This is a genomic window from Pararobbsia alpina, assembly GCF_902859895.1.
In the GTDB taxonomy this organism is placed as follows: domain Bacteria; phylum Pseudomonadota; class Gammaproteobacteria; order Burkholderiales; family Burkholderiaceae; genus Pararobbsia; species Pararobbsia alpina.
In genome coordinates, this window is sequence record NZ_CADIKM010000031.1 from 1 (window position 1) to 56553 (window position 56553).

The window sequence follows — 56553 nt, forward strand, 5'->3', positions numbered from 1 at the left end:
TGCAGCCAGTCGTGTCGATGAACTGCTGCCACATCGCTGGCAGTCGTCGAACTCAAACTGATCGGCAGGATCTCGCACCGCATCGTCAAGATGGGTTTGCCGCGCGCTTACGATCGTGCTAGATATTAGCTCGATCGTGCTAATACCTAGCACATGACCCATCTCGGCGACGCCCTCTTCTCTGCTGACCTCATTGACACTGTATCTGGCCTCAAGAGGCTACTGCCACCCAGTTGATTGTTGCCTTGGGGCATTGCTGTACACATCGAATGTTCACCGTGGCAGCGCTTCTTCATGGCGCCTTCGGAAGGTGCCATGCCTATCCAGGATACCGAGCGAGCGGGACATCGAGTTGCTTAGACTTATCCGCGGGAAATACTGGGGTGCCAGCGCAGCACTCCGCTCCTCGTGTGCCTTAAGCCACCGACGCAGCAGGTTCGCGTTCATCCGGTAATGAAGTGCCACTGCAGCAATCGAGACGCCGAGCTGCATGCACGCCTGGACGGCTTGCGCCTTAAATTCCGCGCTATGCCGACGACGGCGTGAAACTCGAACTTTGACATCCTCTTCCATGCTGTACACGTGTCCACTTAAGTTTGAAGTGGACACGATCGTCGCTGGTTCGATGCGCTTCGTTCAAGATGGGATTGCCGTGCGCTTACCCTTGAGCACCAGCCGGAGCCTGTGCGGTTTGTGGGCGGCAAGAACGCGGGTGAGTACAAGACAGTCAATAAGAAAGTAGACGACCTCACAAAGCCCAAGTCCGCGATGCGCGACTACTACTATGAGTTCCCGGGCCACACGGAACCAAAGGAGGAGTGGGCCAGCAGCACCGAGGGGCTGTACTCAGTAGCGGAGGAAGTCATCACGCTGCTGGGTGTGCGCGATATCCCGTTCCTCAAGACGCTGGCAAGCGTCGCGAAGCTCTCCAAAGACCTTGGCACGTACTACATAACGCTCGATGAAAAAACGGGCGAGTACAAGGGCATGCTTACGCTGGTCGGTATCGACAGCATCATTCACCACAGCGTCAACCACACGAGCACGGTTACAGCCCGTTTCTCGTCGTCTAATCCGAACCTCCAGAACGTTCCCAAAGGATCGATGGATGAGGTTACGGGAGAGCTGCTGTCGGGCAGTCAGGTTAAGACGGTATTTATCTCGCGCTTTGGTGCAGACGGCCAAATTGTGCAGTCCGACTTTACCGCGCTCGAAGTCTACGTACAGGCGATCCTTACCGGGTGCACTCAGCTTATCGAGGACTTGAAAGCGGGCTTGGACATGCACTGTGTCCGCGTGTCGCAGAAAGAGGGCTGCACCTACGAGGAGGCTGTACTTAAATGCAAGGGCGACAAGGTCCGAGGCATTGCGCCGATTCAGGAATGGGTGAAGAAGCGGCAGGGCGCGAAGGAATTTAGTTTCCAGCGTGCTTACGGTGCGGGCGCGCAGAAGATTGCGGACTCCACGGGAATGGATATCGAGGACGTTAAGGCACTGATCCGCGCGGAGGAGATTCGCTACCCGGAACTCGGCGCGTACAACAAAGCGAAAGAGGATCGCATTAAGCGTAGTCGGCGGCCTACGAACAACATCCAGCCGCACCCGGAAGTACGCGGACTCATGTGTCAGCTTGGCAAGGGCTACAGCGTCACGCCTGATAACAAGGTGTACAGCTACCGCGAGTCTCCTGCCCCCGGCTGGCTGGTTCGGCAAGGAGGCATGGCGCAGAGCTTTAGCCCTACCGAAATCGCGAACTACGAGGTGCAGGGCGCGGGTGGGGAGTGGGCCAAGGCCGCTATGTGGCTCGCCGTCCGAGCTTTCTACGCTCGCAAGAACTTTGGCGGCCTCGCGCTGCTGGTCAATCAAGTGCATGACGCCCTTTACAAGGACGCCCACAAATCCGTGCTGGTGGAGTCGAGCGCGCTGCTGCATGCGTGCATGGTGGGTGCGTCCGATTTCATGGAATGGTATTTCGGCTGGACAGTCCCCGTACCCGTACCGAGTGTCACGGTGCACGGCAATAGCATGATGGACGAACAAAACTTTACTGACGAATTTACTGATCTTGCGGAGAAGTTCCGCATTGAACTGAGACAGCAATACATGGGCGGCTATACGCCCTCGTTTTCAATTCACTAAAAGGATCACGAGCACTTGGCATACGACCTCAAAGCACGCATTGCAGAAGCGAAGAAAACCGGCCCGAACATGAACGAGGCACAGGCAGGGGGAGATTACACACCCCCGGCTGCTGGCCTTGCTCGTGCTCGTCTCGTTGGCTATTTCGAGCTTGGCACGCATGAGGAGGAGTACGAGGGTAAGAAGCGAGACCGCGAAAAGGTTGATCTTATCTTCGAACTGAGCGGCCCGAATCATGAGCCGCGCAAGCTGGACGATGGGACTCTCATGCCCGTTCGAATCACAGTGCAAGAGACGTTGAGCTTTAACGAAAAGGCAAACTTCTTTAAGTTGTTTGCAGCGATGAACTACGCGGGTAAAGCTACGCACATGGCGGAGCTTCTGGGAGAGGCGTTCATCGTGGAGGTGTTCCACAAAAAGAGCCTGGACGGTAAGAAGGTCTACGCGAACCTCAAAGGCCCGAACGGTTACAACGTCAAGGGTACGACCGTCCAAGACCCGCTTACCGGGAAGCCTGTCCTTATCGAAGTCGCACCCGCGATTACGGAACTGAAGGCGTTCGTGTGGGACATTGCGGATAAGGAAATGTGGGACAGCATCCATATCTCCGGCGAGTACGCGGAACGGAAAGAAGGTGACAAGGTTGTGTCTCCCGCGCGTTCCAAGAACGTCATTCAGGAACGCATCATGAAGGCGAAGAACTGGACCCAGCACCCGCTTTACGCGTCCCTCGCTGCTGGTGGTGCTACTGCAGATATCCCGGACGCAGAGACGCCGGAGCGCAGTGCCTCGGCGCAGGGTGAGGCCGCAGCGGACCCGCTCGCAGCTCTCGGCTGATGTCGCCTAGCGTTGATTCTGCCCGGGAAACCGGGCGGACCACGGCGAGGGCTTTCGCGTGAATGAGGCCCTGCGCGCAAAGATAGCCCAGGCGGCGGCCGACAAACCGCAATTTGGGCCGGGGACTTTCCCGCCCATCGAGCCGGGGCTAGCGCTTCACTTCGATGCGGACTACGCAGCCTATTACTGCGCAGGGAACGACGATACCGAGCCGGGGCGAGCACGTCTCAATGCAATGGACCGCATTGAGCTTACCCGGCTGCACTGTGGTGCCGAGTCCGTGGTGTCTCACCTATCGGCCGCTGCGTGCACCAAGGCTAACCGCTTCCTCATTGCAACAGTCAAGCCCTATCAGGGCCAGCGGACCGGACGCAAACCGCGCAATTGGGCGTATCTGCGAGAGGTGCTGGAGCACTACGAGGGTCCGAAGTTTCGGCCGAAAGTCTGGGTAACGCGGGAAGCTGACGATGGAATGGCCTACTGTGCCGACATCGCACGAGTAGCTATCTCCACGCGGGACAAGGATATGCGGATGCTGCCCGGTCTGCATATCAATTGGATGAGCTTCGAGCTTACCGAGGTGCCGCGTGGAGCGTATGACGTGATCGGCACGGACGGGCTGCAATACGGGCTTAAGTGGTTCTACTTGCAGATGCTTCAGGGCGATACGGCCGACAACATCCCGGGCCTGCCTCTGCTGTTCGGGAAGCAATGCGGGGATGCAACAGCCCTCAAGTACCTCGCGGGGACGACAGGCCGGGATGACGCATACGACCGCGTACAGACCGCGTATGCCGCTCACTACGGTACGGCATGGCCTGATGCCCTTGTCGAACAAGCGGCCCTTCTATGGCTGCGTACGGATGCCCAGGCCAGCATTGCAAATGCCGCGCAACCATTCCCCGATTGCCCACACATCAAGCGTGCTCTGGAGCGTCTGGAGACACGCGTAACCACGGAGATTAATGCCCTTTCAAAAATTGCCCAAGTCTGAGCTAGCTGAGTACCGCAAGCAACAGATTGCACGGCAGGGTGGCCGGTGTCCCATCTCAGGATGGATTCTGACTGACGACACAGCAGCAGCCGACCACTGCCACAAGACGGGTATGCACCGAGGGACCTTGCCCGGATGGATCAATGCATGCCTGGGCCGGATCGAAAACGCGGCCCGTAGTGTAGGCCGTGACAACCATATCCCTACGTTCCTCCGCAAGTGCGCCGACTACATCGAATGGTACGAACTTAACCCAAGCTTCCTGTTCCACCACACGTACAAAACCCCCGAAGAAAAGAAAGAGGCAGCGAAGAAACGCGCAGCTAAACGCCGCAAAGAAAAGAAGGCCGCGCAATGAAGAAGCCCCGAATCCTTTTTCTCGATATCGAGACTTCGCCCGTTCTGGGTTACGTGTGGTCGCTGTGGAAGCAGAACGTAGGGCTTAACCAAATTAAGGAGGAGTGGTGCATCCTCTCTTACTGCGCTAAGTGGATGGGTGATCCCAGGGTTATCTATCACGACAACAGCCGACAGCGGAACAAGGAGGACGATACCCGCATCATCAAGCGGCTTTGGCGTATGCTGGACCAAGCCGACATCGTAGTAGCTCATAACGGTAAGTCGTTCGATGTGCGCAAGATTCAAGCGCGGTTCCTGCTCCTGGGTATGCCGCCTCCCGCCCCGTTCAAGATCGTAGATACGCTGCTGGAGACTCGCAAGCATTTCGCCATGACATCGGCAAAGCTGGAATTTCTGACGGACAAGCTGTGTGTGATCCACAAGAAGAAGAAGCATGCGAAGTTTCCCGGCTTTGAACTGTGGCGTGAGTGCTTAAAGGGCAACCCGGAAGCCTGGGCGGAAATGAAGGAATACAACGTCGAGGACGTTCTCTCGCTTGAGGAACTGTACTTGATCCTTCTGCCGTGGATGCAGGGACATCCGAATGTCGGGAACTACGACAAGAAAGCCGGTGACGGTCCGAAGTGTCCCCACTGCGGTAGCGGCAACGTCCAGCGCAAGGGACTCCGCTTTACCCAAGTCGGTCAATACCCACGCTACCACTGCCAAGCATGCGGCGCGTGGAGTCGCGGGCGGCTCACCGTCAATTCCAAAGCTCACAAGGCGAACCTACTGGTTAGTTAATGAAAATCATTGTTTGTGGAAGCAGAGACTACGCCCAGCAGGGATACCTAGAATCCTGGCTAGACCGTTTTCATAGCGTGACGCCCGTTAGTCTGCTGATCTATGGGGGCGCTACGGGTGCGGACAGGCTTGCCGCGACATGGGCAACTAAAAACGATATCCCGACAGCCCTATACCCCGCTCAATGGAAGTCCTACGGGCTTGCGGCAGGGCCAATTCGGAACGCTCAAATGCTGCTAGAGCGACCGGACCGGGTTATAGCATTTCCTGGAGGTAAAGGTACCGCAAACATGATTAAACAGGCTAAGCGCGCGGGCTTTCAGGTAATCAAAGTCTAGTGAGAAAGCTCCTGATCCACGCGGCGGAGGAAGCGGCCGAATTTACGCAAGCTGCAATGAAGAAAGCCCGGGGTGATTGGGGCTTAAAGAATCTCACTGATGAGGCCGCCGATTTGGCGGCCTTGCTTTTGGTGCTGCGGGAAAACGAACTGATAGACGCGGAGCGCTTCGAAAAGCGACTCGCATTGAAACATTCCAAGATGAGGAAAAAGTATGGCCGCAAAGCAGACCGCAGTTAAGAAGGTGGCAGTGTCACGTAAGACCGTCCCGGGCGGATTGAAGTTCGACGGCGGTAAGCCGCGCTTTTCATTGCTGCGATTCGGATGTGCTCGCGCAATGGCAGGTATCGCTAAGGTCCTCACGTTCGGCGCACTGAAGTACGAGGCGCATAGCTGGCGGGCAGTCGAGGAGGGCATAGACCGCTATTGGTCCGCGATGGAACGCCATATGAACGAGATGGCTATTCATGGTCTTGACTCGCGAGATGCGGAATCGGGCCTGTTACATATCGACCATGTGAACTGCAACGGTTTGTTCCTTGCGGAGTTGATCCGCAATCAGGCGGGTATCGAGGAGTGAGCGCAGCGGACACTATCCGCGTGGGCGCATATCGAGCGTTCTACAACTTGATTGCGTGCGCTCTTGAAACGCATAACCCGGAGCGTGCTGGACAGCGCGTTTTCGAGGCCAGGGACTACCTGCCGCAAGCGGATGTGAATAGGCTCGTGACGGAGCTTGAGGCCGACTATTACGAGTTCACCTAGCGTAACCTATGAGGACTAATGCAGACAATCTCTGACTACACACAGGCACGAGGCAAGGCGAACGCGGTAGAGCTGTCAGGGATTCCGGAGGTGCGGCCGTTTGCTCGTCGCCACGTGGAGAACCTGCAGGCCAACGGCGGTAGCTCGCTGGTTCTCAGGCAGCTTTGCCGGGAGGCAGAGTCTAGTCGCCGTGTGTCGTCCGAGGAGGCACTAGCGCAGTACGCGGACTCGTTGAACGTAGGCATGCTGCAGGCAGGGCTTGATGCGTTCCGCGAGGCCCTGGCAACGGGTAAGAAAACCAAGGCTAAAGTTTCCAAGCTCGCACACTACGGGGGCAGTAGCAACCCGATTAACGCGCTGTCGGTGGACGACCAAGCAGGGGCAACGTGGGACGCCGTAGTAAGCATGCTGGGCCGCATGGCGGACTCGGATAGGCCCCTGAGTGTGCAGACCCTCGCGGGGGCGCTTGGGGGCCGCCTGCGCAATCTGACGGGCGGTGCAAAGGAGTACGGTGAGCTTGGCTACGAGCGTGGAGCACTGGTCCTGCTGGATCACTTCATAGCGTCTACTGGGTGGCTGGAGGAGCGCACAGGCGAGAACCGCATGATGAGCCGGGTACAGAAGCCGAACACCTACGTGCTCACGGACAAGTTCTCTGATGAGGTACTAGGCGGCGGCCTCGCGGTGGATTTTTCGGAGCGTCGCCCTATGCTAGTCCCGCCTGTTCCTTGGACGCCCACCGGGGCGCACGGTGGGTACCTGCACGCGGCTATTCAAGCTATCCGAGGTACACCCCGCCCGATTGAATCGCAGCCTGTTGTAGACGCTCTCAACGCGCTGCAGGTCACCGCCTTTCGTGTGAATCGCAGAGTGCTCGACATCGCGGAAACGTTCAAGACAAACGCCGAGGATTTAAAGGGTGGAATGGTGCTGGGGCGGTATGTCGAAGCTCGCCACGATGCCACGGAAACAAAGCAGCGTGCAAAGACGATCCGCAGCGCTCTTACCATCTCGGCAATGCGAGAGCTACAGGGCGCGGAGGAGTTCTACTTTCCGTGGAATCTCGATTGGCGAGGCCGGATGTACCCGGCTACTACGATCATTAGCCCGCAGGGTGCGGACCTATGCAAAGGGTGTTTGGAGTTCGCGGACGGGACGCCGCTAGGACCGGAGGGGAGTAAGTGGCTTGCTATCCACCTATGCAATTTGGCGGGAGCGGATAAGGAAGTGATTGCCGGGGCCTATAGGACGAAAACCCCGGATGAACGCGTCGCGTGGACGATGAGGCACAGCGAGGAGATTCTAGCCATTGCTGCGGACCCAATGAATAACCGGGCGTGGCATCTCGTAGGCGGCCTGGGGCTCGAAAAGCTGAAGGGCGGGCGGTGCGTGCCGGTGGCCGTGGATAAGCCGTGGCAGTTCCTCGCTGCTTGCTTCGAGTGGGCCGCATTCACGGAGCAGGGCAGCGGTTTTAAATCCCGCCTAGCAGGAGCACTAGACGGGAGTTGTAGCGGGGTACAGATGCTTGCAGGTATGACGCGGGACGAATCGGCGGGGCGTATGGTGAATCTGGTTCCGGCTCCGCGCGGGGATGACTACTACGCCCGCATGGCGGAGGCCCTGTCCAAACGACTATATAACCTCGTGGACTCCGCCGACCCTCAGCAGCTTGAGCATTTGCGTTTCTGGTCCGAGCAGACGATAGATCGCGATCTACTTAAAGCACCGAGCATGACAAAGGTATACAGCGCGGGTACATATACGTTTGGCGAGCAAGTGCGGGATAAGACCGGAGCACCGGAGGCGGAGTCCCTATGGCTTGCCGCGCAAATCAACGCGTGCTTCGAGGACGTTGCTCCCGCGATGCTGCGGGCTATGGCCTACCTGCAGGATGTGGCGGACGTGATGACGGGGGCGGGCTTACCGTTGTATTGGAAAACTCCTGCGGGACTCGGCGTAGAGCAGGTGAGAATGAGTTCCCGTAGCGTGTCGATTGAGACGCAGATAGCAGGGCCAGAAAGCCGGAAGCAGCGGCGGTTTTCGGTGGCCGGTAATACGTTGAGTAAGAAGGACCAGCGCGCAGGCGTGGCCCCCAATTTCGTCCACGGCGTAGACGCTGCGCACATGGTCCGGACGGTGAATGACCTGTATTCCAGAGGGGTGCGTAACTTCTGGATGATTCACGACAGCTTTGGTGCACCATTCGCCCGGTGCCAGGAAGTATTCGACAGTACCCGGCAGCAGTTTATTAAGTTAATGTTCCCGGACCTACTCCGCAAATGGACTGAGGACGTAACCGAAATGCTGCCGGAGGATTCGAGAAGGAATCTGCCCGATCTTCCGGAATACGGAGGGCTTGACCTTGATACCGTCCGTGCTTCAGCGTATGCGTGGTTCTAACCGGCGATACCTACCGCTTGTTCGCAGGCGCGTATATCTGCAAGCCACGCATTTCGCCTTGCATGTTTTGAATTACTCCTGTGACGCCTTGAAGTTCGGACGAGTTTCGTTCAGTCTTTTCGGATAGTTCACTTAGCTTGTTATTTCCATCTTTAACGTCAGATTTAATATCGCCTATATCTCGCCCCATATTGTTAAAGAACACGATTGCCGAAATCAGAGCGACGCCTATCGTAACTACTGCGCTGATGACGCCAAGGTGTTCTACCAAAAAACTCGATTGTTGCGGCGGTGGACCACTTGCCACTTTAGGCGGAAATGGAACGTAATTGCCTCCTGCCGGGGCGCCCGAACTTGTGCTCAACCCGATCCCGGGACCCTCGGACGGCAGAGTGCCCGATGTGCCCATGTCGCCTCTTAGGCGCGGGGCAGATGGCGCGGTCGGTATTGGTGGCCCTTTTCTTGTCATTTCTTAATCCCGAGCGCAGTAATTTCGCTGTCAAACTTGGTTAGTTCTTTCTTAAATTGGAATAAATGCTTTTGCGCTTCCTCAAATACTCTATCATTTAGGGTAGGTGAATAGTAGCGTTGAAAATCAATGTTTGCGTTAATTTTTCCCTCAGCCGGGCTCGCCGCATCGACTGCGCTATCGTAAAATTGATAGATGGTATTTGTGAATGCCCCCTTTAATATATCGAGAGGAGCGTTACTAGGCGGCGAACGGTGTTCATATTGTAGTACGAAGTGTGCGGTGTTTTCTCTGGCAGGAATCTTCGATAATAGGCTTAGTAGTTCGAGATTGTTGTTTTTTGCCGCTTCAAACCGAAGTTCAGCTAACATTCCTATTCTGCGAATATTGCGCAGATTAAGTACCTTTTGAATTACATTCCAGACTTTTCTGAATTCGCCGAACGTCTTATCAAGATCGACGTGACCGTTGTTCTTGTATGTGTCTTTCGTGAAGACTACGTTGTCGCGGTCAATGTACAAAACATTGCCTTCCTCCTGGTTCGCCATGCTGATTACGCTAGGCGGGGAGGGGTCCAGGATGCCTGCGTAAAACGTATCGGGTATGGTCGAACCTCTGGCATCCAACAAGGCATCGATTAGCGTTCCCCGGAGCGAGTCGGTGCGGAATGCCTTGTTTTCAGGGCGGAAGCCAAGGCTTAGTTTCTTGACGGCGATCACGTGTTACCTTTTTTGGAAGTTTGGGAAAATCTTACTCCCTCTTGCTAGGAGCGGCAACGAGTACTAGCGCGCAGCGGCATCGCCCAGGCACACCAATCGTTCCGCTGCCCTTCGCTTTGTAAGGCCAGCAAGGGCCACCGCTTCCCCCTCTACCTCGGCCTTATCCCATCTCGAAAGCTCATTGCACGCGCCAGCATGGTCTCCAGCATTGAGCTTCCTTACCAGAGTGCTAGACGCGAAGTTACCCGAGCCTTCGTTAAATACGAAGTCGGTGTAAGCCAGTTTCTCGCCCGGACTGAGTGGGACTTTGACGATTCTTGTTACGGCCATTTCGGCCTTACTAATATCTTTGCCTAGCAAATAACTACACATATCTTCTGTGTACGTATCCCCAGCCCGCAGCGGCTTTCCATCTGGACCCGTAGAATCATGCCCCACACATACAGCGTGGCGGCCTACCGGGTCTACATATACCTTGTTTGAAAACCCTTCGAATTGAGCAGTGAATAGCGCGATAGCCACAGCAGTGGCTCCGGCGACGCGGGCCACAACAGCCCGGTTAATAGTTGGCATTAACCTCCGTGAAATATTTTGGCACACTAGACGCGCGTGATACGATTACTCGTCCCTTACAGGAGGTTCAATGCATAAGCACGTCCCAGCCATCCTAGCGGTGTTTATCCTGGCGACATCCGCTCAAGCGCAAACCGGCGCCTCTATGCCCAGCGCAGCAGAGGTAGAAGCGGGCGCTACCATTCCGTGTCCCGCTGGTGTTGCTCAATATTGCGAGCGGCGAGCGTACGAGAACAAGCGCGCAGCTATCCAAGTCGAGACAGCCAGGAAACAGCTAGCGCTCGCTCAAGAGTTCTACGAAAATCATCCAGACGCGGAGCACGCTGCCCGCTTAGAGGAGGCTAAGGCCCGTCTAGGAGTCGCAGTCCAGCAACAAGGTTCTTGACGCGAAGAGCGGCCGTATGGGCGCCATTAGGGCAGGAGCGGCGCGGTAGGCGGCTTAACGCCATGTATGACGTATCTATCTACTGCCTCTACCAAAGGGCGCAGCGGGTAGAACTCGCCCCCGTAGTTGCTGGAATCGTCCCCTTCGCTATGCCCCTGTAGGGCGTCCGCTAGCTCTTTAGTTATCCCACAGTCCCGGCACACATCCTTGAACGTGTGGCGGAAACTGTGAAACACCATTTTTGGACTTGTAGGGTTGCACTCCGCGCGCATCATACTAATCCACCATTGCGACCAAAGAGCGGACTCTACCCCATGCTTGTCTTTTATTAGCTGGTCGAATACCCGGGATTTACCACTTTGCCCGTTCGCGTAATCTACAAATCCGAGTTTTAATAGTTCTGTATGGATTGGTACGCGGCGGCGGCTAAAGACGTTCTTTACAGCCTGCCCGTGGTCCTCGCTGTTTGTTATAAGAATAACCCAGCACGATTTCGGCTTTCCGTTGGAGTCCGTGTACGTATCTTGATACACGTCATCTGGTCGAAGCTGGCACAACTCCTCCACACGAGCCCCTGTGTACAACCCCAGCAGGGGCAACCAGTACGCAGCCTCCCCGCGCCCGCGAGCGGGCCGATACCCTTCTGTGTACACGCGGTTAGCAAAAATGCGGTTTAACGTCGCCAAGTCAAACGGCGGCCGAGCATTCTTTGCATGCTGCCTCTTTCCCTCCCGCTTTACTCCCGTAGCCGGATTTACACTTATCCACGCCTGACCTATGGCAAACGTGAATAAGGTTCGCAAATTGTTCAACGATTGATCGATGGACGTGGGCCCCACTCCGTCCTCAAGGAGCTTGTCTTTTAACTGGACAATGTGCGCCTTGGTGATTCGAGGTACAGGTATCAGACCAACCAAAGTAGTGAACCTATCGACCGCTCTATGGAATGCCAGTGCGGCGCGAGACTCCGGGGTGCGGGCCAGCTCCCACAACTTCACAAGGCGGTCTAGTGACCTGTCGGTGCGGGCAGGGGTGGGCGGCGGCAGCATGTCCGCAGGAACGCTAGGAGCCGGTGCAGGGACCACTTCCGCGAGGCCAACGGGTACAAAACCGGGTGTGCCCTTAATGACATCCAAGATGATTTCGCGCAGCTCGTCCCTGCGTTCCTTTACTGCTTCCTCGGTGGCGTCCTCCGCCGCCCGCTCCTCGTCGTGCTGCAGCATCGCAAGAGGCAAGGGTGGCATTTCCCGCGTGCCGTCAATCATGGCGGGAATGTACGCAGATTGCTTCGCTAGGTTCTCAGCCTCGATTTCAGCCCGCAGGCGGTCGAATACTTGATCCAAAGCCGCACCCACTCTACGGGCCTCCTTGGCGGCCTCCTTGGGGTTCGCGGTGCCTAGCGCTTGGACGTGCTCCGTTTTCTGATACTTCTCTATCAGGTCAGCAGGAACCCTGCGCCGGTAGTAGTACCGCGACCCTCGACGGATGACGTGTTCGCTCATTTCGCTGTCTGAATTTTTGCTCTGTGGTACAGCGGTGTGGTACAGAGGTTGACCGGGGAGCTTTGTAAGGCGCGGGACCAATTGTACATTGGGTTCGGAGGAGGTGGTACATTTTCAGGAGCTCAATCTGGAGCCTTGAATGGATTTCGAGGTACGGACTGAGTCGAAAAAGCGCAACAAAGTATGATTTTCTTTGCGATTAATACTTTATTGCCTTGATCGGATTTGAGCAGCAAAGTATTATTTAGCCATAAATTCATACTTTGCTGCGCATGAAAAGTCTTCTCGATATCGCTTCGGCGCTGCGCGCTCGCGCCAAGCGCATCAGCATCACCCAGGACGAATTGGGTGGGGCGGCGGGGATTTCACGTCGAACCCTTACGCATGCGCTCAGTGGGACCCACGACATCAAACTCACGACATTGATGGCGGTCGCTGACCGGCTGGGCCTCGAACTCGCACTGGTTCCAAAAGGTGCCGCCCAAGCCATGCCCGCTCCAGACGAGTTCGGTGTTTCACCGCCCGTCGTGAAGACGCGCGTCCAACAGATGCTGGAGCGGGGCAAAGGGCCGAAGGGAACGGACTCGTCGTCCGGGCGCTGATGAACGTCAAGGCACTCGGCATTTTTCTCGGAACGCTGCGCGTGGGCGTGCTGTTTCAGTACGTAATGGCCGACGCAGTCGTGGCAAATCGATTTGTCGCGGATGAAGCTTTCGCCGCCATGAATTACGCGCCGACGGTTTCACTCTCGATGCTGGCCGAAAATGCAGGCGAGCAGCGGGCACTCTGGGCCAATTTTCGCGCATCGATCTTCAACGGCCAGAGTTCGACGCAGAATGGATGGCTCCTACCGGCTTTTTTTCAGAATCTGCTGCCCGAAGGTGTCTTTCGCGACCACGTCGCGGCACTGCGCCAGTGCGATCCGAAGGATCATTTCGAGATGATCGCCGCTTGCGGGAAAGACCTGCCCGGGAACGTCTATGCGTGGCCACTTGATCTCAGTCGCGACGAACTCGCGAAGTACGTCACGCAAAACGCCGAAGCGCTGGAAATGACGGTGACGGCCGAGCCCATGGAGGATGGCGTGTCGCTATCGGGTGTGCAGCCGAAACTGGCGGTCATCAAAGCGGGAGACCGCTATGTCGGACGCACGAAGTGGGACGACACTCATATCATCGCGAAGCTTCCCGTGGTTGGACAACCCCGGCTTCCTGAGCTCGAGGAATTGTCCCTGCGTCTGGCAGGGGCGGTGGGTGTCTCCGTAGTCGAGGCGTATCTCGAACCGTTGGAGAAACTCGCTGTCGAGCATGGTTACGACCTTGGCGAGGCGGATGCCGAAACCCGCTTTCTGGCTGTGGTCCGTTACGACCGAACACCAGAAGGTCGCGTACATTGCGAGGACTTTGCCCAAGTGCTCGCGGTCCCGCCCGAGCAAAAGTATCTTGGTGCGAGCTATTTGGATATAGCGCTTGCGATGATGGCCTTTCCCTCTTTAGGGGAGCCGGCCGTGCATGAACTGCTTCGACGCCTTGTGGTCAACGAGATGCTTGGCAACCCGGATTGCCACCTGAAGAACATCGGCGTTTACTACCCCGATGGCGCGACTCCCGAATTGCCGCCGGCCTACGATATCGTGGGCTATGCGGCGTATAACAGGCGGGTAGGGCACGGGATGCATATCCTTCCGCCGGCCGAAATGAAGAAGCCTCGTATGTCGGTGGCGGCAGCGCAACAATCCAACGCAGCAAAGCCCGGTCTGTCGCCGGCGGTCATTCGTGAATTTTGTGCGCGGCTCGGAATCCCGGAAAAACCGGCGGCAACCGTCATCAGGCAGTGCGTGGCAGCCGCATACGAGACATGGCCGGTCATGATAGCCACTTCGTTATTGACCGACAGTCAGAAGCAGAAGCTGCTCACGCATTTTGAAGCGCACTCGATGATTGCGTCGCTCGCCAAGCGAAGACATCCCTAGCGGTCAGTCTTCCATTCGGCCGAACTTTCCGGAATTGAAGTCGGCGATCGCTTGGTGGATTTCCTGCTGAGTGTTCATCACGAACGGTCCGTACTGCACGACCGGCTCGTTGATCGGCTCGCCGTTCAGTAGCAACAGATGAGCATCCGCCGACGCTTCGACGACGATCCGCTCGCCGTCATTCTCGAACAGCACGAAGTCGAGCGACTGCGCGGCAGTCTTGCCGTTGACCATGACCTTGCCGTCGAGCACCATCAGGCCCGTGTTCTGTTGGGCCGGAAATGCGAATTCGATTCGGCCACCCGCATTCAGGTGAATATCGAACATATTGAGCGGCGTGAACGTACGTGCCGCGCCTTTGACGCCTGCGTATTCGCCGGCGATCACGCGGACATGGCCCGCGTTGTCAGGCAGCGTGACGCGGCCGATATCCGCATCGACGATACCCTGATAGCCCGGCGCCGTCATCTTGTCCGAGCGAGGCAGGTTGACCCAGATCTGGGCCATATGCATCGGACCGCCGGTCCGCGCATATTCGGCTTCGTGGTACTCCTTGTGCAGGATCCCGGAGCCGGCCGTCATCCACTGGACATCGCCCGGGCCGATCACGCCTGCATTGCCCGCGCTGTCGTGATGGGCAACGCTGCCTTGCCATGCCAGGGTAACCGTCTCGAAGCCGCGATGCGGATGCGAGCCGACCCCGCGATCCGTCTGGGTGGTCGGCGCGTGAGTGTACGGCGCGTGATAGTCGAACAGGAAGAAGGGGCTGATCCGATGCGCGAAATTGTTGCCCGAAGGAAAATAGTTCGACACCCGAAAGCCGTCGCCGACCCAGTGGAAGTCCGCGCCGCGGAATACCCCGGTGACCTTGCGTTCGGTGAGTGATTCGAGTTGTGCGGTGCTCATGTTGATTGTTCCTTGCCGTTGAGGGGCCGATATGCGGGGCCGCTATGATGGGCCGATGGCCAATCTCGCGCGCCGACATCAAGGGCCGATAGCTGGGACAGTCCCGGCTCGATACCCATAAGGTAGAGCCGGTATCCACAATCGACAAGGGTATCTCAATGAGATGATTTGTTGCGCTGGCAGGACAATCGGGTTGCCGGTCATCCCTGATTCAGTCTTTTGTCCTGCCTTTCGTCCGCTGTCGTGGCCATGACAAAGAGCAGATGGACGAAGTGGCCGCAGCCAGGGTCGGCTCAGGTGAGAAAACGGCAGGAACGGAATCAGGCCGCGGCGATTTCCACGACGACCGGTGCATGGTCGGACGGTTGCTCCCATTTGCGGGGCGCCTTGTCGATATCGCAACGGATACAACGATCGGCGAGCGGCGTGGACAGCAGCCAGTGATCGATGCGCAGACCAGCGTTGCGACGGAAGGCCATCATCCGGTAGTCCCACCATGAGAACAGCTTGTCGGGCTGCTCGAACTTGCGGAACGCATCGACGAGGCCAAGTGCGACGAGCCGCTGGAACTCGGCGCGCTCTTCGGGAGAAACGAGGTTTTGTCCAACCCATGCGGCGGGATCATGGACGTCGCGATCTTCGGGGGCGATATTGAAGTCGCCGCCGAGGGCGAGGTTCGGGAACGCTTGCAGCTCGGATGCGAGCCAGCCGTGCAACGCGGCGAGCCAGTTCAGCTTGTAGATGAATTTTTCGCTGCCTACGGCCTGTCCGTTGGGGAAATAGGCGCTGATCACGCGGATCCCCTCGACGGTGGCTGTGATCACGCGTTTCTGTTCGTCCTCGAGACCGGGGATATTGCGCACGACGTGGTCCTGATCAAACGCGAGCCCGTCGCGAATCAGCAGGGCGACACCGTTATAGGTCTTCTGGCCAGCGAACAGTGCGTGATAGCCGGCTTCGCGCAGGGCATCGATGGGGAACTTGTCGTCGGTCAGCTTGAGTTCCTGAAGACCCAGAACGTCGACCGGCTGGAGCTTGAGCCATTCGAGGACATGGGGGAGGCGGACCTTCAGGGAATTGATGTTCCAGGTGGCTAATTTCATGGATTTTATGGGGCCTCAACTGTAGAGGTGGGTGATGCGAGAGCGATTGCAGCGAGCCGGCCCGTGCCAGTGGTGGCATACGTGCGCGGCATGAGTTCGAAGTTTCCCGCACCGCCGGTCGAATTGCAGACCTTGCTTGTCAGTCACGGATAAGCAAGTCCACGCGAACATTCAGGGCTTTGGATATCGCGGACAGTACCTTGGCTGTGCCGTCACGCTTACCGCCTTCAATCTGACTCAGATAGGGTTTGCTGATACATGCGGCATCGCTTAATGCGTCTTGTGTAAGGCCGCGATACTCGCGCCAGGCGCGGATCGGATGAACCCCGGCCAGTTCTGCATCCAGGACTGCTGCTGGCACGCGGGCACCGTCGTCAGCGGCCTTGGCTTGATGGAAAAGTGCTTCGTCTTCCATGTCCTCAAGAAGCGGTGCGACCCGCCTCCAGATTTCAATGGGAACAACGGCAAACTCGGCTTCGCCGTCGCGTTCGATAAATTGGATACCAGTCATTGGTAGGCCCCTCCGCGAGGCTTGACGGCAAGCGCGACGATCACCAGTTTGCCATCGTCGATTTCGTATAGAACACGCCAGTCACCCACGCACAGACGATAGCCTTCGAGGCCGGTGAGCTTCTTGACATTAGGTGCGCCGTAAGGATCGATCCGAAGTGTATCGATCTTCGCCCGAATCGTCGCCGCGACGTTCCGATGCATTCTTTTGAGCGCTTGAGCAGCTTGCTTGGTGAATTCGATCGAATACATAGGTATGTTAGCATATTGCTAACACGGTAGCGGGATGATTTTTGTGCCTGACCGGAAGCCTTTTCGCTGACGAGGTTGATGACTTAGCGCGATGGATCGCGTGCCTGTGTCCTGAGGATGCTGAAATCGATGCCGGTGTCTTGTCCGCAATCGCGCCGGACAATCGATTGGGCGAGTTCGTCCGCGTCGTACACGAATACGTGTTTGCCGCATTCGATCGTCAGGCGGCTGTCGTGGCTCGGCATGATCTCGAGCGCGGCACCGCCGGCCTGCGCGACGGCTTGGGCGAGATGGGTTGCCTGACTGGCCACGAGGGCGGGCAGGCGGACACGTATGCGCTGCGCCTGCCATGCCGAGGTCGATGCGAAGACGGCTTCGACTACGTGAGCGACGACAAGTGGATTGAGCAAGGCGCTCGACAAACGTGCCTGCACTTCGTCGCGCAACCGAAGGACCGCTTCCGTGCAGATTGCATCATGCTGATGAAGCCATTCGCCCAGCATGCCCAGCGATTCGCCGAAACCTTCGCGAAAACCCTCTGCGCATGCAAGGCGACGGACCGCTTCAGCTTCGCTGTTCGCCGTGTCGACAATTTGCCGCGCGCGCTTGCGAGCCGCGTCGATCAGCTTCACCCCGACCGCTGCGTTGCGCACCGATGCACGCTCGACGAGTACGCCCTCGACGACGGGCAGTGGCAATTCAGTACGGATGCGCCTGAGCATAGCGACTCGCGGTGGAAATCAGCATGGGATAGGGAGCCGATGCGTTAGGCATCGCCATATCGCGCGATATTCCTTCGACATCGTGAAAGATGAGTGCGAGGCGTTGTCGCAACGCATAAGGCAAACGGATCGCGATCGAACCGATTACCCCAAACCCTTGCGCATGCAATACAGCGTCATCGGCACGGCGTCCGTGCAGCGGTTTAGCGCTTGCATGAGGTGCAACAATCGGCAGCAACGCGAACCGGCGCGCGACCGGATCGAGATGGAGCAGGCCCCCTTCTGTGGCCAAGGTGTCGCGAAGGCAGCGACAGCCGATCAGGAAGGCGATGCGCCGCAGTGACGACCAGTGTTCGATCCACCAGCTCCGTTCGGCATCGAGCGTGAAGTCGATCCGGCAAGCCAGACGGTGGTGCTCGATCAGTTTCCGGTTTTGCCATGCGGCCGAACCTGTCGTCGGGCACGCTTCGCGCGCACTCGGCGCTGCATAGAAAAGCGGGTCGTACATCACACGCAGCAACTGTGCCGAGAGCAGGCCATGCTCGGACGAGATCATCTCCATACCGTCGTGTGGCTAGGTAGGCTCGCTCGCCTCGCTCGGACCCGTCCCGGCCCGTGCCCGGCGAGCGGACCACCAGACACGCAGCGATGACCTCCGGCTACTGATCCAGTGTGCGATCACGGCAATTCCGCCGAGCAGCGCGGCGCCACCGAGCGACATCTCGAGAACGGGGGGAGCCGATACATCGACATGCTCGACACGTGTGGGGGTCGCGAATTGACGCGGCGCACTTGCGAACATGGTGATGGAAATATCGTCATAGTGCGCATGCGCCACTGCATTCTTCAGGAATCGCTTGAGCTTGGCGATCAGTGCCGGTTCGTCGGCACCGGCTTCATGGACGACGAGTGCGGCAATATGAATCGACGGCGTACGCCTGCCTGCCGGCTCGTCGAGCGCATAGCTCAAGTGAACCGAAGCGCGCTCGACGAGATCGATCGACTGAATGGTCTGCTCGAGACGCTGTTCGATCATCGACAGCAAGCGCGCACGCTCGGCCGTTGGAGACGCGACCATCGCATCGCCGGGGAAGGCCTGCGCGATTTCCACTCGCGGACGTGGCGGCAGGCCCAGCGCACTGAGGGTATCCACGGCGGCGACAAAATCGTCCGGCGGCACGACGATTGAATAGCCGCTCTTGCCATGTTGCTCCTTGCGCGCGGCAATGTTGCGCTGCTGAAGTGCGGCCAGCGTCTCGTTGGCTTGCTGCTGGTCGAGCTTGTCGAGCAGCAGGTCGTCGCGACATGCTGCGCACAGCAGGCACAGTACAAACGCCGATAGCCGGGAAAATAGTCGTGTCACGATTTGATCAGCGTTTCGATCGCGCCGACGGCTTTACGGGCGAGTGCACTCTGCAGCGAGACCGCGATGCTGAAGTCGCCGAGGAGATTCTGCAGATTGATCATTTCGTCTTCCCCTTCATCGAATAGCTCGGGCACCGGCATGACGGCCTGGATGGCGGCCATTTGCGCTCTCGTGCTGGCGCCGGCGCGCTGGATGGCGCCCACCAGCAGATCGTCGAGCGATTGAGGCATGCGGCTGCTGTCGGTATGGTGATCGGCGGCCGGCCGGAGGTCGCTGGTGCGACCGGCCGCCAGCATGCCGGGCGCGGTGTTGGTGAGGTAGGTCGGCGCGACTGCAGTGTTGAGGGCAATGGACATCATGAGCTTCCCTGTGACCGTGGCAGTGACTGAGGCCCGCTCAGACAAAGTTGCGGATTGTGTTCATGTCGGTGTCCTTGAGTACCTTGATCGTGTTCGACTGGGCGTTGCGATACAACGTTGCCGTGGAAATGTTCGCCTGATACTGCGCCAGCGTGACCGGGTTAGTCGGGTCAGCGGCCAGCGCGGCCAGCGACTTTTCGAGCTCGTCCTGGAGCTTGACCATACCGCTCGTAAAAGTGTTGGAAACCCTGTGCATGTGAATGGCTTCGGGCTGGACGAGCTGATTCGCGTACGGGTTGATGGCCATGGACTTTCCTGTTGTCAGAACGATTGAACAAAGGGGGAAATAGCGCGACGTTGCGACATCGCGGTTTACGGGAGCGCTACCGGTTTTCCCTGCACCGGCGCAACATGAACGCATGTCGGGGCAAGGATGCGAACGGGTAAACGTTCACAAGACCGGCTTGACGAAGTGCACGCTGTCGCCTCCAGCCGAAACATAGTTACTGCTGCCGTATCGATACGACTTGCCCGGCGGGACATCATCGCCGGCCTGGAATTTGAAGCGGATCTGGCGCGTCCCCCAGTCATGGGCGAAGCTCCGTGCAAACAGATCCAGTGCGCTGAGCTCGGCGTCGTCGAGTGCGCGCGTGATCTGATAAGTCGTTCCCGAACCTTGCCGCACCGAGCGGTAGGGGATCTGCATTGCATCGAGCCCGGCGCGCGCCTTGTCGTCGATGAACGCGAGCGGACATCGCTCGATCTTCAGATCGTCTGCATAGGGTATCGCGGCGAGCATGGCCTGACGCAGGGTATCGGTCCAGCGGCTGTTTTCCGGATGATCGTCACCATTGAGCAGGAGCGTCGGTCGCGCGGGCGGATCGAAGCGCAGCTTGAAAAACTGTACTGAGCGCTGTTTCAAAACCGATTCCAGTCGCTCGATCTCCTGAGCTTCCACCCGCACCCGAACCTGATCGTCGCCGCCGGCCTTGTGGAGCGCCTGCAGAGCCCATGCCGCGTCGCGCGGCGTGGCCACCAGCACGTAGACCCTGTTATCTCTCCCGTGGCGGACCACGGGTGGATTCGGCGAGCCGCGCAACTGTTCGGTGAGAGTGCTCGTCAGGATGTTTGTCCGCGCCGGGCCGACGAGCGAAGAAGCGTGCAGGCCGGCCGCGGCAAACCCTGCGAGCGCGCTGATTGTCGCGACGATCCGCCATTTTTGACGCGATGCCTTTGGCGAGCGTCTTCCAGGCCTCGCGGCGTGCGAGGCTGGATTTTCCGGGAATGGAAGGTGCCGAGCGTCAGGATCGGTGTCGGTGGAAGCACTGCCGGCAGCGGCACCCTGGGTACCCCGCGGGACGCCTGGGGTGCTGTCCTGCCGCGCCGCGCTGCTTTTGCTCGCGGGTTCACTCTGCAGTGACACCGAATGGGCAGGGCCATCGTCGCCGGCGGCATCGGTAAGCGTATCGGGCCAGGGTTGGTCCCCGCGCCGGAATGCGAGCCTGATGCCATCGGATTCGAACACATGACCGGCACCCAATTCTTGCGAACGAAGACCAGCAGGACCGAATACATCGATTCGACTGCGCTCGGCGAACTCGATCGCGAAATTTGGAATGATCGTCTGCCATTCACTACTTGAAGGCGAACCGTCGTTGGGCACGGCGAAACCGCCAGGCACCCAGAAGGTCTGATCGACATCTTTCAGCACTGACTCGCCAAGCGCTTGGGTATCGTCGCCTGCGTTCGCCGTAACGAAGAAATAACGACCGGCATCAAGCGGCAGTTCCAGCCCGCAAAGCGGGCCAAACAATATTCTCAGCACGTAGGTGTCGCGGGCATCCGCCGGGACCAATCGATTTGCCATGCGATTCGCCATGCAAAGAATATCGGTGAAGTATATGTTTCGAGCCGCCGCTATGTGTCCGGGGAGGACACAGCTTGCATCCCCTTGAATTCTTCCTCGAGCCACTCATTCGTTTCGAGTGAATCACAGTGAATCATCTCCTGTTCGTGAATATGAGTTTTTTGATCAGGGTGCGATGTTCCGTTTGAGTTTATGCATGATTAGGATTCACATTGAATGATATGTCGATCCGTGTGCGAACTTCCTAGAATCCATTTCCGAATCAAGACGGCGGCGAGGAAAAGGCGTGAATGCATCAGCTTGAGGGATCGACGATGACTGGATGGCGTGTGCCGGCGGAAGCCTGCATGCGAAAGGCCGATCCCTCTGGTTGATTCGTTCGCTCGACGCGCAGATGCCAGTCGTGATCGACGGTCCGGCCGGCCGGGCAACGCTCGAACCGCCCGATGCCATCCATTTACTCGGGGCGGCGCGTAACGCCAAGGTTTTTATCGATAGCCCGAACTATTGCTGCAGCGAGGTTTGCGTATCGACATTGGTCAAGCTGATTGCGTTTATCGACTGCGGAATGCGCGTGCATGACGTGGCCCGGCCTATAGCGAGCCAAGTTGTCTCATCCGTGTTTGTCGCCCGTGGGTTCACTGCGCCCGATACCGATGTGATTCAGCGAGAGTTCATCGGGCGCGTGCTGGCCGGTGATGGCATCGATGAATCCCTGTTCAATTTCCTGAGAACAGCGGAGGGTTACTGGGTCGTGAGCTTCTTGCTCGATCAGTTCGCCGCGAACAGGCGGGTCAGTGACCTGGGTGCGCAATATGGTTTGTCGAATGCGCACTTTCGGCGTCTGTGCAAGGTCGCACTCGGCGGGTCGTTGAAAGCGGAACTCAAGCGCTGGCGTGCTGCTTCGGCCGTGTTACGCATCGTCGAAAGCGAGCAGACCTTGACCGATATTGCGCTCGAGGCGGGTTTCGCGTCGTCGTCCCACCTGTCGCGCGAGATCAAGAGCCTCCTGGGTGTGCCGCCAAGTCATATCTGGCATTTCGGGCTTGGCAGGCTGGGCGGGAAGGAACGCATTGGCGAGGAGATCGGTGATGCATGTGTTTGTCGTAGTGCGTTTGCCGATTTCGTACAGAGCGATTTGAGATTGAGTTTGCGTCGATGAAGTGGCGCAAGTGGAGGGATCTATCGATTTTCCGGCGATCCGGCTATTCTGCGACGATATTTGCCGCCGGATTCGTGCTGTTTGTCCCGGATGCGCGACTCGTGCATGCGCAAACGCGTTCGCAGGTTGCGATGGATGGCATCGTGGGGAGCACGCGGAACGCTCTCGCCGAACGTGTGTCCGTCGCCACGCCCGGCAGCCAGCCGGCGAGCGAAGGTTATGTCGCGCACGATGCCGCGCTTGACCAAGTTCTCGAAGCGCTCGCGGCGGAGTTGGGCAAGCCGATCGTGCCAAGTGTGAAGGCGCGCCGCAAGAAGGTGAGCGGCGAGTTCGACTTGACGCATCCGCGCAGCGTGCTCGAGCGCGTGTGTGCGGATCTCGGGCTGGTCACGTATTTCGACGGCCACGTTATCTACGTGTATGACGTGTCTGAACTGACCAATGCCATTGGCTCGCTGCGCTCGATCAATGTCCGAACGCTGATCGACTTTCTGCGCGAATCGGGACTCTACGCGGACCGGTTTCCAATCAACGGCGATGCGCGCGCTCATACCTTCTATGTGGCCGGGCCGCCGGTTTACGTCGATGCTGTTCTTGCGGCCGCCAAACACCTCGACGGGGAGGAACGCAAGGTGACGGAAGCCGGCGAAGACGTCGTCAAGGTCATTGCCCTGAACCATACTTTTGTCCGCGATCGGACGTTCAAGCTTCGCGATCAGGAGATTCGCGCGCCTGGTATCGCGACCGTCCTGGCCGACATGCTCGGCCAGCGTGCCGGCGTGGCCGAGGTCGTGCCGAATGCGATGGAGCGCCGGGAAGAGCCTGCCTCAAACGTCTTGCCGAACGGCATGCTACCGCTGCCCCCGGTGTCGGCCAACTACGACATGCCGCGCACGGCCCCCCCGCAGGACACGCCGGGATCGCCGGCCCTGTCGGTATCGCCGGTTTCCCCGCTGTCCCCTGTGCCGCTCTCCGGTCCGACCATTCAGGTCAGTTCGCAGCCGTCGGTCCTTGCCTATCCCGATACGAATAGTTTGCTGCTCAAGGGGGGGCGGGAGGAGGTCGAGTACCTGAGCGAACTCGTCGAACAGCTCGATATCGAGAAGACGCAGATTGAGCTTTCACTGTGGATCATCGACCTCAGCTACCGCTCGCTCGAGCAACTCGGCGTTCGTTGGCAAGGCGGTATTCGAGTGAACGGGCTGGGCGCCACGTTCAATGCAGCATCGGAGCGCCTGTCCGGTGCATTGAGCACGCTCGACGGTGCACGCTTTCTCGCCACCGTGTTCGCCATGAGCGAGAAGGGGAACGCTCAGGTGGTTTCGCGACCCCTGATCCTGACGCAAGAGAATGTCCCCGCCATTTTCGACAACAACCGCACGTTCTACGCGAAGCTCATCGGCGAGCGGACCAGCAGCCTCGACAGGATTACCTATGGCACGCTCGTCAGTGTCGTTCCGCGTCTGTCGGCCGACCATGCGGAAATCGAGATGATCCTCGATATCGAGGACGGCGATACTGAGTCGTCCAACGGCAGCGACCTCGAGGTCGATGGTCTACCCGTCGTGGACCACAGCGTGATGACGTGTCCAGACTTCGTCGATCAGGTCCTGCTTGACTGAGATGCCATTGACGAGAGCTTGCAGCAAGAGCCCTTCGTTGCGCGTCAAGGCGCATTCGCGTCCGGTGAGCAGGTTTGTCAGCCGTAGCTGCTGAAGGTCGAAATGGAACGTATTGTTCCAGTTGACCATGATGGTCTCCTTAAGGCCGTGCCGATGCAGGCTGCAATCGATGGATATTCGGTCGACGTGACGACGGCTGCATGTGAGCGTGGCCTGTCAACCCTTACAAGCAGGGGGTCGGCGATACATCTCGCTTCGATGCATCGTCGTTGTGGGGGAACTGAACCAATTCGACCTTGCGTGGACGATAGGGGTTCGACGCGGAATTCGGCTTTGAGAAAACTCCGATGACCGATCGGTGCAGCACCGCACAGACGCGGAAGTGACCGTTTGCGAGAATGCAGCGCGAATCTTAAGTACCCTTAACAGGACAAACGGAGAATGTCGAGGATGAACGACCGCCGGTCAGCGGCTGCGCACTTCGCGACGATCGACGTCCTGCGAGGGCTCGCCGCACTTTTTGTCGCATGCCTGCATATACGCGAAACCACCTGGGTCGGCGAACGCGAGTTCTGGAGTACCCATCCCTCGTGGCTATCGGTCGATGCCTTGCTCGCGGTGCTCTCGGCGCCGGCCATGTTCGGCTCGTTCGGGGTCTCGGCGTTTTTCGTGATCAGTGGTTACTGCATTCACCGCGCGCATGCGGTCAAACTTTCACAAGACCGAACTTACCGTGTCGACAGCGGCCGTTTCTGGGTTCGTCGCTTGATCCGAATCTACCCGGCACTGACTGCCGCGTTGCTTATCACCCTGCTTTGCGACTCGATCAGCGGCCATCTGGTGCCAGGCTTCTACAAGCTCGGGGACCTCAGCCCCGCATCGTTCCTGATCAACCTGGCCGCTCTCGAAGGGCTGTTCTCGCAGCCCTACGGGTCGAACGGCCCGCTTTGGACGCTCGCGATCGAGATTCAACTCTATGCGGTTTATCCGCTCGTCTTCCTGTTGCGGCGCCGGCTCGGCATCCATCGCACCCTGGCGCTTGCACTTGGGCTGACGGTGTTGTCGTGGCTGGTGTTCGAGCGCCACGGCCTGTCGCTGTTCGCCTCGTACCAGTTCGCATGGGTGCTTGGCGCCTACCTCGCCGATCGCGAAACGACGGCTCCGCATGCCCCGGTCGGGCGTATCGTGGGGTGGGGCGGTGCGCTGGCGATCCTGGGTGGCTGCGCGGTGTTCGTCGCGCTTTCGCAATACCTTGCCTTCCAGATCTGGGCAGTCGGGTTTGCGATGGTACTCGCGCGCCTCGTCGAACGGCCGTTGCGCATGGGCCCGATTGCGGCGGTTTTCCGGCAGCTCGGGCATTTCAGCTATTCGCTGTATGCGATCCACCTGCCGCTTGTGGTGCTCGCGACCTGTGTGCTTTTCGACGGCCGCAAGCAGGGGAGTCTGGTGCCGGCGGTGCTGATCCTCGGCGGCGTGCTGGCCTGCGCATTCGCGTTCCACCTGCTCTTCGAGCGTCCCTTTATCGCCATCCTCGCCAGCCGGTCTGAATCGTCGAAACGCGAATCCGCGAATGGGGTGCCGGCGGCGGTTCGGCCGCTCAACGATTGATCAGGCTGAGCCGATCGGCGGATACCTCAGAGGGGTCAATCGATGCTTGCAGTCGATACTGTGATTTTGTACAGTCTCGACATCGTGAATCCAGATTCCGCCACCCTTCCCGAGCGTCCTCGCAAGATCGTTCATCTCGATTGCGACTGCTTCTACGCATCGGTCGAGATGCGCGACGACCCTTCACTGCGAGGGCGGCCATTGGCCGTGGGCGGCCGTCCCGACCAGCGTGGGGTGATCGCCACCTGCAACTACGAAGCGCGTAAATTCGGCATCCATTCGGCGATGTCTTCGGCACTCGCGTTGCGCAAGTGCCCTGGGCTCCTGATCCTGCCGTCGGCAATGGACAAATACCGGGCCGTCTCACGCGAAATCATGGCCATTTACGCGGACTACTGCCCGCTCATCGAACCCCTGTCTCTCGACGAGGCCTACCTCGACGTGAGTGCCTCGGAGCGGTGCCAGGGCAGCGCGACGCTGATCGCGGCCGAGATCCGGGCGCGCGTCGCGGCGAGCGTCGGGGTGACCGTGTCGGCCGGCGTCGCACCGAACAAGTTCATTGCCAAGATCGCGAGTGACTGGAACAAGCCCGATGGCCTGTTCGTCGTGCGGCCCCGCGAAGTCGACGCATTCGTTGCGGCTCTGCCGGTTTCGAAGCTGTTCGGGGTCGGCAAGGTCACGGCTGCGCGATTCGAATCGCTCGGGGTGCACACCTGCGCGGACCTCAGAGACTGGTCGCTGGTCGACCTGCATCGCCAGTTCGGTTCGTTCGGACCGCGTCTGTATGAACTTTGCCGCGGCATTGATCGCCGCGAGGTGGTGCCGGATCGCGAAAGAAAGTCCGTCAGCGTCGAGACCACCTACGCAACTGATCTGCCTTCTCTCGATGCCTGTATGGCGGAGCTGCCGGGACTGCTCGAGCAGCTCGAGCGACGGATCGCACACGCACAGGCGGGCAAGACCATCCGCAAGTTGTTCGTCAAGATCCGCTTTGCGGATTTCAGGCAGACGACCGTCGAATGCGTCGGGCTCGAAACACAGCCGGCGGCCTATCGCTCATTGCTCGAGAAGGGTTTCGCGCGCCGCAACAAACCGGTGCGGCTGCTGGGTGTCGGGGTGCGCACCGAGCAGAACGAGGAAGTGCAGTCGGATTTGTTTGTCGAAATCTGATCGCCTTACAATGCAGAAGCGGTCGGCACTGGGGCCGGCCGCCAATGGCCTGGAGACTCTGGATGGATTGCGTGATTCGGCATGCGGCGCTTGCGGATGGTCGCGAAGACATCGATATCGGCATCATCGACGGCCGCATCGCCGCCGTCGAACCTCGCCTGGCTGCGCAGGGCGCCAATGAGATCGATGCGGGCGGCGCGCTCGTCTCGGCACCGTTCGTCGATGCACATTTCCATATGGACGCGACCCTGTCGTATGGCTTGCCGCGAGTCAACCAGTCGGGCACGCTGCTGGAAGGGATCGCGGTGTGGAGCGAGCTCAAGCCCGACCTGACGCAGGAGGCCTTGGTTGAACGCGCGCTCCAGTACTGCGATTGGGCGGTGGGGCGCGGCCTGCTCGCGATCCGCTCCCATGTCGATGTCTGCGATCCACGGCTGCTCGCCGTCGACGCCCTGCTCGAAGTCAAGCGGCGCGTCGCGCCGTACCTCGACCTCCAGTTGGTTGCGTTTCCGCAGGACGGCCTCCTGCGCAGCGCGGGAGCCTTCGACAACCTCAAACGCGCGATCGAACGCGGCGTCGACGTCGTCGGCGGGATCCCCCACTTCGAACGCACCATGGCCGACGGTGCGGAATCGGTCCGGCTGCTATGCGAGTTTGCGGCTGACAAGGGCTTACGCGTCGACATGCACTGCGATGAGTCGGACGATCCGCTGTCACGCCATATCGAAACGCTCGCGGCCGAGACACACCGACTCGGCCTGCAAGGCCGGGTAACGGGCTCGCATCTGACGTCGATGCATTCGATGGACAACTACTACGCGAGCAAGTTGATTCCGATGATCCGCGACTCGGGCGTGGCCGCGATTTCGAATCCGCTGATCAACATCACCCTGCAGGGCCGCGCTGACACCTATCCGAAGCGGCGCGGCATGACGCGCGTGCCCGAGATGCTCGCGGCCGGTATCGATGTCGCGTTCGGACAGGATTGCGCAATGGACCCGTGGTACAGCTTCGGCTCGGGCGATATGCTCGAGGTCGCGCATATGGGGCTGCATGTCGCGCAAATGACCGGCGTTGCCGCCAGTCAGCAATGCTTCACGGCGGTTACGCAGACGCCCGCGAAGATTCTGGGCCTTGAAGGCTACGGCATCGCACCGGGGTGCCATGCGGACCTCGTGATCCTTGACGCGCGCGATCCGATCGAAGCGATCCGCCTGCGTGCGGCCCGCACGGTGGTGATGCGCCGCGGCAAGGTCATCAGCCGGGCGCCCGCGAACCGCTCGACGCTGTCCATCGAAGGAAGGCCGGCGAGCGTCGACTATCGCCTGCCCAGGCGGTGCCAGGAAGCGGGCTAATAGAACACGCGAAAAAAGAGAGTGCGCAATCAAAGCGCACAAAACAACGCGCATAAATGAAGCGTACAAAAGAAACGGCCCTCCCAACTGCGGAGGGCCGCCTCGAGCCGAACGGGGGAATGCCCCGTCAGCTCCCGCATAGGCCTTAGTGCGTGGCTTCCTCGGTCATGCCGTTGTGCCGGAGCAGTGCATCGATGCGCGGTTCCCGGCCTCGGAAAGCCTTGAACGAATCCATGGCCGGCCGGCTGCCGCCGACCTCGAGGATTTCCGCGCGGTAGCGCGCGCCCGTCGTCGCGTCGAGTACGCTGCCGTTCGCTGCGCTGGCCGCTTCCTCGAATGCCGCATACGCGTCCGCCGACAGTACTTCAGCCCACTTGTAGCTGTAGTAGCCTGCCGCGTAGCCACCCGCGAAGATATGGCTGAAGGTGTTCGGCCAACGCGAGATCGGCGCTTGTGGGATCACATGGTATTGCTCGTTGATCTCACGCGCGAGTTCGGTCACGGTCTTGACCGACGCTGCGGCGAGTGTGCCCGATGCATCGGTTGCCGCACCGCCGTCGAGTGGGTTCGCCGCAGTCGTCAGGCTTGCCGGGTCTTGCGTATGCACGCGCATGTCGAAGATCGAGAAGACGATCTGCCGCAGGGTCTGCAGGCCGCTCTGGTAATTCTTCGCGGCGACCATCTTGTCGTACAGATCGCGCGGCAGCGGTGCGCCCGTCTCGACGTGCGAGGTCATCGACGTCAACACATCCCATTCCCAGCAGAAGTTCTCCATGAACTGGGAGGGCAGTTCGACCGCATCCCACTCGACGCCGTTGATGCCCGAGACGGCGAGTTCGTCGACCGACGTGAGCATATGGTGGATGCCATGCCCGAATTCGTGGAACAGCGTGATCACTTCGTCATGGGTAAACAGTGCGGGCTTGCCGCCCACCGGCGCCGAGAAATTGCAGTTCAGATAGGCGACTGGCGTCTGCGTGGCGCCGCCGGGCAGCTTGCGGCGCGAGCGTGCATCGTCCATCCATGCGCCGCCGCGCTTGCCTTCGCGCGCATAGAGGTCGAGATAGAACTGCGCGACGAGCCGGCCATCGGGGTTCTCAACCCGGAAGAAACGCACGTCGGGATGCCAGGTCTCGGCTTCATCCGCCCGGATCGTGACGCCAAACAAGGTCTGCGCGACATTGAACAGACCCTTTAGCGCGGCCTGCTCCGGGAAGTACTGTTTGATCTCCTGCTCTGAAAACGAATAGCGCTTCTGGCGCAGCTTTTCAGACGCGAACGCGATGTCCCAGGGCTCGAGTTCCGCGATGCCGAGTTCCGTGGCCGCGAAGGCGCGCAGTTCGAGCCAGTCGTTCTCGGCATAGGTGCGTGCGCGGTGCGCGAGGTCTTCGAGGAAGGCGACGACCTGGGCCGGCGAATCGGCCATCTTGGGCGCGAGCGAAACTTCAGCGAAATTCCGGTAGCCGAGCGTTTCCGCTTCTTCACGACGCAGTTCGAGCTGCTCGCGGACCAGTTCGGTATTGTCCCATTCGGCTTTGCCGTCGCCGTACTGCTCGCCGAGCTCGGAGGCGCGCGTCACATAGGCACGGTACATCGCCTCGCGCAGCGGGCGGTGCTCAGCGTACTGCTGGACCGGGAAATACGAGGGGAAGTGCAGGGTGAACTTCCAGGCCGTCTGGCGCTTCGGATCGGCGTCACGCGCGGCGGCTTCCTGCGCCGCTTCACGGACATCGTTGGGCAGGCCGGCAAGCTCGGTCTCGCGCGTGACCCAGTACGCATAGGCGTTGGTCGCATCCAGCACATGGTCGGAAAACAGCTTGCCAAGCTCGGCCTGGCGCTCCTGCAGCGTGGCAAAGCGCGGCTTGCGATCTTCCGAGAGCTCGGCGCCCGACAGCCGGAAATCGCGCACTGCATCGTCGATGACTTTCTTGCGTGCGGGCGACAGGCGCGCATACTCGTCGCCCGATGCGATTGCCTTGTATTTTTCGTAGAGGGCGAGATTCTGGCCAACGCTCGACCAGAATTCGGTCACGCGCGGCAGGTTTTCGCCATAGACTTTGCGCAGTTCCGGCGTGTCGGCGACGCCGTTCAGATGGCCGACGACGCCCCATGCCCGCGCGAACGGCTCGGTTGCGCACTCGAGTGTCGAGACGACGTTGTCCCAGGTGGCGGGAGTATCGGGCAAGGCGGCCTTGTCGACTGCGATCTGTGCGTCGGCAAGCAGCTTGTCGACAGCAGGCGTGACGTGTTCGGGCCGGATCTGGGCAAAACGCGGCAGGTCGGAAAAATCGAGAAGCGGGTTGGCTGCGGTCATGGTCGTCCTGTGCGAAAGGTTTTGCCGGTCGGGTTGCGCGGGAAAAAGCAGCAGGCCCGACATTACTCTGGGGGCGGATGGGCGGTTCTCAATACTCGGCGCCGATCCGCCCGCTGGCCAATTGTTTATAGCGAACGCAGTGATCGTGCCAGGCAATCGATGCGAGCACCGCTGAAGCCGCTCAAGCTGCTCCGGCCGCGCGTTCCGCCGCTTCGATCGTGTTGACCAGCAGCATGGTGATGGTCATGGGTCCGACGCCTCCCGGCACGGGCGTGATCAGGCCGGCCACTTCCTTCACACCGGCGAAGTCGACATCGCCGCAAAGCTTTCCTGCCTCGTTGCGGTTCATGCCGACGTCGATCACGGTTGTACCGGGCTTGACCATGTCCGCGGTCAGCAGATTCACCTGGCCGGTCGCGGCGACCACGATATCCGCTGCCCGCGTGATCGCGCCCATATTCCGGGTCTTGCTGTTGCAGATCGTCACCGTGGCGCCCGCGTTGACGAGCAGCATCGCCATCGGCTTGCCGACGATGTTCGAGCGTCCGATCACCACTGCGTTCGCGCCCGCGAGCGGCACGTCATAAGCCTCGAACATCTTCATGATGCCGTAAGGCGTGCACGGCCGGAACAGGGGCTGGCCCGTCATCAGGGCTCCGGCATTGGCGATGTGGAAGCCATCGACATCCTTTTCGGGCGAGATCGATTCGATGACCTTGTGCGAGTCGATTTGTGGCGGCAAGGGCAACTGCACCAGAATGCCGTGGACGTTCGGATCGCGGTTGAGCGCATCGACACGCGCGAGCAGCTCGGCTTCGCTGAGATCGGCAGGGTGACGGTCGTAGACCGAATGGAAGCCGTTTTCCTCACATGCCTTGATCTTGTTGCGGACGTACACCTCGCTCGCCGGGTTGTCGCCGACGAGTACCACGGCAAGGCCGGGTTGGTGGCCGCGCGCGGTCAGTGCCGCGGCGCGCCGGGCGACATCAGTACGCAGTTGCTTGGAAAGGGCGATGCCGTCGATAAGCTGGGCTGTCATGAGCGGAGGAAGATCGTCGAGAGCCCTCGATTATAACGACCCGCGCTGGGGAAGCGCGGGCAGGGGAACGCTTGAACAGGCCGTTCCCCTGCGGATGCCGCCGGGACGGTATCTACTTCTTCGACAGCGCAAGCCGCAGCAGGTCGGCGACCGTGTTGACGTTGAGCTTTTCCATGATGTTCGCCCGGTGGGCTTCGACGGTCTTGATGCTGATGCCGAGGTCGTCGGCGATCTGCTTGTTGAGCCGGCCGGCGATGATGCGCTCGAGCACCTGGTGTTCGCGCGCGGTGAGCTTGCCCAGGCGCTCGGCGGCGGCCTTCTGCACCAGTTGCTCCCCGCTTTCCGCACGGGCCTTGTCGAGCATGCGCTCGACCAGCTTGCGCAGTTCGGCTTCGTCGAAGGGCTTTTCGATAAAGTCCATCGCACCTTTTTTCATCGTCGAGACAGCCATCGGCACGTCGCCGTGGCCGGTCACGAAGATGATCGGCAACTGGACGTTGTCGGCAATCAATCGCTCCTGCAACTCCAGCCCGCTCATGCCCTGCATCCGTACATCGAGGATCAGGCAGCCGACTCCCGGGGGAGCCGATGGGTAGGCATCGAGAAACTGCTCGGCGCTCGCATACGTCTGCACACGATAGCCATTGGCCTCGAGGAGCCAGCGTAACGAATCACGGACGGCTTCGTCATCGTCTACGACGAAAACGGTTTCGGCGGTGGTGGTCACTGGACTGCTCATAGTTCTCCCGTTGCGGTGGTGAGGATCGGTGCCTGCGTCCTGTCTCCAGACGGTGCCTCGGCGTCAACCGAAAGCGGCAGGCAGAAGTGAAACGTACAACCTATGATTCTTCCGTCGGCAGTGATGTTGTTTTCGACCCAGAGCCTGCCACGGTGCGATTCGATGATCGACCGGCAGATATTGAGCCCCATCCCCATCCCATCTGACTTGGTGCTGTAGAACGGCTCGAACAGCCGCTCCGCCGTGGCTTCGTCGACGCCCGGGCCCTGGTCGACGACACTGATCACCACCGTGTCGTTGTCGATCCGGACCAGTACGCGAATCACGGCATCGAGCGCGTCGGGCTTGTGTTCGTGCATCGCTTCAGCCGCGTTCTTCAGCAGATTCACCAGCACCTGCTCGATCAGCACCGGATCGACGTAGATGATGGGCAGGCGCGCCCGCATGTCGGTCACGATCCGGATGCGCCGCTTGCGGGTCTCGAGTTCGGCGAGGCCCACCGCATCCGCAACAATATCGTTGATCTTCGCACGCTGGCGCTTCGGCTCGCTTCTTTTTACGAATTCCCGGATACGCTTGATGATCATGCCTGCGCGGATCGCCTGCTGCGAGGTCTTCTCGAGCGCCGGCAGCAGGATTTCGGGGCTGGTCTTGCCCGCGCGCACGAGTGCCGTCGTGCCGGAGCAATAGTTGTTGATCGCCGCGAGCGGCTGGTTCAGCTCATGCGCAAGCGACGAGGCCATTTCGCCCATCGTCATCAGCCGGCTCGTGAACTGGAGCTTTTCGTCTTGCTGGCGCGCGAGTTCCTGGGCCTGCTTGCGTGTCGTGATGTCGGTCGCGATCTGCATCTGCGCGAGGTGACCGTCGACCCACTGGATGTACTGGCGGCGCACTTCGAACCACTTCTGGATGTTCGGCACATAGACTTCGCGCGCATCCGCCGTGCTTTCGGTCAGCGCGGTAGTGGGCAGGCCGGCGTAGGCGTCGATCATGTCGATCGAGTCGCTCGAGACCTGTGCGCGGTCGAAGCCGGCGCCCGCCAGCTCGAGGTGGCCATCCGAGCGGATGCCGAACAGGTGGCGGTAATAGCGGTTCGCGAACAGAAGCTCGGTTTCGTCGGCGGCGAGCACCGAGACGGCGGCATCGAGGCTTTCGAGCACGGTCGTGAAGCGCTCGTGGGCGGCGGCGAGTTCCTCGCGGGCGCGCTTCGGCTCGGTGATGTCGGTCATCGACGACATCCAGCCGGTCTGCCGGCCGCCGCTGTCGATGAGCGGGGAGACGTAGAGACGCGCGTGGAACAGCGAGCCATTCTTGCGGCGCACACGCAACTCGAAGCCCGATGAGGGCGCCTTGCCCCGCAGCGTCATGTCGAGCTGGCGCTGCATCTCCGGATAGGCATCGCGTGGCCAGTACGGGAACGGTGCGTGCTTGCCGATGAGGTCAGTCTCGTCCCATCCGGTCATCCGGCAGAACGCGGGGTTCACGTGGGTGATGCGGCCCTGCAAGTCGAGCACGCGCATGCCGATCAGCACCGAGTTTTCCATCGCGCGCCGGAAGAATGCTTCGGCATAGAGCGCCTGCTGGGCCTCGAAGCGCTGGCGGGTATGTTTCCAGAGGCTCCAGAGCGACCAAAGCACGAAGCACGAGAGGCCCGCAACCAGCCAGACCAGGGTGTTGTTCGTGAAGTTGGTCGCCTGCGGGTAGGCGTAAACACGTACCGATACGCCGTGGCCCGGCGGCTCGAGCGGCAGGTCGTAGAACGAATCGCGTGGCAGGCGGGGGCGGCTCGACGAGGTGGCGAGTTCGCGCCCGGTCGGATCGGTGATCGAGATCTTGTATTTGGCCGAGAGCTCGGTCGGCAGTTCGTGCGCGAGGATGCCCTCGATCGAGAACACCGCGGCAATCGTGCCGAGATATTCACGGTCGCGGTAGATCGGCGTCTGCAAGGTCACGTAGCCGCTGCCGAGATCGTCGTAGATCAGCGGCGAATAGACCGCGCGGCGCGCGGCGCGCGCATCGGCGAACGCGGCGCGTTCGGCGTCGCCGAGCTGGACTTCGCTCAGAGTATTGAGTCGCGAACCCAGCGCGGCGATCTCCGGACTGCTATAACGAACTTGACGGTTCGCGTCGACCCAGGTGAGGGCGATGACCTCCGGGTGGGCCTGGAGGACTTCGGTGGCCATCTGCTGGAAGTAGGGCTCGTCGTGACGGCCTGTCCCGATATCGCGCGCGAGCGCCGCCGTGTGTTCCTGCGCGCTGGTCAGCGACAGGCGGATCTGCTGCTGCGCCCACGCGACGTTGCGGTACAGCGTGTCTTCCTGTTGCTGCTGTTCGCGCCGGTTCAGGCTCCAGAGAATCAGGCTCATCACGATCAGGAAGACCACGATCGAGACAACCGGCGTGAGGAGATATGAATTGAGCCACCACGGTCCGTATTGCCAACGGGACTGCAACCCACCAGGCCGTGATCCCGGAGAGTGGCGGGGTGAAGCGAGAGACCGTCTGGTCCGCGCGATAAGCCGTTTCATAAACATGGCGGACATTGTAGCGTACCGCCCGCCCAAGCCCGAAATTAAAGGGATTGCGGCATTTTCCCGGGTTCCGTCGAAGGGGATTTTCGTATTGCAACGCACCAGTTTTTCGCATCGTGGGATGCGATCTCGTAATTTGAAAATAACGCTTGCTCAACGAATCCGGCGGTCTTTAAAATCGCTTCCGTTTGGATAGGCACGCGCGGGGCATGCGCGCCAGGTCCGTGAAACTGTCAGGCCGATCCGTTCAGAAGTTGCGATCGACTGAGCCTCTACCCAGGAGACAACGATGTCTGCCGTACCCGAGGAAGTGCTGAAATACGTCGCCGGAAGCACGAAGGACGACGATCCCCAGGAAACCGCTGAATGGCTCGAAGCACTCGACGGCGTGCTGTCGAATGTGGGTCCGGACCGCGCGCATTACCTGATCGAGAAGCAGATCGAATTCGCTCGCGTGCATGGCGAATATCTGCCGTTCTCCGCCAACACCCCCTATATCAATACGATTCCGGTCAGCAAGCAGGCCAAGCTGCCAGGCGACCAGGACATCGAACACCGGATTCGCTCGTACACCCGTTGGAATGCGATTGCGATGGTGCTGCGCGCGGGCAAGGACACCAACGTCGGCGGCCATATCGCCTCGTTCGCCTCGGCCGCGACGCTCTATGACGTCGGCTTCAACCATTTCTGGCACGCACCGTCGCCCGAACATGGTGGCGACCTCGTGTTCGTCCAGGGCCATTCTTCGCCGGGTGTCTATTCGCGCGCCTTCCTGCTCGGACGCCTGAGCGAGGAGCAACTGAACAACTTCCGCCAGGAAGTCGGCGGCAAAGGTATCTCGTCGTATCCGCACCCCTGGCTCATGCCGGACTTCTGGCAGTTCCCGACCGTGTCGATGGGCCTCGGCCCGATCATGGCGATCTACCAGGCGCGCTTCATGAAGTACATCGAAGCCCGCGGCATTGCGCAAACCAAGGGCCGCAAGGTCTGGGCCTTCCTCGGCGACGGCGAGACCGACGAGCCCGAATCGCTCGGCGCGATCGGCATGGCCGGCCGCGAACGCCTCGACAACCTCGTGTTCGTGATCAACTGCAATCTGCAGCGTCTGGACGGTCCGGTGCGCGGCAACGGCAAGATCATCCAGGAACTCGAGTCTGAATTCCGCGGCGCGGGTTGGAACGTGATCAAGGTCGTCTGGGGCAGCCGCTGGGATGCATTGTTCGCACGCGACAAGTCCGGCGTACTGATGCGTCGCATGATGGAAGTCGTCGACGGCGAATACCAGACGTACAAGTCGGAATCGGGCGCCTACGTGCGCGAGCATTTCTTCAATACGCCGGAACTCAAGGAACTCGTCGCCGACTGGTCGGACGACGATATCTGGAACCTGAACCGCGGCGGCCACGATCCGCACAAGATCTACGCGGCCTACGACGAGGCCCAGAATGCGCAGGGTTCGCCGACCGTCATTCTCGCCAAGACCATCAAGGGCTACGGGATGGGCGAGTCGGGCCAGGCGATGAACATCACCCATCAGCAAAAGAAGCTGCCGATCGATACGCTGAAGAAATTCCGCGATCAGTTCCGTCTGCCGATCACCGACGAGCAGATCGTCGACGTGCCGTACCTGAGCTTCGATGAAGGTTCGACGGAACTCGAGTACATGCGCGCCCGCCGCATGGATCTCGGTGGCTACCTGCCCGCACGCCGCCGTAAGGCGGAGTCGCTGCCGGTGCCCGCACTGTCCGCGTTCGAACCGGTGCTCAAGGGCACGGGCGCAGGCCGCGAGATCTCGACGACGATGGCCTTCGTCCGCGTGCTCAACATCCTGTTGAAGGACAAGGCACTCGGCAAGCGCATCGTGCCGATCGTGCCCGACGAGTCGCGCACCTTCGGCATGGAAGGTCTGTTCCGCCAGATCGGCATCTGGAATCAGGAAGGCCAGAAATATGTGCCTGAAGATTCCGACCAGTTGATGTTCTACAAGGAATCGACAACCGGCCAGATCCTGCAGGAAGGGATCAACGAAGCCGGCGGCATGTGCGACTGGATCGCCGCGGCCACGTCGTACTCGACGCATGGCGAGCAGATGATTCCGTTCTACATCTACTACTCGATGTTCGGCTTCCAGCGTATCGGCGACCTCGCATGGGCCGCCGGCGACATGCGTTCGCGCGGCTTCCTGCTCGGCGGCACCGCGGGCCGGACCACGCTGAACGGCGAAGGCCTGCAGCACGAGGACGGCCATTCGCACCTGTTCTCGGCCGGCATTCCGAACTGCATCAGCTACGACCCGACGTTCGCCTATGAACTCGCCGTGGTGATTCAGGACGGTCTGCGCCGCATGGTGCAGGAGCAGGAAGACGTCTATTACTACCTGACGGTGATGAACGAGAACTACGAGCATCCGGCCATGCCGGAGGGTTCGGAAGCCGATATCGTCAAGGGTATGTATTCGCTGCGCAAGGGCGCCGCGTCGAAGGGCCCGCGCGTGCAGCTGATGGGTTCGGGCACGATCCTCAATGAAGTCATTGCGGCAGCCGCGCTGCTCAAGGACGACTGGGGTGTCGAGGCCGATCTCTGGAGCTGCCCGAGCTTTACCGAGCTCGCGCGCGACGGTCAGGAAGTCGACCGCCAGAACCTGCTGAACCCGCTTGCCGAGCCGAAGGTCGCGCACGTGACGCGCTTGCTGAAGGATGCGCAAGGTCCGGTCATCGCATCGACCGACTACGTACGCGCATTCTCCGAGCAGATCCGCGCCTTCGTGCCGGGCCGCTACGTGACGCTCGGCACCGACGGCTACGGCCGCTCGGACACGCGCGAGGCGCTGCGCCACTTCTTCGAGGTGGATCGTTACTGGGTCACGGTCACCGCACTGAAGGCGCTGGCCGATGAAGGTACTATCGAACGCTCAAAGGTTGCCAAAGCGCTCGAGAAGTACAAGCTCGACCCGGCCAAACCGAACCCGATGTCCGTCTGAGCCCCTTCCGAAGAATGTCGTGCGCAGCGTGTGCGTTGTCCGCGGCGACCCGTCCGGGTCGCCGCCGACCGTCGCGATGCGCGTGACGCTGGAGACACGAACAATGAGTCAAGCGATCGAAGTCAAGGTGCCGGACATCGGCGACTACAAGGACATTCCCGTGATCGAGGTGCTGGTTGCACCGGGCGATACGGTCGAAGCCGAGCAGTCGCTGCTCACGCTGGAGTCCGACAAGGCGACCATGGATGTGCCGAGCCCGTCCGCGGGCACGGTCAAGGAAGTGAAGGTGAAGGTTGGCGATACCGTTTCGGAAGGCACGCTGATCGTGCTGCTCGAAGGCGGTGCGGCCACTGCGCCGGCAGCAAAGAAGGAAGCGGCGCCGGCCGCGCCCGCGCAGAAGCAGGAGGCCGCGCCGAAGCAGGCGGCGGCATCGGCGCCGGCACCCTCCGCGTCGAGCGCACCGGCGCCTGCGGGCAGCGGGAGCATCGAGGTAAAGGTTCCGGATATTGGCGACTACAAGGATATTCCGGTCATCGAGATCCTCGTCAAGGAAGGCGATACGGTTGAAGCCGAACAGGCGCTCCTCACACTCGAATCCGACAAGGCCACGATGGACGTGCCAAGCCCCTCGGCGGGCAAGGTCAAGTCGATCAAGGTGAAGGTCGGCGACAACGTGTCCGAAGGCACGCTGATCGTCGAACTCGAAGGCGCGGGCAGCGCCGCACCGGCGCGGGCGAAGGCTGAACCCGCACCGGCGGCGCCGGCTGCAGCACCCGCCAAGGCGCCAGCACCGGCCGCCTCGCAGCAGGGCACGTCGCTACTCGCCGAGGCGCCGGCGATTGGCGCGGGCGAGGGGAGCACGTATCCGAGCAGTCATGCGAGCCCGTCCGTGCGCAAGTTCGCGCGCGAACTGGGTGTCATCGTCTCGCGCGTCAAGGGCACGGGCCCGAAGGGGCGCATCACGCAGGCCGACGTCACTGCCTTCGTGAAGGGTGTCATGAGCGCGCCGGCCGCAAGCGGTGCACCGGTCGCAGCTGCTGGCGGCGGCACGGGCGTGGGTCTCGATCTGCTGCCCTGGCCGAAGATCGACTTCACGAAGTTCGGTCCGATCGACCCGCAGCCCCTGTCTCGGATCAAGAAGATCTCGGGCGCGAACCTGCATCGCAACTGGGTCATGATCCCGCACGTCACGAACAACGACGAGGCGGACATCACCGAGCTCGAAGCGCTGCGCGTGACGCTGAACAAGGAAAACGAAAAGTCGGGCATCAAGGTCACGATGCTCGCGTTCGTGATCAAGGCCGTGGTCGCGGCCCTGAAGAAATTCCCGACGTTCAATGCGAGCCTCGACGGCGATACGCTCGTGCTCAAGCAGTACTACCACATCGGTTTTGCCGCCGACACGCCCAATGGGCTGGTCGTGCCGGTGATCCGCGATGCGGACAAGAAGGGGCTGCTGCAGATCGCCCAGGAAATGGCCGATCTCTCGAAGCTCGCGCGCGACGGCAAGCTCAAGGGCGAGCAGATGCAGGGCGGCTGCTTCTCGATTTCCTCGCTTGGCGGTATCGGCGGCACACACTTCACGCCGATCATCAATGCACCGGAAGTCGCAATCCTCGGCCTGTCGCGCGGGGCGATGAAGCCGGTCTGGGACGGCAAGCAGTTCGTGCCGCGCCTGACGCTGCCGATGTCGCTGTCGTATGACCATCGCGTGATCGACGGCGCTTCGGCGGCGCGCTTCAACGCGTATCTCGGCGGATTGCTGGCGGACTTCCGCCGCGTGATCCTCTGATGGCTGGCGAACCCTAACGAGAAGGAAATAACCATGAGTCTCGTCGAAGTCAAAGTGCCGGATATCGGCGACTTCAAGGATGTGCCGGTCATCGAGGTCCAGGTCAAGGAAGGCGATACGGTCGAGAAGGACACGCCGCTGATCACGCTCGAATCGGACAAGGCGACCATCGAGGTGCCGAGCGATGTGGCCGGCGTGGTCACGCAAGTGGTGGTGTCGGTTGGCGACAAGGTGTCCGAAGGCACCGTGATCGTCAAGGTCGAGGCAGGTGCTGCGGCGCGGCCCGCGGAACCGGCGAAGGGCGGGGACGCAGGGGCGCAGAAGGACGCGGCGCCAGCCAAGGCGGTCCAGGCGGCTGCGGCGGCTCCTGCTCGCCCGGCGGCTTCCGCCACGGCCAGCGCATCGGCCCCGACGGCCGCGCAATTCGGCGGCAAGGCCGACATCGAGTGCGAGATGGTCGTGCTCGGTGCCGGTCCGGGCGGCTATTCGGCGGCATTCCGGTCGGCCGATTTAGGTATGAAGACGGTGCTGATCGAACGGTACGAGACGCTGGGTGGTGTCTGCCTGAACGTCGGCTGTATTCCGTCGAAAGCCCTGTTGCACGCCGCATCGATTACCAATGAAGCCGCGGCGCTCGCCTCGCACGGGATTTCGTTCGGCAAGCCCGAAATCGATCTCGACAAGCTACGTGCGTTCAAATCGGGCGTGGTCGGCAAGATGACCAACGGTCTCGCCGGCATGGCCAAGGCGCGCAAGGTGCAGGTCGTGACCGGCGTGGGGAGTTTTGTCGGTGCGAACCATATCGAGGTGGTCGCAAAGGATGGCAGCAAGCAGGTCATCAAGTTCGAGAAGGCCATCATCGCGGCCGGCTCGCAGGCGGTGAAACTGCCGTTCATGCCCGAAGACCCGCGTGTGGTCGATTCGACAGGCGCGCTCGAACTGCCCTCGATCCCGGAGAAGATGCTGGTGATCGGTGGCGGCATCATCGGCCTCGAAATGGCGACGGTCTATTCGGCGCTCGGCTCGAAGATCGACGTGGTCGAAATGCTCGATGGCCTGATGTTGGGCGCCGATCGCGATCTCGTGAAAGTCTGGGAGAAATACAACGCCAAGCGCTTCGCGAACCTGATGCTCAAGACGAAGACCACCCAGGCCGAAGCCAGGCCGGACGGCATCTATGTGAGCTTCGAGGGCGAAAAGGCTCCGGCCGAGGCGCAACGCTACGACCTCGTGCTCGTGGCGGTGGGCCGCAGCGCGAACGGCAAGCGTATCGGCGCCGAGAAGGCTGGCGTCACGGTCACCGACCGCGGCTTTATCGAAGTCGACAAGCAGATGCGTACCAATGTCCCGCACATTTTTGCGATCGGCGACCTCGTCGGCCAGCCGATGCTTGCGCACAAGGCCGTGCATGAAGCCCACGTCGCGGCGGAAGCTGCGCATGGGGAGAAGGCTTACTTCGATGCGCTGCAGATTCCGTCGGTGGCCTTCACCGATCCGGAAGTCGCGTGGGCAGGCAAGACGGAAGACCAGCTCAAGGACGAGGGTGTGGCGTACGAGAAGGCGGTGTTCCCCTGGGCGGCGTCGGGTCGTGCTGTCGCGAACGGACGTGACGAGGGCTTCACCAAGCTGATTTTCGACAAGGAAACGCATCGCGTGCTCGGCGGCGCGATCGTCGGCCTCAATGCGGGTGACCTGATCAGCGAAATCTGTCTGGCGGTCGAGATGGGCGCGGACGCCACGGATATCGGCAAGACGATCCATCCGCACCCGACGCTCGGTGAATCGATCGGGATGGCCGCCGAACTGTTCGAAGGCGTTTGCACTGACTTGCCGCCGCCGCGCAAGAAGTAAAGGTGGCAATGGCGTAACGGCCAAACAAAAAGGGCACGTCCGTGAGGACGTGCCCTTTTTTACAAGCTGGCTTCCTTGCCTGCTGGCGCAGGCTTGGAACTCAGACCTTCTCTCAGACCTTCTTTGCGGCGCGCGAAGCTTGAGCAGCCGCTTGCTGTGCAGCCTTCGTCGCAGCGGTGGTGGCCGCGTTGAAGTTGCTTTCAGCGATTTCGACAGCTTGCTTGCTTGCCTTGTGCACGGTTTCGTACGTCGTGTTCGCGGCGGTGATGGCGGACTTCAGAATCGCAACGGCGGTTTCCGAGCCTGCCGGCGCATTCTTCGCAACGTTCTCGACGAGTGCCTGCACCTTCTTGTTCTGCTCTTCGTATTGAGCTTCGGCGACCTTCGCGAATTCGGCTTGCGTGGCCGACGCGATTTCATACAGGTGACGGCCGTACGAGAGAACCTTTTCCGCAACGGGTTGGGTCAGGCCGGCTTGCAGGGTCAGCAGTTCCTGCGCGTCCTTGATACTCAACATTTGCTGCGCATTGGCCTGGCCTTCTGCGATCGATTGCTTGACGACCTGAAGGTTCAGTTCAACCAGCTTCTCCACGCCTTCGAATGCCTTGTTCGTCAGACCGAACAGGGTTTCGAGGTTGGCCTTATGGGTCGTAGCGATTTGCTCGGGGGTCAACAGATTCATGTTTGCTCCTGAAATAGACCCGACGCATCGCCCGGTCGGTTGCCGGACTATCTCAACTCTGCATCAAGCCATGTTTGGGTAGAGAAATATGCCGCGTCTTCGTGTTGTGCGACGCAGCATGGAAGTCATTCTAGTCCCAAAAGGCACGATGTCAAGTCCTTTTTTGTGCGTCGCACCATCCGAATAAGATCATTCAGAATCAAGCGCTTGCAGGATTCCCAGCCCCTGAAAAAACCTGAACTGACACGAATATTCTTCACTTGTCACAAATTGCGATGGAGTTGTGTTGTTGCAAAGGTTTGCGGGAGTGTTCTTCGCACCCCATTAGATAAATAGAACGGACGCTAACGAATATTTTGCCGAAATAGGGTATTCGAAGGTAAGGATTTCCTTTCGGTGGCCGTTATCCCAGTAAGCGATAGTGCATGCGGGCCGATATTCGGCGTGCCAAGCGGATGTCTGCTATTGTGCGCACCGGAAATTGGCATCTCGCTGCATTTTTGTGGACGCAGATTAAGAGTTTGCCAATCGAACAGTGTGTATCGATTGCAATCACACAATCCCCGATCGCTTGCGAGAGGTCAGTTTAACTGGCGGCGGTAAGTACCTAATATTGCTAATTTTTCGTGGCTTTACTACACTTGCGCAAAGCTATCGAATTGCAGCCACAGAATCACTACATGACACGTCAAGAATTCTCCATCGGCAAAGCACTCCGCGTCGTTTCGACGACGATCGCTTTGTCCGTCTGCGCCGCACTGGCCAACGCTGCCGCGCCGTCCGCCGCACTGGCGACGAGTGCCGATGCGACGCAAGCCACGCCTTCGGTAAAGAAGTCGAAGCGCATCAAAGTCACGAAGAAAACCGAAAAGGCCGCCGCTGCTGACGGCAAACCACGGGCGCGTACTGCTAAAGTCGCGAGCACCGCGGAGCCGACCCGTACGCGTCGCCGTGTTCACTATCGGCTTGCCGCGCGTGAAGGCGCGGTCAAGGTCGCATACGAACCCCGCACATCGGTCGGTACCGCGTTCGGTCTTCACGACGCACCAGACGAACTTGCGCTGCGTTCGAGCGTGGCCTACGTGGTTGACCAGAATACCCATGAGACCTTGTTCGACAAGAATTCACAGGCTGTCGTGCCGATCGCGTCGATCACGAAGCTGATGACCGCGATGGTGGTGCTCGATTCAAAAGCGCCGCTCACCGAGCAGATTGAAGTGACCGATGAGGACCGCGATACGGTCAAGAATACGGGTTCGCGTTTGTCGGTCGGCTCGGTCCTCTCCCGCGAGGACATGCTGCACATCGCACTGATGGCTTCGGAAAACCGCGCGGCTGCCGCCTTGTCCCGCTATTACCCCGGCGGTCGTCCGGCGTTTATCGCCGCGATGAATCATAAGGCGCAGGAACTCGGTATGCCCGAAACGCACTTCCTGAGCCCCTCGGGACTGACGAGCGAGAACGTTTCGACCGGGCGCGATCTGGTCAAGATGGTCAACGCGGCCTATCAGTATCCACTGATCCGCGAGTTCTCGACGGATGAGTCGTACGACGTATTCACGGGCCGCAAGACGATCCACTACGGCACCACCAATGCGCTGGTGCGCGGTCACAAGTGGGACATCGGCCTGCAGAAGACCGGCTTCATCAATGAGGCCGGAGAATGCATGGTGATGCAGACGACGATTCAGAATCGTCCGATCGTGATCGTGCTGCTCGATTCGTCTGGCAAGTATTCGCGGTTCGGCGACGCACAACGGATCCGTTCCTGGATCGATGCTGGCGGCGTCCAGCGCGTCACGAGCATCGAGAACAGCCGCGGTGGAACCTGAGATCAGATTGCCCCGTTGACATCGGCGACAAGCCACTCCCCCGATAGGCTGCAAGATCGAAAAAAAACGCCACGAACTAGGGTTCGTGGCGTTTTTGTTTGAGGACCGTATCTCTCAAATTATCGCGCCGTCCTCCTTGGGCTGATAACCGAGCGAGCGCGAGATTTGCAGCGCGGTATCGGTGACATGAGCAAGCCAGGAGTCCTGTAGTCGATCGGCGGGGGCCGACAGCGACAGGCCCGCCACCAGTTTGGCCGAGTCGTCGTAGATACCGGCGGCGATGCAGCGCACGCCGAGTTCGAGTTCTTCATTGTCACGCGCGCACGCGTGCTGGCGCACGTGATGCAACTCACGCTCGAGCTTCGACAGATCCGTGATGCTGTTCTGTGTATGGCCCGACAGGCCGGTTCGCGTCGCATAGGCGCGTACGCGGGGCGCTTCGTCGGCGGCAAGGAACAGTTTGCCGACCGAGGTCAGATGCAGCGGCGCACGGCCACCGATCGCCCGCACGACCTGCATGCCCGAGCGTTCGCTATAGGCGCGTTCGATATAGACGATCTCGTCGCCTTGGCGCACGGACAGATTCACGGTCTGTCCGGTCAGCCGGTGCAGGTCGCGCATCGGTGCAAGCGCTGCGTCGCGCATGGACAGGCGCGCCTTTACGAGATTGCCGAGTTCGAGCAGGCGCATCCCGAGCCGGTATGTGCCGGGATCCGAACGGTCGACCAGCCGGCAGGTGACCATATCGTTGAGAATGCGGTGCGCGGTCGACGGGTGCAGCGCGGTGCCGCGCGACAACTCCTTCAAGCTCACGGGGTCGCTGTGTTCAGCGAGCGCGTCGAGTAGGCGCATCATCCTTTCGATGACTTGAATCGACGTCTTACCTTCGGTTTCAGGATCGCTCATAGATTGCGGGAAACGGAAATCGTCCGAGTGGTCGTGCCGCATATCATATCGTGAAATGGTGCAGTGCGCGAGCCGGTTTTTTGGCGTGTAAGCCGTTAGCCCTCGGCGTGGGAATCGATCGGATGCCGCCCCCGCGGACTCGAGGCCGGCGGGCGACGGCCGCCGGCGAGGTGGTTCAATGCCGCGTGGGCAAAGCCAGGCGTCGTTCGAACACACGCTGCACCCCTTCGAGCAGCATGCAGAGCACCCAGTAGATGGCGGCCGCCGTGAGGTAGAGAGGCAGCGGCTGGTAGGTCGCTGCGATCACTTCCTGTGCGCTGCGCAGCAGTTCGGTCACGGTGATCACGGAGACCAGTGACGTGTCCTTGATCAGGCTGATGAGGCTGTTGGAGAGGCTCGGTACGGCGAGCCGCAAGGCTTGCGGACCGATGATGAAGCGCAGCGTCTGGATGCGCGTGAGCCCAAGGCTGTAAGCGGCGAGCCACTGCCCCTGAGCGATGCCGAGTATTGCGCCGCGCATGCTCTCGGACATGTAGGCCGCGACGTTGGCCGACAGCGCGAGCACGCCGGCCGGTGTCGGATCGAGCGAGATGCCGAGGCTCGGCAGCCCGTAATAGATCACGAAGATCTGCACGAGCAAGGGCGTGCCGCGCATCACGCTCACATAGATCCGCGAGATCACGACCAGCGAGCGGCTGGTGCTGATTCCCATCAGCGCCAGCACCACCGCCGCGGCCAGGCCGAAGACCATCGAGAGCAAGGCGAACTTGATAGTCAGCAATGCGCCGGTCAGCAGGACCGGCATGGACTGGATCAGCAGGGCGGTGGGGTTCATCTTTTCTTATTTGATGGGCTTCGATACGTCGATGCCGAACCATTTTTCGGAGATTTTCGTCAGCGTACCGTCCTGCTTGAGCTGATCGATTGCATCCGCAATGGCCTTGGCGAACTTCGGATTGCCCTTGCGGAACGGAATGCCCATCTGGTCTTCGACCGTGCCTACATTCGCGCCGGTGCGCAGTGGCAGGTTCGAGGTCCTGATCAGGTAGGCGAGCATCAGGCGGTCGTTGAGCGCCGCGTCGAGCCGGCCCGAAGCGAGGTCACGCAGATATTCGGGCGCGCCCGGGTAAGTCTTCACGTCGATGCCGGGAACCGACTTGGCCATGTCGTTGTAGTTGCTGCCGAGCGAGACGCCGAGCTTGTGGCCCTTGAGGTCTTCGAGCGACTTGAACTGGCGGTCGTCGTTCTTGCGCTGGATCAACTGCGCGGTCGAATAGGTGTAGGGCGGCGAGAAATCGAGCACCTTCTGACGCTCGGGGGTGATCGCGACCTGGTTGACGATCACGTCGTAGCGGTTGGCCTGCAGGCCGGCGATGATGCCGCTCCATTCGGTCGTGACGAACTCGGGCTTGACGCCGAGCTTTGCTGCGACGGCTTTGGCGACGTCTACGTCGTAGCCCTCGAGCTGGCCATTTGCGGCCTTGTAGTCGAAGGGGGGGAAGGTGCCTTCGAGTGCGATCTGGAGGGTGCCGCGTTGCTTGACCTGGTCGAGCAGGTCGTCGGCCCGTGCCGCGGCGGACAACAAAAGGCCGGCGAGAGCGACGGCAAGCAGTTTGCCGAGTAGGGTGATTTTCATTCGATCTCCTGGTGCAAGTGTGGCCGGATTGCAGGAGGCCGCTCGGCAGGAGCGGGCTCGTGCGAGTGTCCGGGACTTCGGCGGTCGCGATGGGCAGCGCCCGCGATTCCGAGCGTGCACATCATAGCGAGCCCGGGGGATGATCGGTAAATAAGCCTTGCTTATGACCTTATGCGCTGAACCGTTTGTTGCGTGGAATTTCGCTGGGCGTGTGGTCGCCTTTGCCACACGTCATGCGAGTGCCTTGGCGCATTCGCGAACCAGTGCCGGGCCGCGATAGATCAGACCGGTGTAGAGCTGAACGAGCGCCGCGCCGGCCGCGAGCTTTTGCTTCGCGTCCTCGCCCGACAGGATGCCACCGACGCCGATGATCGGCACATCGGAACCGAGCTTCGCATAAAGTTTGCGAATCACCTCGTTCGATGCTTCGAAGACCGGCCGGCCCGACAAGCCACCCGCTTCCTCGGCGTGCGGCATGCCGAGCACGGCTGCGCGAGAGAGCGTGGTATTCGTCGCGATGATGCCTTCGATCTTGTGACGTATGACGGTCGAGGCGATATCCTCGATCTGGCCTTCATCGAGATCCGGCGCGATCTTGAGCACGAGCGGCACGTGCTTGGCATGCAGGTCGTCGAGGCGTTGCTGCTTGTCGCGCAGCGCCGAGAGCAGGGCGTCAAGTTCGCCGGCACCTTGCAGCTGGCGCAGGTTCTGCGTATTCGGCGAGGAAATGTTGATCGTTACGTAGCTCGCAAACGGATAGACCCGTTCGAGACAGAACAGATAGTCGTCCGCCGCGCGCTCGATCGGCGTATCGGCATTCTTGCCGATGTTCAGGCCGAGGATGCCCTTGTAGTTGGCCGCCTGCACATTGCGGACGAACTGCTCGACACCGCCGTTGTTGAATCCGAGCCGGTTGATCAGCGCATCCGCGCGCGGCAGCCGGAACATGCGCGGACGCGGATTGCCGGGCTGGGCGCGCGGCGTGACCGTGCCGACTTCGATAAAGCCGAAGCCCAGCGATGCCAGACCATCGATGCAAGAACCTTCCTTGTCGAGGCCGGCCGCGAGGCCCACCCTATTGCGGAAGGTCAGGCCCATCACCGTGCGCGGCGCCTCGACAGGGCGCGGCATGAGCAGGGACGCGAGGCCGGTCCGGCTGCCGGCGCGCAACATCGATAAAGTCAGATGGTGAGCGTCTTCCGGATCCATCCGGAACAGGTGCGAACGCGCAAGCGGGTAAAGGGAACTGAACACGATGGACTTCGCCAGAACAGAAACCGCTTATTTTAACCGCGGCGTGTCGAAGGAACCGATGAAAAATGGGGCACCAGACATTCTGCTGGCGGGGCACGCCCCGCGTTCAGGCCGGCGTGCCGCGCATCGCCGCTTCGATCGGATCAAGCGCGGTCCGCTCCGGATCGAGTGGGCGCCAGCGCCCGTCGGTCAGTCCCTCGAGAGGGCGGAAGTTGGCCTTGTATGCCATCTTGCGGCTCTCCTGGATCCAGTAGCCCAGGTAGATGTATGGCAGGCCGAGCTGGCGTGCCTGCTCGATCTGCCAGAGGATGTTGTAGGTGCCGAAGCTCGCGTGTGCGATTGCAGGATCGAAGAAGGTGTAGACCGACGAGAGGCCGTCGCCGAGGATATCGATCATGCTGATCATCCGCAGGGGGCCGTCTGTCGTCGGTTCGGTCCCGGCGCCCGTGGACGTCCGTGCCGGCTCGCGGAACTCGACGAGCCGTGAGTTGATCCGGCTTTGCAGGAGGAATTGCTCATACTGGTCGCGGCTGTCGCGGTCCATTCCGCCGCCCGCGTGGCGGATCGACTGGTACCGCATATAGAGCGCGTAGTGCTCTTCGTCGTAATGGAGCGGGGAGACTTTTGCGATCAGGTCGCCATGCTGCCGCCAAGTGCGGCGCTGGGTCCGGTTGGGCTCGAATGCGGCCACCGGCACGCGCACCGGTACACATGCGCGGCAGCCGTCGCAGTAGGGCCGGTAGGTGAAGACCCCGGAGCGCCGGAAGCCGGCCCGAACGAGCTCCGTGTACACGTCGGAATTGATCAGGTGACTGGGCGTCGCGACTTGCGAGCGTGCGACACGGCCGTCCAGATAGCTGCACGGGTAGGGGGCCGTTGCGTAGAACTGCAAAGCGGACAACGGCGAGAGCGGTAGTTCGTTCGGATGCGTCACGCTACTTGCCTCGGCGGTTTGGCGAACCGGTCTCGTACTCTCGGTCAGGATTCGGTATCAGAAGCCCTGCACCGCATCCAGCACCGTCTTGTCGAAGTGCCAGGGAATGCCCGGCGCGTCGACGGAGGCTCTCAAATGCGCAACGAATTCACTGCGCGCCACTTCGAAGGCCCCGAGCGAAGCGAGATGCGACGTATTCTGCTGGCAGTCTATCATCTGTACTCCGTGTCGGCGCAGATGGCCGACCAGCGCGGCCAGCGCGATTTTTGACGCGTCCGTCCTGAACGCGAACATCGATTCGCCAAAGAACATCCTGCCGAGCGCCACGCCGTAAAGGCCGCCGACGCGATGCCCCTCGTACCAGGTTTCGACGCTGTGCGCGTGGCCCTGGCGGTGCAATGCCGAATAGGCCGCGATGACTTCGGCCGTGATCCACGTGCCGTCCTGGCCTGCGCGTGGTGCACGCGCGCAAGTCCGCATGACTTCAGTGAAGTTGCCGTCGACGCGGACTTCCCAGGCGGGGTCGCGCAACACGCGCCGCAGGGTTTTCGCGAACGAGGTCGACAGATGAAATGCGTCGGGCCGTAGCACCATGCGCGGGTCCGGGCTCCACCAGAGCACGGGCTGGCCGTTCGAATACCACGGGAAGATGCCGTTGCGGTAGGCCTCGAGCAGGCGCCCGACATCGAGTTCGCCGGTTGCGGCGAGCAGTCCGGCGGCACCACTGGCCGGGCCGAGCGCGTGGTCGAGCGGCGGAAAAGGATCGTCGGAACGCAGCCAGGGCACCATCTCGCGGCCCCCGGCCTAACCGTCTCGCAGCGAGCGGAAGATGTCGCCTGTATGCAATCCGAAATGGCCATTCGCGCGGTCGGCCAGGAAATAGCGCAGCGTCTGGCCAACCGTTGGAAACGCAATGTCCTGCCAGGGAATCTCATGCTCGGCGAACAGGCGCACCTCGAGGCTTTCTTCCCCGGCGGCGATATCGATGTCAAGCAGGCGTGCGAGATAGAACAGATGCACCTGGTGCACATGCGGGACGTTCAGCAGCGAAAACAGGCTTTGTATCTCGACGCGTGCGCCGGCCTCTTCGAGCGTTTCGCGGGCAGCGGCCTGCGAGGTCGTTTCGCCGAGTTCCATGAAGCCGGCCGGCAGTGTCCAGTAGCCGTAGCGCGGTTCGATCGCGCGGCGGCAGAGCAACACCTTATCCTCCCAGACGGGCACGGTGCCGACCACGTTGCGCGGATTCTGATAGTGGATCGTGCCGCAGTTGTCGCAGACGAAACGCTCGCGATTATCGCCGGGAGGAATGCGCGAGCTGACGGCATGGCCGCAGACTGAACAGAATTTCATCGAGGAGGTGGCGCGCGCCGTGCTTGGGTCGCTGGATTGGAATGAAGCGAGTGTAGCATTGGCCACCGCGTCTGACAGGTATCGCCCATGCGCGGCCGGAGGCGCCCCGCTCATGTCCGCAACCCGGGTGGACGGTCCGGTTACACCACTGTCATGGGGCGAAGCTAAAATCATCAGGGCACGCGGGATAGCGAGCAGGAAAGCCCCATTTCAGACCGGGGCAAGAAAGCCATTGCACTTATGTTGTGCCTTCCCTATAATCTTCTTTTCGACGGACGCGGGGTGGAGCAGTCTGGCAGCTCGTCGGGCTCATAACCCGAAGGTCGTAGGTTCAAATCCTACCCCCGCAACCAAGCCAGAAATGATGTTGGGGATGTGCGATTCAAGGCAGCATGCGCATCGGTCCTCGAAACAGCCGCGGAAGCAAGAGTAGCGGCAGCAAGAAGCAGTAGCGTAGTGATGGCGGACCATGTTTCGGTCCACAACATCGCGAGCTTCGAAGCCAGAAACGCGCACGGTTACGCCACCGAATTCGATTTTCGATTTCAACGGGCGCGGGGTGGAGCAGTCTGGCAGCTCGTCGGGCTCATAACCCGAAGGTCGTAGGTTCAAATCCTACCCCCGCAACCATAGCAATCAAGACCCCTGCAAGGCATTGGCCTCGCAGGGGTTTTGTGTTTTCGGCCGGACTATTTGCAGCGCACGACCATCGAGCGGCTCTTCACGTTTGCGGTCACCACGCTGTTCAGCCCACCGCCGGCCGCGGCACCATCGTCGCTGTCCTTCGACACGATGTCATAGCCGCTCGCGCCGCATGCATCTCCGGCCTTCTGATAACACTCGCCCCAGTTCGAACCCGAACCCGATCCACTGCAATTGATCGCGAATCCGGTCTGGCCGTCCGGCAAATGCACCAGATCGCTCGAATTGGTGCTGCAGCCCGACATTGTCACCGCAAGGCCAGCCATGATCGGCGCGGCCCACACTGGAAATGACTGGCAGGCCCCACGCCAACCACCACCGGGAACGCCGCGACGGGCAAGCGGCCCATCGATCGGACCGGCCATACGAACCAGGGGATTCGGGTCGATTTGCATGAGCGCGCTCCGGGTTGAAGAAGGATTTCGTCATTCGAACACGTTGGCTGGAGACCGTCCCGCGGACTTTGTAAGCAGGCGCAACGACCATTTCGCGCAGCAAAAACGTTACCCCTGCGAATTTCCCTTGATCACGAGTATCGACACTTCAAGCGAGGAAACTCGCGTTCGTCCATTCAAGACATCCAGCTTCTCGAACGGATCTGCGATTCGGCAAATTGTAAGCAGATGCTCGAATAAAGTTACAATTCTGAAGCAAGAACTGCGCGGAAAAGCGTGGTCGTGCGAGTGCTCAAACCGCCCGATAACCTGCCGACACGCTTACAAGCCGCCTCGGTGCTTGTGCCGGCGGCATTTGAAACATCCGGCACATTGTTTGCTTGATGGCGATCACCAAATACAAGATGCGGGAGCCCGAATGGGCGATTTCAATTCATATATCTTTTTTGCGGCTGCTGCGGGGCTGGTGGCGGTTGCAATAGCGATTGCGGTGATCTCGGCGTTTCTACATCTACGCGAAGGAGCCTCAGTTTCGTCCACGCGGCCTATCAAGCCGGTAGTGCCGGATGCGGCGGCCAAGGAGCGCGGACTCGCGCAGACCGATGACGGCATCATTTCCTGAGGCCGGCTAGTTACATTGCCGCGCTGACGGGTATCTCCGTGTCTAATCGCCCGCGTCGCTTCCCATGAACGCGCGCATGAACACAAGCGCACCCCAACCCCACATCGCATCGATCACGAATTCGAATGTCACACGCGGCAGAATATTGCCGCTTGGCCATTCGCCTCGTAACGGCCCCAGCAAGAAAATTGAAATCGCCGTCAGTGCAATTCCGCCGAACGCGAGTGCGCCGATCCAGGGGGCGGGCCGGGCGGGCGAGACGCGCAGCAGCCATGCCATGACAATCGCGATTGCCCCATTGATCAATGCCGACATCACGAATTCGGGTACGTCGAGCGGCGGTGCGGCGAGCAATGGGTATGCCGTGTGGGTCGTCGCTCCGGCTAGATGCAACAGCTCGACGCTCGGCTGCTGAAAAAAGATCACGGCGAGAAAGCCGGCGAGAAAAGGCAAGACGATTCGTTGCATGACGCTCGGATTCGAAGCTGTCGCCGCAGCGACCGGGGGAATGTCTGGTCGCTCATTATAGGGGCGGCCGCATGCTTCTAGATGGGTGCGCGCTGGCAAAGCACGAATTCGTACAACTTAAGCAAAAAACATTCGTTCAAAAACGGCAGGGTGCTCCTTAGACTGGCTTCCATCGAAACGCCTTGCTCTATTCGCACCGAAGCGCGATGGCTTGCTTGCGTTATTGCAACTGTCGAAAAGGATGCCTGCCCGATGTCTTATGTCGTAACGATCTCCGGAAGTCCCGCCGCACGTTCGCGCAGTACGCATTTGCTCGCCGCCGCCGAAGAGTCGTTGCACACCCGCGGTATCGTGACGCGCCGGATCGAGCCGCGCGGACTGCCCGCCGAAGCGCTGCTGCACGCGGACTTCAGTCATCCTGCGATTCGCGAAGCGCTTGAACTCGTCGAGCATGCGCAGGCCGTGGTGATTGCTACACCTGTCTACAAGGTGGCGTACAGCGGCCTGCTCAAGACCTTCATCGATCTGCTTCCGCAATCCGGCCTGACGGGCAAGCTGGTGCTGCCGATCGGCACTGGCGGCAGTCCCGCGCATCTGCTTGCGCTCGACTATGCGCTGAGGCCGGTGCTCTCGTCCCTGGGCGCCCGCCACGTGCTTTCCAACGTGTTCGCCACGGATCGTGAGGTGCCCTCAAACGACACGGGCTACCAGATCGACGCCGGGGTCTCGGATCGGCTGATCCAGTCGATCGACCAGCTCGCGCTGGTGTGGTTCGATCAGGTGGAGCTTCGCGAACACCGAGCGCGCAGCAGCGCGCGCTCCGAATTCGCTGAACCGGCGTACGCGCATCCCGCTCATCGCGAAGCGGGGGCTGGGGTCGCGCGCGTGGCCGCGACGGCGTTCTCGAAGACGCGATGTTCGAACTGAGCGGCGCGCCGAGGCGCGCCTGACGCCGGCCGGGTCCAGACCTCATGGGCGGGCCGGCGCCCATTTTGTTTTCCAACACGTCATAACCACTTAGCAGGGCAGCGTCCCGCGGTCCGGCGCATCGCGCTGCCCCACGGCGACTATCCAGCGGAAACGCGCCACGGAAATCCTTATGAGCAACGACAACACTACGATTGATCATGGCCGGCGCAGCCTTCTGCGCGCCTCGGCCGCGGTGGGACTCGGCGCGACCCTCGGCCTCGGCGGCATGGGCCGTGCAGCCGCACAAAGCGGCAAGGTCGTGCGAATCGGCTATCAGAAGTACGGCACTTTTGTGATTCTCAAGGCGCGCGGCACGCTCGAAAAGCGCCTGGCCGCCCAGGGCGCGACGGTTCAATGGCTCGAATTTCCGGCGGGTCCGCAGTTGCTCGAGGGTCTCAACGCGGGTGCGGTGGATCTCGGCACAGTCGGCGAAACCCCGCCGATCTTCGCGCAAGCGGGCGGGGTCGATTTCGTCTATATCGGCAATGAACCCCCAGCCGCCGCTTCGGAAGCCATCGTGATCCCGAAGCAGTCGCCGATCAAGTCCATCGCGGAACTCCGCGGCAAGAAGGTCGCGCTGAACCGCGGCTCGAATGTCCACTACTTGCTGGTCCGTGCGCTGGCCTCGGCGAATCTCAAGTACACGGATATCGAGCCGGTCTATCTCGCGCCAGCGGATGCACGCGCAGCGTTCGAGCAGAACAACATCGATGCATGGGCGATCTGGGATCCGTACTTTGCGTCGGTCCAGAACGCAGGCGGCAAGGTCCTGACCGACGGTACCGGTCTCGTGAGAAACCTGCAGTTCTACCTCGCCTCGCGCAAGTATGCCGAGCAGTCGCCTGAGCTCGTTCACGCGGTAGTCGACGAGCTGCGCGAGGTTGACAACTGGGGCAAGCGCAATCCGGCCGAGGTGGTTCGCGTGCTCGGTCCACAGACGGGCCTCGATCCGGCCGTGCTCGACCTGGCAGTCAAGCGCTATTCATTCGGCATCCAACCGATTTCCGATGAGGTGGTCGCCTATCAGCAAGGCATCGCCGACACCTTTACCGAACTGAAACTGATTCCACGCAAGCTCGACGTCAAGCAAGCGCAGTGGAAAGCCTGAGGAGTGTGCTGCAATGAACGTGTTCTGGTTTATCCCGACCCATGGCGACAGCCGCTATCTCGGAACTTCCGACGGTGCCCGCTCCGCGAGCTTCGACTATTTCCGGCAGGTCGCCGTCGCCGCCGATACGCTTGGCTATGACGGCGTGCTGTTGCCGACCGGGCGTTCGTGCGAAGACGCGTGGGTGGTCGCCTCGAGTCTGATCGGCGCGACCCAGAAGCTCAAGTTCCTGGTTGCGATCCGTCCGGGCCTGAGTTCGCCGGCGCTGGCCGCGCGCATGGCGGCAACCTTCGACCGCTTGTCGAACGGGCGCCTGCTGATCAATGTCGTGACCGGTGGCGATACGAGGGAGCTCGAGGGCGACGGCTTGTTCTCGAGCCACGACGAGCGCTACGAGATTACCGATGAATTCCTTCATGTCTGGCGGCAGATTCTCGAAGCCTCGCATCGCAAGGAAAGTATCGACTTCATTGGCAAGCATCTGACCAGCAAGGGCGGCAAATCACTGTATCCGCCCGTGCAACGGCCGCATCCGCCGCTGTGGTTCGGCGGTTCCTCGCCGGCTGCGCATGGGATCGCCGCCAACCATATCGATACCTACCTGACCTGGGGCGAGCCGCTCGAGGACGTCGAAAAGAAGGTCGTCGATATCCGCAAGCGCGCGGCCGACCAGGGCCGTACGATCAAGTTCGGCATCCGTATGCATTCGATCGTGCGCGAAACCGCCGACGAGGCGTGGGCCGCGGCCGACAAGCTCATCAGCAGGCTCGATGACAAAACCATCGAGCGTGCTCAGGCTTCGTTCGCCAAGATGGATTCGGAAGGGCAGCGCCGCATGGCCGCGCTGCACGGCGGCCGACGCGACAAGCTCGAAGTCGCACCGAACCTGTGGGCGGGTGTCGGGCTGGTCCGTGGCGGCGCGGGAACGGCACTCGTCGGCAACCCGGAGCAGGTCGCCGCGCGGATGAAGGAATACGCGGAGCTCGGCATCGACACGTTCATCATGTCGGGCTATCCGCACCTCGAGGAATCGTATCGCTTCGCGGAACTCGTGTTCCCGCTGCTGCCGCGTGCGCGGCGTGAGCAGATCGCGGGTCCGCTGTCGGGGCCGTTCGGCGAAATCATCGGCAATCACTACGTGCCAGAGGCTTCGCAAAGCTGATCATGAGCACTCCCGCCCTGGTTCGAAATCGAGCTGCCGAAACTGTACGGGGCGACGCGACTGCTGTTGCTCCCGTCGTTGCCACGGATGATGCGGGTCGCCCGGCGGCTGCGGCCAACGCCGTGCCGGGCGCGACCGGCACGGGCATAGCCGCTGCCCCAAAGGTTGCGGGTACGGCACGTTCGTCGTGGCGGCCCCGGCTTTCCTCTCTGGTGCCGTGGCTGCTGCCACTCCTGATTCTGGCGCTCTGGGAGGCGGGCACGCGTTCGCAGTGGATCTCGACCCGCGTGCTGCCCGAGCCGCTCGCCGTGCTCAAGGCATTCTGGTCGCTTGCGCTCGACGGCACGATGTGGGACAACGTCAAAGTCAGTACATTGCGCGCACTCGCCGGCTTCGCCATCGGCGGCACGCTGGGGCTGCTGTTCGGGCTCGCGACCGGCGTGTCGCGTCCCATCGCACTGACGCTCGACTCGACATTGCAGATGGTCCGCAATATCCCGCCGCTCGCGATGATCCCGCTCGTGATCCTGTGGTTCGGCATCGGCGAACAGGCCAAGCTCTTTCTCGTCGCGCTCGGTGTGTTCTTCCCGATCTACCTGAATACCTTCCATGGGATCCGTTCAGTCGACCGCAACCTGATCGAGATGGCGCGCAGCTACGGACTTTCAGGCTGGCCGCTCTATCGTCACGTGATCCTGCCCGGAGCCGTGCCGTCGATCCTCGTCGGCGTGCGTTTTGCGCTGGGCTTCATGTGGGTCACGCTGATCGTCGCCGAGACCCTGTCCGCACAGTCGGGCATCGGCTATATGACGATGAATGCACGCGAGTTCCTGCAAACCGATGTGGTGCTGGTCGGCATCCTGCTCTATGCGCTGCTCGGCAAACTTGCCGATATCCTCGCGACGGCACTCGAGCGCAGGGTGTTGCGCTGGAATCCGGCGTATCGCAAGAAAGGCGGGAACGCGTGATGAATGCGATTTTGAAACCCTCCGCGCCAGCCGTCGCAGTCGAGCTCAAGCAGGTCTCGAAGCGCTATGGCGAGCGCTCAGT

56 protein-coding genes and 2 tRNA genes (1 of these 58 only partly in view) are annotated in these 56553 nt (G+C 60.7%); 28 read left to right on the plus strand and 30 right to left on the minus strand.

Features of this window, described 5'->3' with window-relative positions:
* Nucleotides 1-273: 273 nt before the first annotated feature.
* Nucleotides 274-573: a helix-turn-helix domain-containing protein gene (locus HV670_RS22180; protein ID WP_175107130.1), complete on the minus strand. Its 300-nt coding sequence runs from the start codon at nt 571-573 to the stop codon at nt 274-276.
* Nucleotides 574-693: 120 nt separating this feature from the next.
* On the opposite strand from HV670_RS22180, the gene HV670_RS22185 reads away from it, so the two are divergent.
* The 9 genes from HV670_RS22185 to HV670_RS22225 all read left to right on the plus strand — a co-directional run bounded on the left by HV670_RS22185 (nt 694) and on the right by HV670_RS22225 (nt 8615).
* Nucleotides 694-2139 carry a DNA polymerase gene (locus tag HV670_RS22185; protein ID WP_246257817.1) on the plus strand — a complete coding sequence of 482 codons (1446 nt, stop codon included), beginning with the start codon at nt 694-696 and terminating at the stop codon, nt 2137-2139.
* A gap of 15 nt (nt 2140-2154) precedes the next feature.
* Nucleotides 2155-2976, plus strand: a complete 822-nt coding sequence (locus tag HV670_RS22190) for a hypothetical protein (protein WP_175107133.1) — start codon at nt 2155-2157, stop codon at nt 2974-2976.
* 58 nt (nt 2977-3034) lie between these two features.
* Nucleotides 3035-3970 carry a phosphodiesterase gene (locus HV670_RS22195; protein ID WP_246257820.1) on the plus strand — a complete coding sequence of 312 codons (936 nt, stop codon included), beginning with the start codon at nt 3035-3037 and terminating at the stop codon, nt 3968-3970.
* The gene (locus HV670_RS22200; protein ID WP_175107134.1) at nt 3942-4328 is read left to right on the plus strand and encodes an endonuclease domain-containing protein; all 387 of its coding nucleotides are present in this window, start codon (nt 3942-3944) and stop codon (nt 4326-4328) included. Before HV670_RS22195 ends, HV670_RS22200 begins: the two co-directional genes overlap by 29 nt.
* Entirely contained in the window at nt 4325-5113 is a 789-nt protein-coding gene (locus tag HV670_RS22205; protein ID WP_175107136.1) for a ribonuclease H-like domain-containing protein, read from the plus strand. The genes HV670_RS22200 and HV670_RS22205 overlap by 4 nt, the downstream gene beginning before the upstream one ends.
* Nucleotides 5113-5451: a DUF2493 domain-containing protein gene (locus HV670_RS32295; protein ID WP_175107138.1), complete on the plus strand. Its 339-nt coding sequence runs from the start codon at nt 5113-5115 to the stop codon at nt 5449-5451. Before HV670_RS22205 ends, HV670_RS32295 begins: the two co-directional genes overlap by 1 nt.
* Nucleotides 5451-5690, plus strand: a complete 240-nt coding sequence (locus HV670_RS22215) for a pyrophosphohydrolase domain-containing protein (RefSeq protein WP_246257822.1) — start codon at nt 5451-5453, stop codon at nt 5688-5690. The genes HV670_RS32295 and HV670_RS22215 overlap by 1 nt, the downstream gene beginning before the upstream one ends.
* On the plus strand, nt 5665-6030 hold the full coding sequence (locus tag HV670_RS22220; RefSeq protein ID WP_175107140.1) for a dATP/dGTP diphosphohydrolase domain-containing protein: 366 nt from the start codon (nt 5665-5667) through the stop codon (nt 6028-6030). Before HV670_RS22215 ends, HV670_RS22220 begins: the two co-directional genes overlap by 26 nt.
* A 203-nt stretch (nt 6031-6233) precedes the next feature.
* Nucleotides 6234-8615 (plus strand): DNA-directed RNA polymerase, encoded by a 2382-nt coding sequence (locus tag HV670_RS22225; RefSeq protein WP_175107143.1) that lies wholly within the window; start codon nt 6234-6236, stop codon nt 8613-8615.
* 10 nt (nt 8616-8625) lie between these two features.
* Here the strand turns inward: HV670_RS22225 and HV670_RS22230 are convergent, their stop codons facing one another.
* The 4 genes from HV670_RS22230 to HV670_RS22245 form a co-directional block, all read right to left on the minus strand.
* Nucleotides 8626-8979 carry a hypothetical protein gene (locus HV670_RS22230; RefSeq protein WP_175107145.1) on the minus strand — a complete coding sequence of 118 codons (354 nt, stop codon included), beginning with the start codon at nt 8977-8979 and terminating at the stop codon, nt 8626-8628.
* 101 nt (nt 8980-9080) lie between these two features.
* Nucleotides 9081-9803 (minus strand): hypothetical protein, encoded by a 723-nt coding sequence (locus tag HV670_RS22235; RefSeq protein ID WP_175107147.1) that lies wholly within the window; start codon nt 9801-9803, stop codon nt 9081-9083.
* 63 nt (nt 9804-9866) lie between these two features.
* A complete protein-coding gene (locus tag HV670_RS31895; RefSeq protein WP_175107148.1) occupies nt 9867-10376 on the minus strand; it encodes a lysozyme in 510 nt (169 codons plus the stop codon).
* Between the two features lie 411 nt (nt 10377-10787).
* A complete protein-coding gene (locus HV670_RS22245; RefSeq protein WP_175107149.1) occupies nt 10788-12263 on the minus strand; it encodes a tyrosine-type recombinase/integrase in 1476 nt (491 codons plus the stop codon).
* A 272-nt stretch (nt 12264-12535) separates the two neighbouring features.
* Here HV670_RS22245 and HV670_RS22250 point away from each other — a divergent pair, with 272 nt between their 5' ends.
* The gene (locus HV670_RS22250; RefSeq protein ID WP_175107150.1) at nt 12536-12865 is read left to right on the plus strand and encodes a helix-turn-helix domain-containing protein; all 330 of its coding nucleotides are present in this window, start codon (nt 12536-12538) and stop codon (nt 12863-12865) included.
* Nucleotides 12865-14235 carry a type II toxin-antitoxin system HipA family toxin gene (locus HV670_RS22255; protein ID WP_175107151.1) on the plus strand — a complete coding sequence of 457 codons (1371 nt, stop codon included), beginning with the start codon at nt 12865-12867 and terminating at the stop codon, nt 14233-14235. The genes HV670_RS22250 and HV670_RS22255 overlap by 1 nt, the downstream gene beginning before the upstream one ends.
* A gap of 3 nt (nt 14236-14238) precedes the next feature.
* On the opposite strand, the gene HV670_RS22260 is transcribed toward HV670_RS22255, so the two are convergent.
* From HV670_RS22260 to HV670_RS22305, 10 genes are all read right to left on the minus strand, one after another.
* Nucleotides 14239-15141 (minus strand): pirin family protein, encoded by a 903-nt coding sequence (locus tag HV670_RS22260; protein ID WP_175107152.1) that lies wholly within the window; start codon nt 15139-15141, stop codon nt 14239-14241.
* 320 nt (nt 15142-15461) lie between these two features.
* Complete coding sequence (gene xth, locus HV670_RS22265; protein ID WP_175107153.1) at nt 15462-16244, minus strand: exodeoxyribonuclease III; 783 nt, start codon at nt 16242-16244, stop codon at nt 15462-15464.
* A 139-nt stretch (nt 16245-16383) separates the two neighbouring features.
* The gene (locus tag HV670_RS22270; protein WP_175107154.1) at nt 16384-16755 is read right to left on the minus strand and encodes a helix-turn-helix domain-containing protein; all 372 of its coding nucleotides are present in this window, start codon (nt 16753-16755) and stop codon (nt 16384-16386) included.
* Nucleotides 16752-16958 carry a type II toxin-antitoxin system RelE family toxin gene (locus tag HV670_RS22275; protein WP_246257824.1) on the minus strand — a complete coding sequence of 69 codons (207 nt, stop codon included), beginning with the start codon at nt 16956-16958 and terminating at the stop codon, nt 16752-16754. The genes HV670_RS22270 and HV670_RS22275 overlap by 4 nt, the downstream gene beginning before the upstream one ends.
* A 131-nt stretch (nt 16959-17089) precedes the next feature.
* Complete coding sequence (locus tag HV670_RS22280; RefSeq protein ID WP_175107158.1) at nt 17090-17728, minus strand: hypothetical protein; 639 nt, start codon at nt 17726-17728, stop codon at nt 17090-17092.
* On the minus strand, nt 17706-18284 hold the full coding sequence (locus HV670_RS22285; protein WP_175107160.1) for a hypothetical protein: 579 nt from the start codon (nt 18282-18284) through the stop codon (nt 17706-17708). The genes HV670_RS22280 and HV670_RS22285 overlap by 23 nt, the downstream gene beginning before the upstream one ends.
* 18 nt (nt 18285-18302) lie before the next feature.
* The gene (sctJ, locus tag HV670_RS22290) at nt 18303-19091 is read right to left on the minus strand and encodes a type III secretion system inner membrane ring lipoprotein SctJ (RefSeq protein WP_175107161.1); all 789 of its coding nucleotides are present in this window, start codon (nt 19089-19091) and stop codon (nt 18303-18305) included.
* Nucleotides 19088-19450, minus strand: coding sequence for a type III secretion system inner rod subunit SctI (gene sctI, locus HV670_RS22295; protein WP_175107163.1), 363 nt, complete (start codon nt 19448-19450; stop codon nt 19088-19090). The genes sctJ and sctI overlap by 4 nt, the downstream gene beginning before the upstream one ends.
* A gap of 40 nt (nt 19451-19490) precedes the next feature.
* Nucleotides 19491-19760, minus strand: coding sequence for an EscF/YscF/HrpA family type III secretion system needle major subunit (locus HV670_RS22300; protein WP_217478492.1), 270 nt, complete (start codon nt 19758-19760; stop codon nt 19491-19493).
* 144 nt (nt 19761-19904) lie between these two features.
* Nucleotides 19905-21320 carry a PrgH/EprH family type III secretion apparatus protein gene (locus HV670_RS22305; RefSeq protein WP_175107166.1) on the minus strand — a complete coding sequence of 472 codons (1416 nt, stop codon included), beginning with the start codon at nt 21318-21320 and terminating at the stop codon, nt 19905-19907.
* Between the two features lie 370 nt (nt 21321-21690).
* Between HV670_RS22305 and HV670_RS22310 the strand changes: the two genes are divergently transcribed.
* Nucleotides 21691-22482: a helix-turn-helix domain-containing protein gene (locus HV670_RS22310; RefSeq protein ID WP_175107168.1), complete on the plus strand. Its 792-nt coding sequence runs from the start codon at nt 21691-21693 to the stop codon at nt 22480-22482.
* Complete coding sequence (locus HV670_RS22315; RefSeq protein WP_175107170.1) at nt 22479-24104, plus strand: secretin N-terminal domain-containing protein; 1626 nt, start codon at nt 22479-22481, stop codon at nt 24102-24104. Before HV670_RS22310 ends, HV670_RS22315 begins: the two co-directional genes overlap by 4 nt.
* On the opposite strand, the gene HV670_RS22320 is transcribed toward HV670_RS22315, so the two are convergent.
* Complete coding sequence (locus tag HV670_RS22320) at nt 24039-24233, minus strand: hypothetical protein (RefSeq protein WP_175107172.1); 195 nt, start codon at nt 24231-24233, stop codon at nt 24039-24041. The two genes, HV670_RS22315 and HV670_RS22320, sit on opposite strands and share 66 nt — an antisense overlap.
* Before the next feature lie 321 nt (nt 24234-24554).
* On the opposite strand from HV670_RS22320, the gene HV670_RS22325 reads away from it, so the two are divergent.
* The 3 genes from HV670_RS22325 (at nt 24555) to HV670_RS22335 (ending at nt 28237) form a co-directional block, all read left to right on the plus strand.
* Nucleotides 24555-25712, plus strand: a complete 1158-nt coding sequence (locus HV670_RS22325; protein ID WP_175107174.1) for an acyltransferase family protein — start codon at nt 24555-24557, stop codon at nt 25710-25712.
* Nucleotides 25713-25772: 60 nt separating this feature from the next.
* Nucleotides 25773-26882: a DNA polymerase IV gene (gene dinB, locus HV670_RS22330; RefSeq protein WP_425511454.1), complete on the plus strand. Its 1110-nt coding sequence runs from the start codon at nt 25773-25775 to the stop codon at nt 26880-26882.
* Between the two features lie 62 nt (nt 26883-26944).
* Nucleotides 26945-28237: an amidohydrolase family protein gene (locus tag HV670_RS22335; RefSeq protein WP_175107177.1), complete on the plus strand. Its 1293-nt coding sequence runs from the start codon at nt 26945-26947 to the stop codon at nt 28235-28237.
* A gap of 145 nt (nt 28238-28382) precedes the next feature.
* Here HV670_RS22335 and HV670_RS22340 read toward each other — a convergent pair whose 3' ends face one another.
* The 4 genes from HV670_RS22340 to fixL form a co-directional block, all read right to left on the minus strand.
* Entirely contained in the window at nt 28383-30551 is a 2169-nt protein-coding gene (locus tag HV670_RS22340; protein WP_175107179.1) for a M3 family metallopeptidase, read from the minus strand.
* 181 nt (nt 30552-30732) lie between these two features.
* The gene (gene folD / locus HV670_RS22345) at nt 30733-31590 is read right to left on the minus strand and encodes a bifunctional methylenetetrahydrofolate dehydrogenase/methenyltetrahydrofolate cyclohydrolase FolD (protein ID WP_175107180.1); all 858 of its coding nucleotides are present in this window, start codon (nt 31588-31590) and stop codon (nt 30733-30735) included.
* A gap of 112 nt (nt 31591-31702) precedes the next feature.
* Nucleotides 31703-32329 (minus strand): oxygen response regulator transcription factor FixJ, encoded by a 627-nt coding sequence (fixJ, locus tag HV670_RS22350; RefSeq protein ID WP_175107182.1) that lies wholly within the window; start codon nt 32327-32329, stop codon nt 31703-31705.
* Nucleotides 32326-34863, minus strand: coding sequence for an oxygen sensor histidine kinase FixL (fixL, locus tag HV670_RS22355; protein WP_217478493.1), 2538 nt, complete (start codon nt 34861-34863; stop codon nt 32326-32328). Before fixL ends, fixJ begins: the two co-directional genes overlap by 4 nt.
* A 286-nt stretch (nt 34864-35149) precedes the next feature.
* On the opposite strand from fixL, the gene aceE reads away from it, so the two are divergent.
* From aceE to lpdA, 3 genes are all read left to right on the plus strand, one after another.
* On the plus strand, nt 35150-37840 hold the full coding sequence (aceE, locus tag HV670_RS22360) for a pyruvate dehydrogenase (acetyl-transferring), homodimeric type (RefSeq protein ID WP_175107186.1): 2691 nt from the start codon (nt 35150-35152) through the stop codon (nt 37838-37840).
* A gap of 103 nt (nt 37841-37943) precedes the next feature.
* Entirely contained in the window at nt 37944-39632 is a 1689-nt protein-coding gene (gene aceF, locus HV670_RS22365; RefSeq protein WP_175107188.1) for a dihydrolipoyllysine-residue acetyltransferase, read from the plus strand.
* Nucleotides 39633-39665: 33 nt separating this feature from the next.
* The gene (gene lpdA, locus HV670_RS22370; protein WP_175107189.1) at nt 39666-41483 is read left to right on the plus strand and encodes a dihydrolipoyl dehydrogenase; all 1818 of its coding nucleotides are present in this window, start codon (nt 39666-39668) and stop codon (nt 41481-41483) included.
* 112 nt (nt 41484-41595) lie between these two features.
* On the opposite strand, the gene HV670_RS22375 is transcribed toward lpdA, so the two are convergent.
* Complete coding sequence (locus HV670_RS22375) at nt 41596-42165, minus strand: phasin family protein (protein ID WP_175107191.1); 570 nt, start codon at nt 42163-42165, stop codon at nt 41596-41598.
* Nucleotides 42166-42845: 680 nt separating this feature from the next.
* Here HV670_RS22375 and pbpG point away from each other — a divergent pair.
* The gene (pbpG, locus tag HV670_RS22380; protein WP_175107193.1) at nt 42846-43997 is read left to right on the plus strand and encodes a D-alanyl-D-alanine endopeptidase; all 1152 of its coding nucleotides are present in this window, start codon (nt 42846-42848) and stop codon (nt 43995-43997) included.
* 114 nt (nt 43998-44111) lie between these two features.
* Here pbpG and HV670_RS22385 read toward each other — a convergent pair whose 3' ends face one another.
* The 7 genes from HV670_RS22385 to HV670_RS22415 form a co-directional block, all read right to left on the minus strand.
* The gene (locus HV670_RS22385; RefSeq protein ID WP_175107219.1) at nt 44112-44903 is read right to left on the minus strand and encodes an IclR family transcriptional regulator; all 792 of its coding nucleotides are present in this window, start codon (nt 44901-44903) and stop codon (nt 44112-44114) included.
* Nucleotides 44904-45078: 175 nt separating this feature from the next.
* On the minus strand, nt 45079-45738 hold the full coding sequence (locus HV670_RS22390; protein WP_175107195.1) for an amino acid ABC transporter permease: 660 nt from the start codon (nt 45736-45738) through the stop codon (nt 45079-45081).
* A 6-nt stretch (nt 45739-45744) separates the two neighbouring features.
* Nucleotides 45745-46539: a cystine ABC transporter substrate-binding protein gene (locus tag HV670_RS22395; RefSeq protein ID WP_175107197.1), complete on the minus strand. Its 795-nt coding sequence runs from the start codon at nt 46537-46539 to the stop codon at nt 45745-45747.
* Between the two features lie 231 nt (nt 46540-46770).
* A complete protein-coding gene (locus HV670_RS22400; RefSeq protein ID WP_175107199.1) occupies nt 46771-47793 on the minus strand; it encodes a quinone-dependent dihydroorotate dehydrogenase in 1023 nt (340 codons plus the stop codon).
* A 106-nt stretch (nt 47794-47899) separates the two neighbouring features.
* Complete coding sequence (locus tag HV670_RS22405) at nt 47900-48727, minus strand: arginyltransferase (protein WP_175107201.1); 828 nt, start codon at nt 48725-48727, stop codon at nt 47900-47902.
* 57 nt (nt 48728-48784) lie between these two features.
* Nucleotides 48785-49516, minus strand: a complete 732-nt coding sequence (aat, locus tag HV670_RS22410) for a leucyl/phenylalanyl-tRNA--protein transferase (protein WP_175107202.1) — start codon at nt 49514-49516, stop codon at nt 48785-48787.
* A gap of 15 nt (nt 49517-49531) precedes the next feature.
* Nucleotides 49532-50077, minus strand: a complete 546-nt coding sequence (locus HV670_RS22415; RefSeq protein ID WP_175107204.1) for an NUDIX hydrolase — start codon at nt 50075-50077, stop codon at nt 49532-49534.
* Between the two features lie 276 nt (nt 50078-50353).
* On the opposite strand from HV670_RS22415, the gene HV670_RS22420 reads away from it, so the two are divergent.
* A tRNA-Met gene (locus tag HV670_RS22420) sits at nt 50354-50430 on the plus strand.
* 200 nt (nt 50431-50630) lie between these two features.
* A tRNA-Met gene (locus tag HV670_RS22425) sits at nt 50631-50707 on the plus strand.
* Nucleotides 50708-50766: 59 nt separating this feature from the next.
* Here HV670_RS22425 and HV670_RS22430 read toward each other — a convergent pair.
* On the minus strand, nt 50767-51045 hold the full coding sequence (locus HV670_RS22430; protein WP_246257830.1) for a hypothetical protein: 279 nt from the start codon (nt 51043-51045) through the stop codon (nt 50767-50769).
* A gap of 547 nt (nt 51046-51592) precedes the next feature.
* On the opposite strand from HV670_RS22430, the gene HV670_RS22435 reads away from it, so the two are divergent.
* Nucleotides 51593-51796 carry a hypothetical protein gene (locus HV670_RS22435; protein WP_175107206.1) on the plus strand — a complete coding sequence of 68 codons (204 nt, stop codon included), beginning with the start codon at nt 51593-51595 and terminating at the stop codon, nt 51794-51796.
* A 42-nt stretch (nt 51797-51838) separates the two neighbouring features.
* On the opposite strand, the gene HV670_RS22440 is transcribed toward HV670_RS22435, so the two are convergent.
* Nucleotides 51839-52264 (minus strand): hypothetical protein, encoded by a 426-nt coding sequence (locus HV670_RS22440; protein WP_175107207.1) that lies wholly within the window; start codon nt 52262-52264, stop codon nt 51839-51841.
* Nucleotides 52265-52516: 252 nt separating this feature from the next.
* Between HV670_RS22440 and ssuE the strand changes: the two genes are divergently transcribed.
* The 5 genes from ssuE to HV670_RS22465 form a co-directional block, all read left to right on the plus strand.
* On the plus strand, nt 52517-53191 hold the full coding sequence (ssuE, locus tag HV670_RS22445) for an NADPH-dependent FMN reductase (RefSeq protein ID WP_175107208.1): 675 nt from the start codon (nt 52517-52519) through the stop codon (nt 53189-53191).
* 172 nt (nt 53192-53363) lie between these two features.
* Complete coding sequence (locus HV670_RS22450) at nt 53364-54341, plus strand: sulfonate ABC transporter substrate-binding protein (RefSeq protein WP_175107209.1); 978 nt, start codon at nt 53364-53366, stop codon at nt 54339-54341.
* A 13-nt stretch (nt 54342-54354) separates the two neighbouring features.
* Nucleotides 54355-55503 carry an FMNH2-dependent alkanesulfonate monooxygenase gene (gene ssuD, locus HV670_RS22455; RefSeq protein ID WP_175107210.1) on the plus strand — a complete coding sequence of 383 codons (1149 nt, stop codon included), beginning with the start codon at nt 54355-54357 and terminating at the stop codon, nt 55501-55503.
* A gap of 2 nt (nt 55504-55505) precedes the next feature.
* Nucleotides 55506-56471, plus strand: a complete 966-nt coding sequence (gene ssuC, locus HV670_RS22460) for an aliphatic sulfonate ABC transporter permease SsuC (protein WP_175107211.1) — start codon at nt 55506-55508, stop codon at nt 56469-56471.
* A protein-coding gene (locus HV670_RS22465; RefSeq protein ID WP_175107221.1) for an ATP-binding cassette domain-containing protein crosses the window boundary here: on the plus strand, nt 56432-56553 show its 5' portion. The gene runs 721 nt beyond the window's last position; only the first 122 of its 843 coding nucleotides appear in the window; its start codon is at nt 56432-56434; the stop codon falls past the right edge of the window. The genes ssuC and HV670_RS22465 overlap by 40 nt, the downstream gene beginning before the upstream one ends.

Bases quoted from the DNA above. Each gene is read 5' to 3' on its own strand.
- HV670_RS22315 (WP_175107170.1), top strand. From the start codon at position 22,479: ATGAAGTGGCGCAAGTGGAGGGATCTATCGATTTTCCGGCGATCCGGC.
- HV670_RS22340 (WP_175107179.1), bottom strand. From the start codon at position 30,551: ATGACCGCAGCCAACCCGCTTCTCGATTTTTCCGACCTGCCGCGTTTT.
- HV670_RS22395 (WP_175107197.1), bottom strand. From the start codon at position 46,539: ATGAAAATCACCCTACTCGGCAAACTGCTTGCCGTCGCTCTCGCCGGC.
- HV670_RS22275 (WP_246257824.1), bottom strand. From the start codon at position 16,958: ATGCATCGGAACGTCGCGGCGACGATTCGGGCGAAGATCGATACACTT.
- HV670_RS22415 (WP_175107204.1), bottom strand. From the start codon at position 50,077: ATGAAATTCTGTTCAGTCTGCGGCCATGCCGTCAGCTCGCGCATTCCT.
- HV670_RS22220 (WP_175107140.1), top strand. From the start codon at position 5,665: ATGGCCGCAAAGCAGACCGCAGTTAAGAAGGTGGCAGTGTCACGTAAG.
- ssuE (WP_175107208.1), top strand. From the start codon at position 52,517: ATGTCTTATGTCGTAACGATCTCCGGAAGTCCCGCCGCACGTTCGCGC.
- HV670_RS22430 (WP_246257830.1), bottom strand. From the start codon at position 51,045: ATGGCTGGCCTTGCGGTGACAATGTCGGGCTGCAGCACCAATTCGAGC.
- HV670_RS22255 (WP_175107151.1), top strand. From the start codon at position 12,865: ATGAACGTCAAGGCACTCGGCATTTTTCTCGGAACGCTGCGCGTGGGC.
- lpdA (WP_175107189.1), top strand. From the start codon at position 39,666: ATGAGTCTCGTCGAAGTCAAAGTGCCGGATATCGGCGACTTCAAGGAT.
- HV670_RS22300 (WP_217478492.1), bottom strand. From the start codon at position 19,760: ATGGCCATCAACCCGTACGCGAATCAGCTCGTCCAGCCCGAAGCCATT.
- sctI (WP_175107163.1), bottom strand. From the start codon at position 19,450: ATGTCCATTGCCCTCAACACTGCAGTCGCGCCGACCTACCTCACCAAC.
- HV670_RS22320 (WP_175107172.1), bottom strand. From the start codon at position 24,233: ATGGTCAACTGGAACAATACGTTCCATTTCGACCTTCAGCAGCTACGG.
- ssuC (WP_175107211.1), top strand. From the start codon at position 55,506: ATGAGCACTCCCGCCCTGGTTCGAAATCGAGCTGCCGAAACTGTACGG.
- HV670_RS22450 (WP_175107209.1), top strand. From the start codon at position 53,364: ATGAGCAACGACAACACTACGATTGATCATGGCCGGCGCAGCCTTCTG.
- HV670_RS22200 (WP_175107134.1), top strand. From the start codon at position 3,942: ATGCCCTTTCAAAAATTGCCCAAGTCTGAGCTAGCTGAGTACCGCAAG.
- HV670_RS22335 (WP_175107177.1), top strand. From the start codon at position 26,945: ATGGATTGCGTGATTCGGCATGCGGCGCTTGCGGATGGTCGCGAAGAC.
- HV670_RS22305 (WP_175107166.1), bottom strand. From the start codon at position 21,320: ATGGCAAATCGATTGGTCCCGGCGGATGCCCGCGACACCTACGTGCTG.
- HV670_RS22280 (WP_175107158.1), bottom strand. From the start codon at position 17,728: ATGCTCAGGCGCATCCGTACTGAATTGCCACTGCCCGTCGTCGAGGGC.
- HV670_RS22225 (WP_175107143.1), top strand. From the start codon at position 6,234: ATGCAGACAATCTCTGACTACACACAGGCACGAGGCAAGGCGAACGCG.
- HV670_RS22260 (WP_175107152.1), bottom strand. From the start codon at position 15,141: ATGAGCACCGCACAACTCGAATCACTCACCGAACGCAAGGTCACCGGG.
- HV670_RS22440 (WP_175107207.1), bottom strand. From the start codon at position 52,264: ATGCAACGAATCGTCTTGCCTTTTCTCGCCGGCTTTCTCGCCGTGATC.
- HV670_RS22435 (WP_175107206.1), top strand. From the start codon at position 51,593: ATGGGCGATTTCAATTCATATATCTTTTTTGCGGCTGCTGCGGGGCTG.
- aceF (WP_175107188.1), top strand. From the start codon at position 37,944: ATGAGTCAAGCGATCGAAGTCAAGGTGCCGGACATCGGCGACTACAAG.
- xth (WP_175107153.1), bottom strand. From the start codon at position 16,244: ATGAAATTAGCCACCTGGAACATCAATTCCCTGAAGGTCCGCCTCCCC.
- HV670_RS22250 (WP_175107150.1), top strand. From the start codon at position 12,536: ATGAAAAGTCTTCTCGATATCGCTTCGGCGCTGCGCGCTCGCGCCAAG.
- HV670_RS31895 (WP_175107148.1), bottom strand. From the start codon at position 10,376: ATGCCAACTATTAACCGGGCTGTTGTGGCCCGCGTCGCCGGAGCCACT.
- folD (WP_175107180.1), bottom strand. From the start codon at position 31,590: ATGACAGCCCAGCTTATCGACGGCATCGCCCTTTCCAAGCAACTGCGT.
- pbpG (WP_175107193.1), top strand. From the start codon at position 42,846: ATGACACGTCAAGAATTCTCCATCGGCAAAGCACTCCGCGTCGTTTCG.
- HV670_RS22180 (WP_175107130.1), bottom strand. From the start codon at position 573: ATGGAAGAGGATGTCAAAGTTCGAGTTTCACGCCGTCGTCGGCATAGC.
- HV670_RS22285 (WP_175107160.1), bottom strand. From the start codon at position 18,284: ATGATCTCGTCCGAGCATGGCCTGCTCTCGGCACAGTTGCTGCGTGTG.
- ssuD (WP_175107210.1), top strand. From the start codon at position 54,355: ATGAACGTGTTCTGGTTTATCCCGACCCATGGCGACAGCCGCTATCTC.
- HV670_RS22245 (WP_175107149.1), bottom strand. From the start codon at position 12,263: ATGAGCGAACACGTCATCCGTCGAGGGTCGCGGTACTACTACCGGCGC.
- HV670_RS22390 (WP_175107195.1), bottom strand. From the start codon at position 45,738: ATGAACCCCACCGCCCTGCTGATCCAGTCCATGCCGGTCCTGCTGACC.
- fixL (WP_217478493.1), bottom strand. From the start codon at position 34,863: ATGTTTATGAAACGGCTTATCGCGCGGACCAGACGGTCTCTCGCTTCA.
- aceE (WP_175107186.1), top strand. From the start codon at position 35,150: ATGTCTGCCGTACCCGAGGAAGTGCTGAAATACGTCGCCGGAAGCACG.
- aat (WP_175107202.1), bottom strand. From the start codon at position 49,516: ATGGTGCCCTGGCTGCGTTCCGACGATCCTTTTCCGCCGCTCGACCAC.
- HV670_RS22270 (WP_175107154.1), bottom strand. From the start codon at position 16,755: ATGACTGGTATCCAATTTATCGAACGCGACGGCGAAGCCGAGTTTGCC.
- HV670_RS22325 (WP_175107174.1), top strand. From the start codon at position 24,555: ATGAACGACCGCCGGTCAGCGGCTGCGCACTTCGCGACGATCGACGTC.
- HV670_RS32295 (WP_175107138.1), top strand. From the start codon at position 5,113: ATGAAAATCATTGTTTGTGGAAGCAGAGACTACGCCCAGCAGGGATAC.
- HV670_RS22375 (WP_175107191.1), bottom strand. From the start codon at position 42,165: ATGAATCTGTTGACCCCCGAGCAAATCGCTACGACCCATAAGGCCAAC.
- fixJ (WP_175107182.1), bottom strand. From the start codon at position 32,329: ATGAGCAGTCCAGTGACCACCACCGCCGAAACCGTTTTCGTCGTAGAC.
- HV670_RS22205 (WP_175107136.1), top strand. From the start codon at position 4,325: ATGAAGAAGCCCCGAATCCTTTTTCTCGATATCGAGACTTCGCCCGTT.
- HV670_RS22385 (WP_175107219.1), bottom strand. From the start codon at position 44,903: ATGAGCGATCCTGAAACCGAAGGTAAGACGTCGATTCAAGTCATCGAA.